General features: G+C 63.9%; 57 protein-coding genes (1 of these 57 running past the window's edge). 19 read left to right on the top strand and 38 right to left on the bottom strand.

Going from position 1 to position 55,927, the window contains the following annotated elements; all coding sequences use genetic code 11:
* Window positions 1-47 precede the first annotated feature (47 nt).
* From PSET11_RS09305 to PSET11_RS09295, 3 genes are read left to right on the top strand one after another with little or no spacing between them, the layout of a single operon-like run.
* Window positions 48-1,331 (top strand): magnesium transporter MgtE N-terminal domain-containing protein, encoded by a 1,284-nt coding sequence (locus tag PSET11_RS09305; RefSeq protein ID WP_124091823.1) that lies wholly within the window; start codon window positions 48-50, stop codon window positions 1,329-1,331.
* On the top strand, window positions 1,315-2,019 hold the full coding sequence (locus tag PSET11_RS09300; protein ID WP_124091822.1) for a DUF1003 domain-containing protein: 705 nt from the start codon (window positions 1,315-1,317) through the stop codon (window positions 2,017-2,019). Before PSET11_RS09305 ends, PSET11_RS09300 begins: the two co-directional genes overlap by 17 nt.
* Window positions 2,020-2,022: 3 nt before the next feature.
* On the top strand, window positions 2,023-3,168 hold the full coding sequence (locus PSET11_RS09295; protein WP_124091821.1) for an Mrp/NBP35 family ATP-binding protein: 1,146 nt from the start codon (window positions 2,023-2,025) through the stop codon (window positions 3,166-3,168).
* Between the two features lie 59 nt (window positions 3,169-3,227).
* On the opposite strand, the gene PSET11_RS09290 is transcribed toward PSET11_RS09295, so the two are convergent.
* The 3 genes from PSET11_RS09290 to sigE form a co-directional block, all read right to left on the bottom strand.
* Window positions 3,228-3,623, bottom strand: coding sequence for a twin-arginine translocase TatA/TatE family subunit (locus tag PSET11_RS09290; RefSeq protein WP_124091820.1), 396 nt, complete (start codon window positions 3,621-3,623; stop codon window positions 3,228-3,230).
* Between the two features lie 68 nt (window positions 3,624-3,691).
* Window positions 3,692-4,573 (bottom strand): anti-sigma factor, encoded by an 882-nt coding sequence (locus PSET11_RS09285; protein ID WP_124091819.1) that lies wholly within the window; start codon window positions 4,571-4,573, stop codon window positions 3,692-3,694.
* 7 nt (window positions 4,574-4,580) lie between these two features.
* Entirely contained in the window at window positions 4,581-5,195 is a 615-nt protein-coding gene (gene sigE, locus PSET11_RS09280) for an RNA polymerase sigma factor SigE (protein WP_124091818.1), read from the bottom strand.
* A 230-nt stretch (window positions 5,196-5,425) separates the two neighbouring features.
* Between sigE and PSET11_RS09275 the strand changes: the two genes are divergently transcribed.
* Window positions 5,426-6,058, top strand: a complete 633-nt coding sequence (locus tag PSET11_RS09275; RefSeq protein WP_124091817.1) for an O-methyltransferase — start codon at window positions 5,426-5,428, stop codon at window positions 6,056-6,058.
* A 49-nt stretch (window positions 6,059-6,107) separates the two neighbouring features.
* On the opposite strand, the gene PSET11_RS09270 is transcribed toward PSET11_RS09275, so the two are convergent.
* The 4 genes from PSET11_RS09270 to PSET11_RS09255 all read right to left on the bottom strand — a co-directional run bounded on the left by PSET11_RS09270 (window position 6,108) and on the right by PSET11_RS09255 (window position 8,977).
* Window positions 6,108-6,275, bottom strand: coding sequence for a DUF3117 domain-containing protein (locus PSET11_RS09270; protein WP_124091816.1), 168 nt, complete (start codon window positions 6,273-6,275; stop codon window positions 6,108-6,110).
* Window positions 6,276-6,506: 231 nt separating this feature from the next.
* The gene (locus tag PSET11_RS09265; RefSeq protein WP_124091815.1) at window positions 6,507-7,766 is read right to left on the bottom strand and encodes a hypothetical protein; all 1,260 of its coding nucleotides are present in this window, start codon (window positions 7,764-7,766) and stop codon (window positions 6,507-6,509) included.
* Entirely contained in the window at window positions 7,763-8,164 is a 402-nt protein-coding gene (locus PSET11_RS09260) for a DivIVA domain-containing protein (protein ID WP_124091814.1), read from the bottom strand. The genes PSET11_RS09265 and PSET11_RS09260 overlap by 4 nt, the downstream gene beginning before the upstream one ends.
* Before the next feature lie 30 nt (window positions 8,165-8,194).
* Window positions 8,195-8,977: an LOG family protein gene (locus tag PSET11_RS09255; RefSeq protein ID WP_124091813.1), complete on the bottom strand. Its 783-nt coding sequence runs from the start codon at window positions 8,975-8,977 to the stop codon at window positions 8,195-8,197.
* 103 nt (window positions 8,978-9,080) lie between these two features.
* Here PSET11_RS09255 and PSET11_RS09250 point away from each other — a divergent pair, with 103 nt between their 5' ends.
* The 4 genes from PSET11_RS09250 (at window position 9,081) to PSET11_RS09235 (ending at window position 12,362) form a co-directional block, all read left to right on the top strand.
* On the top strand, window positions 9,081-9,836 hold the full coding sequence (locus PSET11_RS09250; RefSeq protein ID WP_124091812.1) for an amino acid ABC transporter ATP-binding protein: 756 nt from the start codon (window positions 9,081-9,083) through the stop codon (window positions 9,834-9,836).
* Between the two features lie 63 nt (window positions 9,837-9,899).
* The gene (locus PSET11_RS09245) at window positions 9,900-10,787 is read left to right on the top strand and encodes a glutamate ABC transporter substrate-binding protein (RefSeq protein WP_124091811.1); all 888 of its coding nucleotides are present in this window, start codon (window positions 9,900-9,902) and stop codon (window positions 10,785-10,787) included.
* 88 nt (window positions 10,788-10,875) lie between these two features.
* Window positions 10,876-11,526 (top strand): amino acid ABC transporter permease, encoded by a 651-nt coding sequence (locus tag PSET11_RS09240; RefSeq protein WP_124091810.1) that lies wholly within the window; start codon window positions 10,876-10,878, stop codon window positions 11,524-11,526.
* Window positions 11,523-12,362 (top strand): amino acid ABC transporter permease, encoded by an 840-nt coding sequence (locus PSET11_RS09235; protein WP_124091809.1) that lies wholly within the window; start codon window positions 11,523-11,525, stop codon window positions 12,360-12,362. The genes PSET11_RS09240 and PSET11_RS09235 overlap by 4 nt, the downstream gene beginning before the upstream one ends.
* Window positions 12,363-12,472: 110 nt before the next feature.
* On the opposite strand, the gene PSET11_RS09230 is transcribed toward PSET11_RS09235, so the two are convergent.
* The 3 genes from PSET11_RS09230 to dapE form a co-directional block, all read right to left on the bottom strand.
* On the bottom strand, window positions 12,473-13,516 hold the full coding sequence (locus tag PSET11_RS09230) for an L-idonate 5-dehydrogenase (RefSeq protein ID WP_124091808.1): 1,044 nt from the start codon (window positions 13,514-13,516) through the stop codon (window positions 12,473-12,475).
* Window positions 13,517-13,555: 39 nt separating this feature from the next.
* Entirely contained in the window at window positions 13,556-14,833 is a 1,278-nt protein-coding gene (locus tag PSET11_RS09225) for an Nramp family divalent metal transporter (RefSeq protein ID WP_124091807.1), read from the bottom strand.
* A gap of 316 nt (window positions 14,834-15,149) precedes the next feature.
* The gene (dapE, locus tag PSET11_RS09220) at window positions 15,150-16,268 is read right to left on the bottom strand and encodes a succinyl-diaminopimelate desuccinylase (protein ID WP_124091806.1); all 1,119 of its coding nucleotides are present in this window, start codon (window positions 16,266-16,268) and stop codon (window positions 15,150-15,152) included.
* 50 nt (window positions 16,269-16,318) lie between these two features.
* Between dapE and dapD the strand changes: the two genes are divergently transcribed.
* Both dapD and PSET11_RS09210 read left to right on the top strand, forming a co-directional pair.
* Window positions 16,319-17,332 carry a 2,3,4,5-tetrahydropyridine-2,6-dicarboxylate N-succinyltransferase gene (dapD, locus tag PSET11_RS09215; protein WP_124091805.1) on the top strand — a complete coding sequence of 338 codons (1,014 nt, stop codon included), beginning with the start codon at window positions 16,319-16,321 and terminating at the stop codon, window positions 17,330-17,332.
* 7 nt (window positions 17,333-17,339) lie between these two features.
* Complete coding sequence (locus PSET11_RS09210; RefSeq protein ID WP_124091804.1) at window positions 17,340-18,191, top strand: transglycosylase SLT domain-containing protein; 852 nt, start codon at window positions 17,340-17,342, stop codon at window positions 18,189-18,191.
* A 6-nt stretch (window positions 18,192-18,197) separates the two neighbouring features.
* On the opposite strand, the gene PSET11_RS09205 is transcribed toward PSET11_RS09210, so the two are convergent.
* A complete protein-coding gene (locus tag PSET11_RS09205) occupies window positions 18,198-18,809 on the bottom strand; it encodes a hypothetical protein (RefSeq protein WP_124091803.1) in 612 nt (203 codons plus the stop codon).
* A 100-nt stretch (window positions 18,810-18,909) separates the two neighbouring features.
* The gene (locus tag PSET11_RS09200; RefSeq protein ID WP_124091802.1) at window positions 18,910-19,512 is read right to left on the bottom strand and encodes a TetR/AcrR family transcriptional regulator; all 603 of its coding nucleotides are present in this window, start codon (window positions 19,510-19,512) and stop codon (window positions 18,910-18,912) included.
* A 107-nt stretch (window positions 19,513-19,619) separates the two neighbouring features.
* Between PSET11_RS09200 and galE the strand changes: the two genes are divergently transcribed.
* Entirely contained in the window at window positions 19,620-20,633 is a 1,014-nt protein-coding gene (gene galE / locus PSET11_RS09195; RefSeq protein ID WP_124091801.1) for a UDP-glucose 4-epimerase GalE, read from the top strand.
* Between the two features lie 92 nt (window positions 20,634-20,725).
* On the opposite strand, the gene PSET11_RS09190 is transcribed toward galE, so the two are convergent.
* The 3 genes from PSET11_RS09190 to fdxA form a co-directional block, all read right to left on the bottom strand.
* Window positions 20,726-22,009, bottom strand: coding sequence for a citrate synthase (locus tag PSET11_RS09190; RefSeq protein WP_124091800.1), 1,284 nt, complete (start codon window positions 22,007-22,009; stop codon window positions 20,726-20,728).
* A 243-nt stretch (window positions 22,010-22,252) separates the two neighbouring features.
* Window positions 22,253-23,401 carry a succinyldiaminopimelate transaminase gene (dapC, locus tag PSET11_RS09185; RefSeq protein WP_124091799.1) on the bottom strand — a complete coding sequence of 383 codons (1,149 nt, stop codon included), beginning with the start codon at window positions 23,399-23,401 and terminating at the stop codon, window positions 22,253-22,255.
* A gap of 9 nt (window positions 23,402-23,410) precedes the next feature.
* Window positions 23,411-23,737, bottom strand: coding sequence for a ferredoxin (gene fdxA / locus PSET11_RS09180; RefSeq protein ID WP_124091798.1), 327 nt, complete (start codon window positions 23,735-23,737; stop codon window positions 23,411-23,413).
* A gap of 150 nt (window positions 23,738-23,887) precedes the next feature.
* On the opposite strand from fdxA, the gene PSET11_RS09175 reads away from it, so the two are divergent.
* Window positions 23,888-24,127 carry a putative acetyltransferase gene (locus PSET11_RS09175; RefSeq protein WP_124091797.1) on the top strand — a complete coding sequence of 80 codons (240 nt, stop codon included), beginning with the start codon at window positions 23,888-23,890 and terminating at the stop codon, window positions 24,125-24,127.
* A 120-nt stretch (window positions 24,128-24,247) separates the two neighbouring features.
* Here the strand turns inward: PSET11_RS09175 and PSET11_RS09170 are convergent, their stop codons facing one another.
* Together PSET11_RS09170 and typA are read right to left on the bottom strand one after the other, a co-directional pair.
* The gene (locus PSET11_RS09170; protein WP_124091796.1) at window positions 24,248-25,069 is read right to left on the bottom strand and encodes a type IV toxin-antitoxin system AbiEi family antitoxin domain-containing protein; all 822 of its coding nucleotides are present in this window, start codon (window positions 25,067-25,069) and stop codon (window positions 24,248-24,250) included.
* Between the two features lie 201 nt (window positions 25,070-25,270).
* Window positions 25,271-27,199: a translational GTPase TypA gene (gene typA, locus PSET11_RS09165; protein ID WP_124091795.1), complete on the bottom strand. Its 1,929-nt coding sequence runs from the start codon at window positions 27,197-27,199 to the stop codon at window positions 25,271-25,273.
* A gap of 282 nt (window positions 27,200-27,481) precedes the next feature.
* Between typA and PSET11_RS09160 the strand changes: the two genes are divergently transcribed.
* On the top strand, window positions 27,482-28,381 hold the full coding sequence (locus tag PSET11_RS09160; protein ID WP_124091794.1) for an SGNH/GDSL hydrolase family protein: 900 nt from the start codon (window positions 27,482-27,484) through the stop codon (window positions 28,379-28,381).
* A 105-nt stretch (window positions 28,382-28,486) separates the two neighbouring features.
* Here the strand turns inward: PSET11_RS09160 and PSET11_RS09155 are convergent, their stop codons facing one another.
* The 6 genes from PSET11_RS09155 to PSET11_RS09130 all read right to left on the bottom strand — a co-directional run bounded on the left by PSET11_RS09155 (window position 28,487) and on the right by PSET11_RS09130 (window position 37,573).
* Window positions 28,487-30,190, bottom strand: a complete 1,704-nt coding sequence (locus tag PSET11_RS09155) for a dipeptide ABC transporter ATP-binding protein (RefSeq protein ID WP_124091793.1) — start codon at window positions 30,188-30,190, stop codon at window positions 28,487-28,489.
* Window positions 30,191-30,201: 11 nt separating this feature from the next.
* Window positions 30,202-31,149 carry an ABC transporter permease gene (locus PSET11_RS09150; RefSeq protein WP_124091792.1) on the bottom strand — a complete coding sequence of 316 codons (948 nt, stop codon included), beginning with the start codon at window positions 31,147-31,149 and terminating at the stop codon, window positions 30,202-30,204.
* Window positions 31,139-32,068 (bottom strand): ABC transporter permease, encoded by a 930-nt coding sequence (locus PSET11_RS09145; RefSeq protein WP_124091791.1) that lies wholly within the window; start codon window positions 32,066-32,068, stop codon window positions 31,139-31,141. The genes PSET11_RS09150 and PSET11_RS09145 overlap by 11 nt, the downstream gene beginning before the upstream one ends.
* Window positions 32,069-32,192: 124 nt before the next feature.
* Window positions 32,193-33,878: a peptide ABC transporter substrate-binding protein gene (locus PSET11_RS09140; protein ID WP_124091790.1), complete on the bottom strand. Its 1,686-nt coding sequence runs from the start codon at window positions 33,876-33,878 to the stop codon at window positions 32,193-32,195.
* Between the two features lie 312 nt (window positions 33,879-34,190).
* Window positions 34,191-35,948, bottom strand: coding sequence for an ABC transporter family substrate-binding protein (locus PSET11_RS09135; protein ID WP_124091789.1), 1,758 nt, complete (start codon window positions 35,946-35,948; stop codon window positions 34,191-34,193).
* A complete protein-coding gene (locus tag PSET11_RS09130; RefSeq protein ID WP_124091788.1) occupies window positions 35,930-37,573 on the bottom strand; it encodes a cryptochrome/photolyase family protein in 1,644 nt (547 codons plus the stop codon). Before PSET11_RS09130 ends, PSET11_RS09135 begins: the two co-directional genes overlap by 19 nt.
* Window positions 37,574-37,681: 108 nt before the next feature.
* Here PSET11_RS09130 and PSET11_RS09125 point away from each other — a divergent pair, with 108 nt between their 5' ends.
* Entirely contained in the window at window positions 37,682-38,725 is a 1,044-nt protein-coding gene (locus PSET11_RS09125) for an LLM class flavin-dependent oxidoreductase (protein ID WP_124091787.1), read from the top strand.
* Here PSET11_RS09125 and PSET11_RS16890 read toward each other — a convergent pair.
* A complete protein-coding gene (locus tag PSET11_RS16890) occupies window positions 38,722-39,255 on the bottom strand; it encodes a GNAT family N-acetyltransferase (protein ID WP_238989092.1) in 534 nt (177 codons plus the stop codon). The genes PSET11_RS09125 and PSET11_RS16890 overlap by 4 nt on opposite strands.
* Window positions 39,256-39,324: 69 nt before the next feature.
* Window positions 39,325-40,485: a condensation domain-containing protein gene (locus tag PSET11_RS09120; protein WP_238989091.1), complete on the bottom strand. Its 1,161-nt coding sequence runs from the start codon at window positions 40,483-40,485 to the stop codon at window positions 39,325-39,327.
* A gap of 70 nt (window positions 40,486-40,555) precedes the next feature.
* Between PSET11_RS09120 and PSET11_RS09115 the strand changes: the two genes are divergently transcribed.
* The gene (locus PSET11_RS09115) at window positions 40,556-41,335 is read left to right on the top strand and encodes an alpha/beta fold hydrolase (protein WP_124091786.1); all 780 of its coding nucleotides are present in this window, start codon (window positions 40,556-40,558) and stop codon (window positions 41,333-41,335) included.
* Window positions 41,336-41,338: 3 nt separating this feature from the next.
* Here the strand turns inward: PSET11_RS09115 and PSET11_RS09110 are convergent, their stop codons facing one another.
* Entirely contained in the window at window positions 41,339-41,998 is a 660-nt protein-coding gene (locus tag PSET11_RS09110; RefSeq protein ID WP_124091785.1) for an SDR family NAD(P)-dependent oxidoreductase, read from the bottom strand.
* 113 nt (window positions 41,999-42,111) lie between these two features.
* Between PSET11_RS09110 and PSET11_RS09105 the strand changes: the two genes are divergently transcribed.
* Window positions 42,112-42,405: a DUF4287 domain-containing protein gene (locus PSET11_RS09105; RefSeq protein ID WP_124091784.1), complete on the top strand. Its 294-nt coding sequence runs from the start codon at window positions 42,112-42,114 to the stop codon at window positions 42,403-42,405.
* A gap of 20 nt (window positions 42,406-42,425) precedes the next feature.
* Here the strand turns inward: PSET11_RS09105 and PSET11_RS09100 are convergent, their stop codons facing one another.
* The 4 genes from PSET11_RS09100 to ychF all read right to left on the bottom strand — a co-directional run bounded on the left by PSET11_RS09100 (window position 42,426) and on the right by ychF (window position 45,191).
* Window positions 42,426-42,995 (bottom strand): ATPase, encoded by a 570-nt coding sequence (locus PSET11_RS09100; RefSeq protein ID WP_124091783.1) that lies wholly within the window; start codon window positions 42,993-42,995, stop codon window positions 42,426-42,428.
* Window positions 42,995-43,354 (bottom strand): TA system antitoxin ParD family protein, encoded by a 360-nt coding sequence (locus tag PSET11_RS09095; protein ID WP_124091782.1) that lies wholly within the window; start codon window positions 43,352-43,354, stop codon window positions 42,995-42,997. Before PSET11_RS09095 ends, PSET11_RS09100 begins: the two co-directional genes overlap by 1 nt.
* 80 nt (window positions 43,355-43,434) lie before the next feature.
* Window positions 43,435-43,959: a DUF1877 family protein gene (locus PSET11_RS09090; RefSeq protein ID WP_124091781.1), complete on the bottom strand. Its 525-nt coding sequence runs from the start codon at window positions 43,957-43,959 to the stop codon at window positions 43,435-43,437.
* Window positions 43,960-44,105: 146 nt separating this feature from the next.
* Window positions 44,106-45,191: a redox-regulated ATPase YchF gene (gene ychF, locus PSET11_RS09085; protein ID WP_124091780.1), complete on the bottom strand. Its 1,086-nt coding sequence runs from the start codon at window positions 45,189-45,191 to the stop codon at window positions 44,106-44,108.
* 54 nt (window positions 45,192-45,245) lie between these two features.
* Between ychF and PSET11_RS09080 the strand changes: the two genes are divergently transcribed.
* Window positions 45,246-46,475 carry a DNA recombination protein RmuC gene (locus PSET11_RS09080; protein ID WP_124091779.1) on the top strand — a complete coding sequence of 410 codons (1,230 nt, stop codon included), beginning with the start codon at window positions 45,246-45,248 and terminating at the stop codon, window positions 46,473-46,475.
* A 60-nt stretch (window positions 46,476-46,535) separates the two neighbouring features.
* Here the strand turns inward: PSET11_RS09080 and PSET11_RS09075 are convergent, their stop codons facing one another.
* Window positions 46,536-47,615 (bottom strand): 4-hydroxy-3-methylbut-2-enyl diphosphate reductase, encoded by a 1,080-nt coding sequence (locus PSET11_RS09075; protein ID WP_124091778.1) that lies wholly within the window; start codon window positions 47,613-47,615, stop codon window positions 46,536-46,538.
* 9 nt (window positions 47,616-47,624) lie between these two features.
* On the bottom strand, window positions 47,625-48,464 hold the full coding sequence (locus tag PSET11_RS09070; protein WP_124091777.1) for a hypothetical protein: 840 nt from the start codon (window positions 48,462-48,464) through the stop codon (window positions 47,625-47,627).
* A gap of 175 nt (window positions 48,465-48,639) precedes the next feature.
* Here PSET11_RS09070 and xseA point away from each other — a divergent pair, with 175 nt between their 5' ends.
* Window positions 48,640-50,016, top strand: a complete 1,377-nt coding sequence (gene xseA, locus PSET11_RS09065) for an exodeoxyribonuclease VII large subunit (protein ID WP_124091776.1) — start codon at window positions 48,640-48,642, stop codon at window positions 50,014-50,016.
* On the top strand, window positions 50,009-50,239 hold the full coding sequence (locus tag PSET11_RS09060; RefSeq protein ID WP_124091775.1) for an exodeoxyribonuclease VII small subunit: 231 nt from the start codon (window positions 50,009-50,011) through the stop codon (window positions 50,237-50,239). The genes xseA and PSET11_RS09060 overlap by 8 nt, the downstream gene beginning before the upstream one ends.
* On the opposite strand, the gene PSET11_RS09055 is transcribed toward PSET11_RS09060, so the two are convergent.
* The 6 genes from PSET11_RS09055 to PSET11_RS09030 all read right to left on the bottom strand — a co-directional run.
* Window positions 50,236-51,090, bottom strand: a complete 855-nt coding sequence (locus PSET11_RS09055) for a polyphosphate kinase 2 family protein (protein WP_124091774.1) — start codon at window positions 51,088-51,090, stop codon at window positions 50,236-50,238. The two genes, PSET11_RS09060 and PSET11_RS09055, sit on opposite strands and share 4 nt — an antisense overlap.
* A 53-nt stretch (window positions 51,091-51,143) precedes the next feature.
* Window positions 51,144-52,364 carry a pyridoxal phosphate-dependent aminotransferase gene (locus PSET11_RS09050; protein WP_124091773.1) on the bottom strand — a complete coding sequence of 407 codons (1,221 nt, stop codon included), beginning with the start codon at window positions 52,362-52,364 and terminating at the stop codon, window positions 51,144-51,146.
* 204 nt (window positions 52,365-52,568) lie between these two features.
* The gene (locus PSET11_RS09045) at window positions 52,569-53,522 is read right to left on the bottom strand and encodes an ABC transporter substrate-binding protein (protein WP_124091772.1); all 954 of its coding nucleotides are present in this window, start codon (window positions 53,520-53,522) and stop codon (window positions 52,569-52,571) included.
* Window positions 53,519-54,265 (bottom strand): ABC transporter permease, encoded by a 747-nt coding sequence (locus tag PSET11_RS09040; protein ID WP_124091771.1) that lies wholly within the window; start codon window positions 54,263-54,265, stop codon window positions 53,519-53,521. Before PSET11_RS09040 ends, PSET11_RS09045 begins: the two co-directional genes overlap by 4 nt.
* Window positions 54,262-54,969, bottom strand: a complete 708-nt coding sequence (locus PSET11_RS09035) for an ABC transporter permease (protein WP_124091770.1) — start codon at window positions 54,967-54,969, stop codon at window positions 54,262-54,264. Before PSET11_RS09035 ends, PSET11_RS09040 begins: the two co-directional genes overlap by 4 nt.
* Window positions 54,969-55,927, bottom strand: partial view of an ABC transporter ATP-binding protein gene (locus tag PSET11_RS09030; protein ID WP_124091769.1) — the 3' portion only. It continues 142 nt past the right edge of the window; the window shows 959 of its 1,101 coding nt (coding positions 143-1,101); the start codon falls outside the window, past its right edge — the gene reads right to left on this strand; it ends in the stop codon at window positions 54,969-54,971. Before PSET11_RS09030 ends, PSET11_RS09035 begins: the two co-directional genes overlap by 1 nt.

The following is a 55,927-nucleotide window of genomic DNA, read 5'->3' as shown; positions in this document are numbered from 1 at the left end:
TGCCTGTAAATTCAGCTAAAAGAGAGCAGACTCGGTAGCCTGTACGGGTGAGTACAACAACTACCCGCGTCTTCGTCGCGCGCCTGCTGGGACTGGACGTCTTTGACCCGCTGGGCGACCGGCTGGGCCGATTACGTGACGTTGTGGTGCTTGCCCGCGGCTCTGGCGGGGCTCCGCACGTCGTAGGTATCGTGGTGGAAGTTCCTGGCAAGAAGCGCGTGTTCGTGCCCATGACTCGAATCACCTCGATCGACCAGACCCAGGTAATCTGCACGGGATTGGTAAACCTGCGCCGCTTCGAGCAGCGCGGCGCCGAGACACTGGTCGCCGCCGAAATGTTTGATCGCCGCGTCACCCTGCAAGACGGCAGCGGCGACGCCACCATCGAAGACATCGCCATGGACCAATACCGCTCCCGCGACTGGTTCGTGAGCAAACTCTTCGTCCGCCGCGGCCACTCGCTATCGCCGTTGAGCCGGCTACGCCGCAATGAAACCTTGATCATCGACTGGGCAGACGCCCTGCAGGGTGCCCGTACTGAGCCACAGGCTGCCACCCAGTTCGTTGCCAACCATGAGGATCTCAAACCGGCTGACTTCGCAGAAGCCCTGCAGGAAATGAGCGACAAGCGACGCTTTGAAGTAGCCAGTGAATTGCAGGACGAACGCCTCGCTGACGTCCTGCAGGAACTGCCGGAAGATGACCAAGTCGAGATCCTCTCCGCCCTGGACGTGCAACGGGCCGCGGACGTGCTTGAGGAAATGGACCCGGACGACGCCGCGGACCTCCTCGGCGAACTGCCCTCGGCACAAGCCGAACAGCTCCTGCAACTGATGGAGCCAGAGGGCGCCGAGGACGTCCGTCGCTTGCTTGAATACGACGAGGACACTGCGGGCGGCTTGATGACGCCGGTCCCCGTGATCCTGCCGCCGGAGGCCACGGTTGCCGAAGCCCTGGCCCACGTCCGACGCGAGGAGCTCTCCCCTGCCCTGGCGTCGTCCATCTTCATTGCCCGTCCTCCGCTGGAGACTCCTACCGGCCGGTTCCTCGGCGTGGTCCACATCCAGCAGCTTCTCCGCTTCCCGCCCTATGAGCCGCTGGGCAACCTGGTGGACAAGAATCTCGAACCCCTCTCAGACCAAGCGCACATCAGCGAAGTGGCCCGCACCCTGGCCACCTATAACCTCAACTCCCTCCCTGTGGTCAACGACGCTGGCCGGCTTGTGGGGGCGGTGACTGTTGATGACGTCCTGGATCACATGTTGCCTGACGATTGGCGTGCCAATGATGGCGATGCCCCAATAAGGAAGCTCGGTGGCCGGGTTGGCTGACAACAGTGCTCCCAAGAACGTAAACCAGCGAAACACCGGCAAGGGCTCGGGCAAAAACGGTGGCAAAGGCAGCCTGGATACACCGTTGAGTGGCAGGCAGCGGATTCTGCCCAAGTTCTCCCCAAACCCTGACGCGTTCGGTCACGCCACCGAAGGTTTTGCCCGGTTCATGGGAACACCCACGTTCCTGGTCTACATGACCATCTTCTGCATCTTCTGGCTGGCCTGGAACACCTGGGCACCCGTTGACTGGCAGTTCGATTCACGCGAACTGGGCTTCACCCTGCTGACCCTGATGCTGTCCTTGCAAGCCTCCTATGCGGCGCCGCTGCTGCTGCTCGCCCAAAACCGACAGGACGACCGGGACCGTGTCAGCCTGCAGCAGGACCGCCAGCGCGCCGAGCGGAATCTCTCCGAGACCGAGTACCTGACCCGGGAACTTGCCTCCCTGCGCATTGCGCTCCGTGAGGTGGCCACCCGCGACTACGTCCGGGCAGAGCTCCGGACACTGCTCGAGGACATGTTGGAGGCCCAGGAAGAACTGCGCCACCACAATTCAACAGACCCTGACAGCACCGAGAGTCCCCGTGAAAAAGTCAAGGAGAAGCTGAAGGAGAAGCGGCAACGGAATCCGCGGACCCAGCAGATCCCCAAGGTTAAACCCAGCCAACCAGGGCAGGAACGCTAGCCCATGGACGTTGACCTTCCCAGCGATGCCCCGCTGGTCACCGCAGTCCAGCGCGCCCTGGCCACAGTGATTGATCCGGAATTACGCCGCCCCATTACCGAGCTCGGCATGGTGGACTCGGTCCGCGTGTCAGGTTCGGGTCAGGTGGATCTGACGGTGCTGCTGACCATTGCCGGCTGCCCACTGCGGGACACCATCACCGCTGACTCGCGAACCGCGCTGCTGGCAGTCCCTGGCGTGACCGCCGTCGACGTTTCCCTGCACGTCATGAACCAGGACCAGCGCGATGCGCTGAAGGAGAAGCTCCGGGGTTCTGGCCCGCAGCGCGTCATCCCCTTCAACCAGCCCGATTCCCTCACCAAGGTCTTCGCAGTGGCCAGCGGCAAGGGCGGGGTGGGCAAGTCATCGGTCACCGTCAACCTGGCCGCCACGCTGGCCGCTCAGGGGCTGCGGGTTGGGATCGTAGACGCGGACGTCTACGGCTTCTCCGTGCCGGGCCTGATGGGGATCACGCAGACCCCCACACGCGTGGACGACATGATCCTGCCGCCGGTTGCCTATGGCGTGAAGGTCATCTCCATCGGCATGTTCGTCAGCGGCAACCAGCCGGTGGCCTGGCGCGGGCCCATGTTGCACCGCGCGCTGGAACAATTCCTCACCGATGTGTACTTCGGCGACCTCGATGCGCTTTTCCTCGATCTCCCGCCTGGCACCGGTGACATCGCCATCTCGGTGGCCCAGTTGCTGCCTTCGGCCGAAATTCTGGTGGTCACCACCCCGCAGGCGGCGGCGGCGGACGTCGCAGAGCGGGCCGGTGCCATTGCCACGCAGACGGGGCAGAAGGTGGCCGGGGTCATCGAAAACATGTCCTACCTGGAGATGCCCGACGGCGGCCGGATGGAATTGTTCGGCCGCGGCGGTGGCGAGGTCCTGGCGCAGCGCCTGAGCAGCACTGTGGGGTCAGCGGTGCCCTTGCTGGGCCAGATCCCCCTCGACATTGGACTCCGCGAGGGAGGCGATGCCGGGGTGCCGATCGTCATTGGTCAGCCGGAAACACCTGCCGCGAAGTCGTTGGCTGGCATTGCAAGCGCATTGGCAGCCAAACCCCGTGGGCTGGCCGGCCTGAACCTGGGCCTACAGCCGCGCTAGCTGAACTCCGCTGACGGCAGCCCTGACTGGACCAGCTGACAGGACCCTGATCAGTGTCGCTATGTGGCCTCGGAGTCGAACGGCGCCAGCTCACCCTCGGCCAGCGACTCAATGATGCGTTGGGGCGCCGGAGAGGCAACAGCGGCAGCACCAGCTACGGCAGCTACAGCGGCGGGGGCGCCAGCGCTCATGGGCTTGGTGTCGTCATCCAGAAGGGCTTCTTTGATGATGCGGCGGGGATCGTACTGGCGCGGATCGTACTTCTTCCAGTCAACCTCGTCGATGTCGATGCCGACTTCGTCCTTGATCTGCTCGCGGGCACCGGAGGCCATCCGCCGGACTTCCTTCACGAGGTTCGCCAGCTTCTGGGTGTATTCCGGCAGGCGCTTGGGACCAATCACCAAGATGCCGATGATCAGCAGAAGAAAAAACTCCGGGCCGTTGATTCCAAACACGTTAGGAAGATTACCCTCTCCGGGCTACCAGCGGCGACTCCCACGCGTCCTGGTGGGAACTGCCCGCATTACTGGGTCAAAAGGGTGACAATCCTGCTCAGTCCCCGATGCAGCCTGTTGGCCAAGGACTCTTCCGCCACAGTACCCGACGCTGGCGCTGCCGCGGACACGCCAACTACTGGCCCGTCGTCCATGGTGGACAGGATGGGTCCGGCGTCGTCAGCCTGGTCAGCGGGGAGGTTGGATTCGTACGTGAACGTGCGCCCCTCCGACCAGTAGGTAGCGGTCCAGGGCGAGGTGGCCTGCACCCGGCTGCCGGCACCGTCGCCTGAACCGGCACGAGCCGTGCCAAGGAGACCTGCGGGGTGTTCCTCGGTGACCAGCGCGTAATGGACGCCGTCAGTCAGTCGCAACTCCACCGCGGGCTGACCGTTGATGGTCACAGCAGTGGCAGACTCCAACTGGAATCCGAGGGATGTCAGCTCGGGGCAGGCCCACCCATCGGCCCGTAGGGCACTGAGCTGCTGGCTGGTCAGCACCTTGCCGTCGGCGGGCAGCTGGCTGGAAGCATCAGCAACATGGTTCAGCGGGGTAGCTGCTGCGGGGCCGGCAACGGCGAACGCGCTGACGGCGAGCACCCCGGCGGCCACCACCGTGCCACCCGCGGTCATGACGGCGGCGCGGGTGAAAATACCAGCCGACGATTCTTCCGGGCGGGCAGGACTCGGGGACATGCCGCTGCGGAAGTCCAGAGACGCATCCGCTGGACGCTCCGCGGAGCACGCCAACAAGCGCGACGTCAGGTCGCGGCTGGCTGGCGGAATAGACGCATCACGGAGCCGCTCAAGGTACTGGCGTTCCCGGCGCAGATCTGCAGCACAGTCACTGCAGTCGGCGAGGTGGGCTGCTGTCCGCTGGTGTCGGGTGCCAAAAAGGTTACGGTGCCTCATCTGCCGATCAGTGGATGCCGGCGATGCGCGGCAGGGATAGCTTCCGGCGGGCCTGTTGCGGCCGCGGATCCCGGTGGGCCAGCTTCTCTCGGAGCATGGTGCGGCCCCGATGGATGCGGGAGCGCACAGTGCCGAGCTTGACGTTCAACGCCGCTGCCACCTCGTCGTAGGACAGACCCTCCAGGTCGCAAAGGACGACGGCGGCACGGAAGTCCGGCGGCAACTCTTCCAGGGCAGCCTGAACGTCCAGGTCGAGGTTGTTGAATTCGAAGCTCTGCTCCGGGCCGGGCTCCCGGCCGGGCAGCCGGGACTCGGCGTCGTCCGCCAACGCGTCGAACCGGATACGGGTTTTACGCCGGGCCTGGTCCAGGAACAGGTTGGTGGTGATGCGGTGCAACCAGCCATCCAAGGTTCCGGGCTTGAAGTTTTCCAGCGACCGGAAGACGCGGACAAAGACCTCTTGGGTGAGGTCCTCGGCGTCGAACTTGTTGCCGGTGAGCCGGTAGGCAAGGCGGTAGACCTTGGCAGAGTGGTTGGTCACCACTTCTTCCCAAGTGGGACGAACCCATTCGGTGTCAGGCTGGATCATTGCAGGGACAGGTGTCACAACTGGTGATGACATCGTCCACTCCCCTCGTGGAATTGCTAACGCCCGGATACTGTTGACATCTCTGATTCGGCGCCGGACACGTATTGGATGACCGGATATTTATTGTTTCAAACTTGGCTGGGAATTTGCTGGTGGCAAAGCCACTTCAGCCGTGGGCACAATGGCCACGAATCGGCGCTGGACAGGGTGAACACAGTAGGCTGTAGAGGATATTTCTCCCGCCCGCGCAGAAAGCGAAGTCCATGAGCGCCGACAAGTCCACCAGCTGGTCCTACGCAGAAGATCTGCCCGCTGAGGATGAGGTCATGTTGCGCGCCAGGGAGCGCTCGTTCGAACTGGGCGTCACCCCCATTGGGCCCGGCGTCGGCGCTGTGCTCACCGTCCTGGCTGCGGCTTCCAAGGCCCAGACCGCCGTCGAAATCGGCACTGGCGCTGGCGTCTCCGGCGTTTGCCTACTCCGCGGCCTCGGCCCACAGGCCGTGCTGACCACCATCGACGTCGACGTGGAGCACCTGCGCGCTGCCCGGGAAGCCTTCGCTGAGGCAGGCAGCCCGGCCAACCGCACCCGCACCATCTCCGGCCGGGCTGGCGACGTTTTGCCCCGACTCAACGATGGCGCCTACGACCTGGTCTTCATCGATGCCGACAAGGCCGGCACTCCCCGCTACGTGGAGCAGGGCATCCGTTTGCTCAAGCGCGCCGGCATCCTGATTATCAACGACGCCCTAGACAAGGACAAGGTGGCCAATCCTGCTGGCCGCGAGCCTAACACCGTCGCAATGCGCCAGATCGGCAAGGCAATCCGCGACGACGAGCGGCTCGCCTCCGCCATGCTCCCCACCGGCGATGGCCTGCTGGTAGCCGTCAAGAAATAGAAAAGGTCCGCAGCCGTGGTGGCTGCGGACCTTTTCCTGGAACTGCTTCCTAGCCGGTAACGCCGGCCAAGCATTCCTTCAGGTTGGCTGCTTCGGCAGCGTTCAATTCAACTACCAGGCGCCCGCCGCCTTCGAGCGGGACGCGCATGATCAAGCTTCTACCCTCTTTGGTGACTTCCATCGGGCCGTCGCCGGTACGTGGTTTCATAGCCGCCATGTGGAATTTCCCCTTTATTCTGTCCCAGGACTGAACAGCCCGGACGGGCTGTGTCCGCATGTGAATCCTGTCGCGCTGCCAAGGCGTCTCAACCCGGGCAACTCCGTGCGTCTTCTGAATGCGTTGTCCTTCTTACCTACTATTATCCCGAAACTACCCGACTGTAGCTAATCGATGGACATTTGCTTCCCGCGCGGAAAGCCCTCTCCGCCAGCGGCGATGACGTTCTGGCTAGGGCGGGTAATCGCCGCCGCCGGGCAGCTGGGCCCAGGCCCACAGCCAGACAATCCAGACAATCTGCAGTAACAGGAACATGAAAACCACCGTGCCCCGAAACGCCCGCGACTTCGAGCCCAGCGCCGCGCCCAAGGCCAACGGAAACAAGGGCAGCAACATCCGGAACGTGCTGGTTTGCGGGTGCAGGAACATGACCAGGTAGCCGAGGTAGCACGCGCACCACAGCCGAAGTTCGACGCCGAGGCGCACCACCGGGGGCAGGTACAGCACTGCGGCAAAGACCGCAACGAAAACGAACGGCGCTACAACTCCCAGCACCGGCCCGAACAGGCTGATCCCCGTGTCGAACCACGGCTTGAAGACCACCAGATCGTGGCCCCGCCACACGGTTTCGGTGCGGGTGTACGCCTGGATGTCGCCAGTGGCCGCCCACGCGGCAGCAGGCCAGGCCAGCGCTGACAGGCCGGCGACGGCGGTCAGGCCGGTCAGCCTGGTGAGCTGACCCCGGGTGTGGAGTTCCGGCGTCGTGCGTTCGGCAGGAGGACGGCGAAGGTAGGCGACCAGTCGGTAGAGCCAGAGCAGACCCAGCATGGCAGCAAACGGGACCCCCACCGGCCGGGAAAGGCACATCAGCACCACCACGGGCATGGCCCACAGATACTGCCGACGCACCACCAGGAGCAGCGCGGCAGCCAGCAGCAGCAAGTTCAAGGGCTCGGCGTAAGGGACCTGCAGGATGGCCGAGATGGGGAAGGTGGCCACGAACGCCACACCCCAGAGAGACCCTGCGGGGCCGGCTTTCAGCCGGAACAGCTGATAGATCAACAGCGCCGCGCCCCAACCGGACGCCATAGCAATGATGGTCAGCGCAGCGGCCGGGGCCATCCCCGTCAGCGTGCTGAGCCCACCGGCCAAGGCGGGAAAGAGCGGATAGAACGCCCAAGCGTTCTCCTGCACGTTGCCCGCCGCATCCGTGGGCAGCACGCTGGGGTAGCCGTTGGACACCACTTCGCCGTACCAGCGCGCGTCCCAGATGCTGATGAAGTTCCAGTAGTCAGGGCTCGCCGGGAACCACGGATTAACACCTTGGTGCAGCGCGGCGGCCATAAAAATGCAGGCGCTCACCAGCCGGGCGGCGAGGTAAATCGCGGAAACCTGCGCCCACCAGGGCCATCGCTGCGCTGCGCCGCCGGCCCGGGCTGCGAGCGACTGGGCAGCTGTCAGGAACCCTTGGGAGCGAATGGTGGTACTCACGTGGCCTTCTGGGGTGGCGCGTCCGTGGCCTGGGTTCCGGCCGGGGTGCCTACTGTCTGGGTGACGCTCGCTGCCTGGCTCCCAGCCAACTCAGCGCGCAGCGACGCCAGCTCAAGGTCTCGGGTGGCCAGCTGATCGCGAAGGTCGTCGAGGACCTGGTCCACCTGGTCCATCCGGTACCCGCGCAGGCCCAGGCCGAAGCGGATCCGGTCCACATCCGCCGGGACCGCAGCCTCGGGCAACAGGACCGGCGGCAAGTTGGCGACGGGTTGTCCAAACCCCTCCTCCAACCGGCCGAGAGCCGAGCCCGGCGCAGCACTTCGACCTCGCTGGCCCAGGGTCGCCCAGAGGACGGCACCCACCAGCACGATGGCAAGGAAAACCAGAAGAAAGCTCACCCGTCCATGGTGCCAGATCCGGGCCGTCCACTACTCCGGGCGCTGTTCGCCGTTCCCGCTGGGAGTTACGGCCCGGTGCAGGACCCTGTCCACCGCTTCAGCAGGGTCGTCAACAACCTGAATCAAGTCCAGGTCCTTTTCAGAGACCATGCCCTCCGCCACCAGGGTGCCCCGGATCCAGTCGACCATGGGCGTCCAGAAATCGACGCCGAGCAGCACGATCGGGAACATGGTCACCTTGCGCGTCTGGACCAGGACCATTGCCTCGAAAAGTTCATCGAGGGTGCCCAGACCACCGGGCAGCACAATGAAACCCTGTGCGTACTTGACGAACATGGTCTTCCGGGCAAAGAAATAGCGGAAGTTGATGCCCAGGTCCACCCACTGGTTTAAGCCCTGTTCGAACGGCAACTCAATACCGAGGCCCACTGAGACGCCGTTACCTTCAACCGCGCCACGGTTTGCCGCTTCCATGGAGCCGGGTCCCCCACCGGTGATGACGGCCACGCCCGCTTCAGCGAGTTTGCGGCCCACTTCGACGCTCATCTCGTAGTAGGGCGTGCCGGGCTTAGTCCTGGCCGAACCGAAAACGCTGACCGCTTGGCCGATGTCGGCGAGCGCGCCGAAGCCCTCCACGAACTCACTTTGGATCCTGAGCACCCGCCACGGGTCGGAGTGCACAAACTGCCCTGCGCCGGTGGTATCCAGCAGATGCTGGTCCGACATGTCGACGGACGCCTGGTTGCGTCGAAGCTCGAGGGGGCCCTTGCGGCGGGGCTGAGAATTCCTGGTGGGATCTGCGTTGATGCTCATTGACCAAGGCTAACGTCACCCGGGAGGTATCTCTTGAATCACGATCCGCGCCAAGTTGGCGTGATTCGCGTCATAACCGCCGGTTGTTCGCTAGATTCCTACTATGACTACTCAAGTGCCCGGCGATTCCCTCGTCTCCCTGACGGCCGTCAACAAGCATTACGGCCAACTGCACGTACTCAAGGACATCAACCTGCACGTCCGCAAGGGCGAGGTGGTGGTGGTCATCGGACCCTCCGGTTCCGGTAAGTCCACGCTCTGCCGTGCGATCAACCGTCTGGAGACCATTGAGGCAGGCTCCATCACGATTGATGGCAAAGTGCTCCCCGCAGAAGGCAAGGATCTTGCCCAGCTGCGGGCCGACGTCGGAATGGTGTTCCAGTCCTTCAACCTGTTCGCCCACAAGACCATCCTGGAAAACGTCACCCTGGGACCCATCAAGGTCAAGGGCGTGGCCAAGGCCACGGCCGACAAGGATGCCATGGCACTGCTGGAACGGGTTGGCGTGGGGCATCAGGCGCCCAAGCTGCCCGCCCAGCTTTCCGGTGGGCAGCAGCAGCGTGTTGCGATTGCGCGTGCGCTGGCCATGAAGCCAAAGGTGATGCTCTTCGATGAGCCCACCTCGGCCCTTGACCCGGAAATGATCAACGAGGTCCTCGATGTCATGGTCCAACTGGCCAAGGAGGGCATGACCATGATCGTGGTAACCCACGAGATGGGCTTCGCCCGGAAGGCCGCCGACCGTGTGGTCTTCATGGCGGATGGCCAGATCGTTGAGGACGCTACGCCGGAGGAGTTCTTCACCAACCCCAAGAGCGACCGCGCCAAGGACTTCCTGTCCAAGCTGCTCACCCACTGATTCAGCACACACCTCCAACTCGCATCCAGGCCGTAACCCACGGCCATCAATGAAAGGAATGTCATGACGACATTTTTGACCCGGCGGAAGTCATTCTTTGTGGCAGCTACCGCTGCCCTGGCCCTCTCGCTCTCTGCCTGTGGCGGCAGCGGAACCGGCACCACCAGCGATCCCACCGTGGCTGACAAGCCCTCGTTTGCCGCTGGCACCACCATGGAGAAGTTGTCCTCGGCCGGCACCATCAAAATTGGTACCAAGTTCGACCAGCCGCTGTTTGGCCAGGTGGGCCTTGACGGCAAGCCGATCGGTTTCGACGTGGAAATGGGTAAGCTGATTGCCGCCAAGCTGGGTATCGCCGCGGACAAGATCGAGTGGAAAGAGACTGTTTCCGCCAACCGCGAAGGCTTCATCGAACAGGGCGAGGTTGACCTGGTCATCGCCACCTACACCATCAATGACAAGCGCAAAGACCGCGTCAGCTTCGCCGGCCCATACTACGAAGCCGGCCAAGCGCTGATGATCAACAAGGACGACGACTCCATCAAGACCCCTGAGGACGTCAAGGGCAAGAAGGTCTGCTCCGTCACCGGCTCCACCCCGGCCGCCACCATTGTGGACAAGTACGGCGCTGAACTTGTCCCCGCTGCCACCTACTCCGCCTGCCTGGAGCCGCTGCGCAACAAGCAGGTTGTCGCCATCACCACCGACAACGTGATCCTTGCCGGCTTGGTGGACAAGGAGCCGGACGCCTTCAAGCTGGCCTCGGACGAAACCTTCACCAAGGAGCCCTACGGCATCGGCCTGAAGAAGGACGACACCGCCTTCCGCGGCTGGATCAACGATCAGCTGGAGGAGTTCAGCAAGGACGGGTCCTACAAGAAGGCCTGGGAAGCAACAGCAGGCTCGGTCATCAAGACCGCTCCTGAGCTGCCAACCCTGAACCGCTACTAAATAGACGACGTCGGTGGCAGGGGTGCGCTGATGCGCACCCCTGTTACCGTGCCTCCCTTTCCGCCTACGCCCAGAGCCGAAGGATCCTATGGACGTCATCATCGAAAACCTCCCCCTGTACTGGGAAGGATTCCTGCGCACACTGTTTCTCTCTGTCGTTTCAGGTGTCTTCGCCCTAGTACTCGGCACCCTCCTCGCGGCCGCCAGGGTTTCCCCCGTCGCAGCACTTCGCGGCTTCAGTACCGTCTACGTTGAGGTGCTCCGCAACACCCCACTGACTATTGCCTTCTTCTTCGCCGCGATCGTCCTGCCCCGACTGGGCGTACGATTCGAACAGTTCGAAGTTGCGGCCATCATCGCCCTCAGCGCCTACACCGCAGCGTTCATCGCCGAAGCTGTCCGCTCCGGTGTCAACAGCGTTCCCGTGGGCCAGGCCGAGGCTGCCCGCAGCATCGGCATGAACTTCGGCCAGGTCCTGAGCCTGATCGTGCTCCCCCAGGCACTCAGGACGGTGATCCCGCCGTTGATCAACATCCTGATTGCCTTGGTGAAGAACTCGTCCGTTGCCGGCGCGTTCTTTGTCCTCGAACTGTTTGGCTACGGCCGCCAGTTGGCCAACGCCAACGGTGACCAGGTAACCACTGTCCTGCTCGGAGTCGCCTTCTTCTACCTGCTCATTACCATTCCGCTGGGCGTCGTGGCCAGCACCGTTGAACGAAAGGTGGCGATCGCCCGATGAGTTCAGTCCTTTATGACGTTCCTGGCCCCAAGGCCCGGCGCATCTCACTGATCGCCTCTATTGCCGGTGCGGTGCTCATTCTGGGCCTGCTGGCCTGGGTGGTCATGACCCTTGCCAGCCAAGGTATTTTCGAAGCGCGGCGCTGGGCCATCTTCGGCCGCGCAGACGTCTGGACCTTGCTGGCCAATGGTCTCGGCGCCACCCTGTCAGCCGCAGCACTTGCGGCAGTCATCGCCTTCCCGCTGGGCCTCATCCTATGCTTGCTCCGCATCTCGTTGGTGCCGTGGATCAGGATCCCCACCCGGGTTGTCCTCGAGTTCCTTCGGGGTATGCCGGTGGTACTGATGATGCTGTTCGTTCTTTTGGTTTTCGCCACGGGGTCATTCCTGGCCGTGGTGGCGGCGCTGGTGCTCTACAACGCAGCAATTTTCGCGGAGATCATCCGCGCCGGTATCCAGTCCCTCCCCAAGGGGCAACGCGAAGCGGGCCTTGCTATCGGCCTGACCAGCTTCAAATCGCGGATGCTGATCGAACTTCCGCAGGCCGTCCGGCGCATGATGCCTTCCCTGGTGGCCCAGCTGGTGGTCCTCCTCAAGGACACCTCCCTGGGGTACATCGTGGCGTACGGCGAGTTGCTTCGAGCCGTTCAGGTGATGGCGGACTTCCTGGGTCCCGCTTACCTGTTCCCCATCTTCTTCGTGGCTGCAGCCATCTACATCGCCATCAACATCGCGGTGTCGCGGCTTGCCGTGTGGATTGAACGGCGCGGATCCAAGAAAGCCGCTGGCGGTATGGCCAAGGCAAACATTGCCACGGCTGTCCCCACTGCGAAATAGCTCTACCGTTTTCTGACCAACCAAAAGGCCATGATCGGCTGCTGTACTGCAGCCGCCGATCATGGCCTTTTGTGTGCGTGGCGTTTCTCCCGCCCAGCTCGCTCCGCACTTCAGCCGAGTCGGATCATGACCTTTGACGATCCCGACGCCCGGTCGGCGGCGAGCTCAAAGCCATGGACAGCATCAGCAAGGGACACCTCGTGGGTCATCAGCGGGGAAACGTCCACACCCGCGGCCATCAGCTCCAGGGCCGTGGAGATCTCGTCAACGAAGCGGTAGGAGCCCCGGTAGTCGATTTCGCGCGTCACGATGTTCCCCAAAGCTGCCGAGACTTCGCCGACCGGTAGGTTCCCCACCTGGACCAGCACGCCTCCGCGGCGGACAGCCGCGATCACGCCGCCCAGCGCGCGCGGCGCACCGGAGGCCTCGATGGCCACATCCACGTCGGTCGGCAGGACTCCGCCGTCGGCCGGGTTCACTGTCTGGTCGGCTCCCATTCGGCGGGCGATGTCCAACGCCGCAACTGACAGGTCCGCCGCCACCACGTGGGCGGCTCCGGCCGCCTTGGCCGCTGCCACGGCGAGGGCACCGATGGGCCCGCAGCCGTTGACCAGGACGGTGCGCCCGGCAACGTCGCCGGCACGGTTGAGTGCATGCAACGCGACGCCGAACGGCTCAGCCAAAGCTGCGGCTTTCAGGTCCACGCCAGCCGGCACCACCCTAAGCTGGTCGGGACGGACAGTGCGGAAGCGGCTGAATCCGCCCTGCTCGTGCGGCGCAAACGCTGCAGAACCGAAGTACCTGACCTCTGGCCAGAGGTTGGTCCGGCTGGCTGTTTCCGCGGGCATCCGGTGCTCACCCACCAACGTTGCCGGGTGAATGGTGACCGGGGTCCCCAGCGAGATGCCCTGGGCGGCGAGCGCCGCCGTCGTGCCTTCGCCGATGCCTGCTACCCGGCCAGAGACCTCATGACCGAGCACCAGCGGATCCCGCAGGACAGCGGTTCCCGAGGCCCCGTGCTTCCAGTAGGAGATGTCCGAGCCGCAGATGCCGCCCCACTCCATGGCGACCAATACCTCGGTGGGGCCACAGGTGGGTTCTGCGATGTCGTCGACCCTGAGATCGCCCTTGCCGTACACCACGACAGCTTTCATGTGTTGCTCCGCTCCACGCCTTGCGGCGATTAGTGCCGACTAGAAGAGGTTGATCAAACCCATGCCGCCCACGAAGAAGACCGCGGCGGCGCTGAGAATCAGCATCACCGTGAAGGCTTTTCCGTCCTTGACGCGGGGATCCGTCTGCACCCGGGAGAGGTAGATCGTGGCGGCGGCAACACCCATCAGGAAGATGGCGTTGAGGATGCCTGCCAGGACCACCAGCGCAAGGGGCGAGGAAACGACAGTGCCGAAGAGTCCCCAGACGATGGGCAGGACGATCATGATGACCCGCATCCACCGGTCGCGCTGCTTTTGGTTGCTCCAGTCGAACGCACCGAAGACGGCCAGTGTGTTCCCCACCTGGCGACCCAAGCTCGGCACGTTGGCGATGATGGTCTTGAAGAGCGCCACGCCGGCACCAATGAGGAACGCCGCAGCACCCCACTGTCCCCAGGTGCTGGAGAAGATGCTGGCGATGGTGGACATGACCTCATCACCCTTGGGAACCAGGCCCTGCGGGTGCAGGACGGCAGCGCCGAGCATGTAGAAAGCAGCGGTGGACACGGTGTAGACAACCCACGAAACCCAGGCGTCAAGTTTCATGACGGCGATCCAGCCGCGGGCACGGTTGGTCCACTCCTGCGAACCGTCGTTCTTACCGGTCCAGGCCGCGTAGCCCTTCTCGACGCACCAGTACGTGTAGGCGGTGATCTCGCCGGCGCCCACACCGGTCAGGCCGAACATGGACAACGCGATACCCATGGAGCCAAGCGCAATCTGGAAACGCATGCCCTCACCCAGGTCCGCCAGGTTCCAGCTGAACTCGGTGCCTTGCAGGGAAAAGAGCATGATCACGGCGAAAGCGGTCACCAAGAAGACCAGCAGCGTTGAGATGCCCTCTACCACGGTGTAGCGGTTGGTCAGGTGGATCGCGATGGCGATGACCACCAGGATGGCCACCCAGCAGCCGATGGACAGCACGGAGTACGGCTCACCGCCAAACGGCAGCAGCGAGGAGAACGCAAACGCGGCTGCACTGACCACGCCGGCCTGGCTGGTCAGGAACTGGACGAACATCAGCAGGACCAGCCACGCCATCCAGCCGCGCTTGGCGATCTTTGGCGGGACTTCGTTGTAGCCGGTGACGGCCACCTTGCCGGTGGAGATGGCCCAGCGGCCCAGTTCGATCTGTACCCAGACCTTGATGAAGGTGGATACCAGGACCAACCACAGGAGCATGAATCCGGCCTGGGCGCCCAGGGTGGTGGCGGTCAGGAGCTCACCCGAGCCCACCACCGCCGCGGACGTGATCATCCCAGGACCAAGGAACTTGAAGCGACCTCGCCACGTTGTGGGCGGTTCTTGAATGTCTTTCGGATCTAGCGCGTAAGGATCTGCGATGTCGCTCGTGGCGTGCACCGGTCATGGAATGGTTGATGACATGGGAGTCCTAGGAAACAAGCTGGCTGCACCAGCCGAAAGTGAAGGCTCACGCGGCACACGCACCGGGTTCGGGCACCTCCTCAGCGAGACACCCTTGAAGCCTTCGTCATTCTAGTCGATTTTGGCAACTTTTGACAACCGATTGCCAAAGCGTGCGCCATGTCGCCACTCCTGGAGGCCTGATGCTCTAGTTCAGCCAGGTCCGCAGGGCACGGAGGCACTCGCGGATCGCCTCGGCGTCCACGTGCTCGTCGTCCTTGTGCGCCAACAGCGGGTCCCCGGGGCCAAAATTCACCGCGGGAATGCCTAGTTCGCTGAAACGGGCGACGTCGGTCCAGCCGTATTTCGGCTTGGGTTCGGCTCCTACGGCGGCCACGAAGGAGGCGGCAGCTGGGTGATGCAGTCCCGGCCGTGCGCCCGCGGCAGCATCGGTGCGCACCACCTCGAAGCCAGCCAGTAGCTCGCGGACCACAGCCTCGGCCTGGTCAGGGGTCTTGTCCGGAGCGAATCGATAGTTGATCTCCACCACGCAGAGGTCCGGGATCACATTTCCGGCAGTTCCGCCCTTAATCTTCACAGCGTTGAGGCTTTCCCGGTAATCCAGGCCGTCCACGGTGACCGTCTCCGGTTCGTAGCTGGCCAGCCGCGCCAGAATCGGTGCGGCCGCGTGAATGGCATTGCTGCCCATCCAGGCCCGGGCGGAATGGGCTGCCTCTCCTACTGTGGTGGCTTCGAAGCGGCTGGTGCCGTTGCAGCCGCCTTCTACCGTTCCATGGGTGGGTTCGAGCAGGATGGCGAAATCACCGTCAAGGAGATCCCCGTGGTTTCGCACCAGGCGACCCAACCCGCTTTTCACTGCTTCGACTTCCTCATGGTCGTAGAAAACGAACGTGACGTCCTTACTGGGCTCGGCGCCGTCGTCGAACATGGTGGCAGCCAGCGCCAGCTGGACAGCAACGCCGCCCTTCATATCGGTGGCGCCGCGACCGTACAGCAGCCCCTCCCCCGGAACGCCGGAGACCCAGGTGGAGGGCACGGTGCCCCGCGCACCCTCAGTGGTGGGCAGCGGGACCGTATCCAGGTGGCCCGCCAGGATGACGCGCTCGGAGCGGCCCAGGCTGGTCCGGGCAATGAGGGAATCGCCGTCCCGCACCAGCTCCAGTTGCGGAATCGCGCGCAACGCGACTTCAACGGCATCGGCGAGTTCGGCCTCATTGGCGGAGACGCTGTTGATGTCCATGATGGCCGCCGTCAGCAAGGCAACATCTTGGCGGAGGTCAAGGGGGGCAGTGTTCTGGGCAGTCACGTTGCCAGTCTAGTTCGAGTCCTGTGCACGCCTCTCGATAGACTGAAGGCATGACTGAGACTGCCGCATCCCCTGCCGTGCCCGCCAACGATCGCTCCGCCTACGGATACGGCGTGGCCACCATCGCCACCGGAAACGGCGAGGCAACCGTCCTGGACGTCTGGTTCCCGGCGCCGGCCTTGGGTGTGGCAGCGGACCGCCTCCGCGAGGTGGAAAACGCCGATCCCGTCCTCGCGGAGATCGCTGACGGTGGAGCCGACGCCGATCGCGGCACCGAGCAGCAGGTGGTCTTCGTCCAGATCAACCTCGACGAAGCCCCGGCCGACACCGCCGACGCCTACCTCCGCCTGCACCTCCTTTCACACCGCCTGGTCCAGCCCAACACCATCAACCTCGACGGGATCTTCGGCAAGCTCCCCAACGTGGTGTGGACCAACTTTGGCCCAGCCGCCGTCGAAGGCTTCGAACTCACCCGCGCTCGCCTGCGCCGCCGCGGCGCCGTGACCGTGTACGGCGTGGACAAGTTCCCGCGCATGGTGGATTACGTCGTGCCCGCAGGCGTCCGGATCGCCGACGCCGACAGGGTCCGGCTGGGAGCGCACCTGGCCGAGGGCACCACAGTGATGCATGAAGGCTTCGTCAACTTTAACGCCGGCACGCTGGGCACCTCCATGGTGGAAGGGCGCATCTCCGCAGGAGTCGTGACCGGCAACGGCAGTGACGTGGGCGGCGGCGCCTCCATCATGGGAACGCTTTCGGGCGGCGGCAAGGAAAAAATCACCATCGGCGAGCGGGTACTCCTCGGCGCCAACTCCGGCGTAGGCATCAGCATCGGCGACGACTCGGTGGTTGAAGCAGGCCTGTACGTCACTGCCGGCACCCGTGTCCGGGTCCTCGGACCCCAGGACGCCGACGGCGAAGACACCACCAAGGTGGTCAAAGCTGCGGAACTTTCCGGCGTCCCTAACTTGTTGTTCCGCCGCAACTCCACCAGCGGCGCCGTGGAAGTCCTCGCCCGCAAGGGCCAGACGGTAGAGCTGAACACCGCGCTGCACGCCAACTGATCTGCCCGTGGCCCGAAGACGCGGCCTGCGCCGCCTGATAGTCGCCCTGCTGACCCTCGCATTGGTGGCCGGTGGAATCTACGCCGCAGTGTTCTTCCTGCAGCGTTCCGAAACCCTCGTTTCGGAACGCTGCACGGCCACAGCCGGCGGCCGGACTGCCGAGTTGGCTACCGACCAGTCGTTCCACGCCGCCCTGATCTCCGCCGCCGCGGTCCAACGCGGATTACCGCCGCGGGCTGCCAGCATTGCCCTCGCCACCGCGATGCAGGAATCAAAGCTGCGGAACATTGGCCACGGCGACCAGGCTGGGCCGGATTCCCGGGGGCTCTTCCAGCAACGGCCTTCACAGGGCTGGGGCACTGAAGCCCAAGTGATGGATCCATACTACGCCACCAACGCGTTCTACGACGCCCTGGTGAAGCTTCCCGGCTACGAGACCATGGCCATCACGGACGCCGCCCAGGCAGTGCAGCGCTCGGCGTTCCCGCTGGCGTATGCCCAGCACGAGGACATGGCCCGCGCTTTCGCTTCCGCGTTGACCGGCCAGACGCCCGGAGCGCTCCAGTGCACCCTGCGCTCCGCAGATGCTGCCGGGGACCCCGCTGAGCTGACCGTCGAACTGGAGCGGGACTACGGCTCGCTCGGAGCCTCAACTGAGGGCCAGGCAGTGGTGGTCCCGGTCAGCGACGAACTCGCCTGGTCCGTGGCCCAGTGGGCTGTGGCCAGCGCCAACGATCTTGGCGTGGTGCGCGTAGACGTGGCGGGCCGCAGCTGGATCCGCGGCGATCAGGCCGGTTGGCAGGATGCGGCAGCGCCAAGCCCGGACGTCCGCATCACGTTGGCCAGCGCGCGAAGCTAAGCCACTTCAGACGAGGATCTCCACCACCGGCTGCACGTAGCTGCGGAACAATTCCGGTTGGCTCATCAACCCATGGCTCATGAGGATTTTGTCCGGCTCCAGGTACCAGGCCCGGTGCTCGTGCAGTGGCAGCTCAATGATGGTGAGGTTGAAGTCCCGAGCATCCCTGCCCACTTCCATCAGCCGGTCATCGACCAGGTCCGCCAGGAGCTGGTCAGTACCGGATGCGGACCGCTCCGCTTCCAGGGTGGCGTACTCGCTGCGTCGCTCCCGGGCCCACGTAAGGGCTGTCCCGAAATGGGCCTGCAAGACCCGCTGGAGTGCTGGTGAGTTGCCAAAGGCGGCAAAGTCTGGCGGCGTAAGTTCCGGCGCGGTCTGCGGATGGGCTTTGAGCAGCTGCTCCCACCAGGCTTCCCATTCCGTCTTCAACGCCGCGCGGCCGCCCACCTCTGCGGTGAGGTGGGTGTGGTCAGAGGGGCGGATCTTCGGTGCGGCGTGGGATAGCGCCGGGGAACCAGCACCGTCCAACCCTGCCATGTCCCTGACGTACAACGCGATGATCATTGGCCCCGACGTGTCAGTGCTGATCTGCCATCCCGAACCGCTTGCCTGGTGCATCCGACGTCCTTCCTGACACATTTGCCGGGCGTGGTGATCAGGTCCGGCACTCCCCCACCTATCAGTCTATTCCCGTAGGGATTCCGCGGTAGTGCTGGCGTCAGCCAAGTCCCGCCAGGTGCCGTTCCAAGATGTCGGTGCACATGGCCGCGGTCAGCCATTCCGGTTGCAGCAACGCATGCAGGCACAGTCCATCAAGGGTTGCCAAGAGCCGTTCGGCCTCCAGCACCAGCACATCGTCAGTTTGGTCTGCGGGGACCAGGCCGGCGATGACCTGTCCCACCACCACGGCAACCTCGCGATGACTCCGCACCGCAGTGGCTGCTAGGAACGGCTTGATCCGCGCGGCGTTCCGGAATGCAATCCAGGCGCACAGGTCCACCGCCCGCTCTTCGTCCAGGGGCAGCAACCGCCCCAACAGCGAAATGCTGGCGGCGCGTTGTTCCCGGCTGCTGGCTGCCGCCTGGACTACCGGCAGGGCCTCAGCCAACCTGGCCACTACGCGGTCAACAACGGCACCAAACGTGTAGTCGAGGAGCTCCTCGCTGCTGGCGAAGTAATGCCGCACCGACCCCACCGCAAGCCCCGCCTCGTCTGCTACTTCCCGCAGGGACGCCCGCTCCAGCCCATCAACGGCAATAATCCGCAGGACTGCTTCCACAACGTCGAGGCGGCGGGCATCTGCATCTACGAATTTTGGCACCCCTCTTATTTAGCACACATGTGCTCCCATTGATTCCAGCCCCGCCGAGGTGCCCGGCATCCGGAAGCCTGCGGCCGGTGCGGGCGCTGGTGGGATAGCGTTATCGCATGAAGATTCTGGTCACCGGAGGCACCGGTTACATTGGCTCGCACACAGTCCTTTCGCTCCAGGAAGCCGGGCATGACGTGGTGGTCATCGACAACCTGGTGAACTCAAGCGAGGAATCCCTCCGACGGGTCGCCGAACTCAGCGGCAAGACAACTGAGTTCCACCATGTCGATCTGGTGGACGAAGCCGCCGTCGAACGCGTCTTCGCCGGCAGCAGCATCGACGCCGTCATCCACTTTGCCGGGCTCAAGGCCGTAGGCGAGTCCGTCCGTGAACCGTTGCAGTACTACTACAACAACCTGGTGGGCACCCTGAACCTGCTGCGGGTGATGGACCGGCATGATGTGCGGTCCATCGTGTTCAGCTCCTCCGCGACTGTGTACGGCGAGCATAATCCCACGCCCTACATCGAGAAGATGGAGATTGGCGCCAACAACCCCTACGGCCGGACCAAAGAGCAAATCGAGGACATCCTCTCCGACCTGGGCGCTGCGGACTCGCGCTGGCACATAGCCCTGCTGCGCTACTTCAACCCGGTGGGCGCCCACCCTTCAGGGCGCATCGGCGAGGACCCGCAAGGCATCCCCAACAACTTGGTCCCCTTCATTGCGCAGGTGGCAGTGGGGCGGCGCGAGAAGCTGATGGTGTTTGGCGGCGACTACGACACCCCGGACGGAACCTGCCAGCGCGACTACATCCACGTGGTGGACCTGGCCGACGGCCACGTTGCTGCCCTCAATTATGTTGCGGACAAAGCCGGCGTGTTCCGCTGGAACCTAGGCTCCGGGAAAGGCTCATCGGTCCTCGAGGTGCTCAGGTCCTTTGAAAAGGCCGTCGGCGCACCCATCCCCTACGAGGTCACCGGCCGCCGGGCTGGCGACCTGCCCGCCTTCTGGGCCGACGCCTCCTCGGCCCTGGCCGACCTGAGCTGGGCCACCACCAAGACCGTGGACCAGATGTGCGAGGACCACTGGCGTTGGCAGAAGAACAACCCTCAGGGCTACGCCTCCTGAGCAGCCCAACTCCGGCAGACGACGACGGCACCGCACCTTTTTCGAAAAGGTGCGGTGCCGTCGTCGTACGTCAGCATAAGAGCCGGTGGGGGCTACTGGGCCGGGTAGTCCCGGGCAGGTTCTCCGGTGTAGAGCTGGCGCGGGCGGCCGATCTTGGTCATCGGGTCCTGCGTCATTTCGCGCCACTGGGCGATCCAGCCCGGCAGGCGACCGATGGCGAAGAGCACGGTGAACATCTTCTCGGGGAAGCCCATGGCCTTGTAGATCAGGCCCGTGTAGAAGTCCACGTTCGGGTAGAGCTTGCGCTCGATGAAGTAATCATCGTTGAGCGCCTTCTCTTCGAGCCGGAGGGCGATGTCCAACATTTCGTCGTTACCGCCGAGCTTGGAGAGGATCTCATGCGCCGTGTTTTTGACGATCTTGGCACGGGGGTCGTAGTTCTTGTAGACGCGGTGCCCAAAGCCCATGAGCCGGACGCCGTCTTCCTTGTTCTTGACCTTCTCCATGTAGTCCTCGGGCTTGGTGCCGTCGGCCTGGATCTGGCGGAGCATCTTCAGGACAGCCTCGTTGGCGCCGCCGTGTGCGGGGCCGGAGAGAGCGTGGATACCGGCGGAAACGGAGGCGAACAGGTTTGCGTCTGAGGAACCCACCAGGCGGACCGTGGAGGTGGAGCAGTTCTGCTCGTGGTCAGCGTGCAGGATCAGCAGCAGGTCAAGGGCCTTGACCACTACAGGGTCCATCTCGTACTGCTCGGCGGGCAGGCCGAAGCTCAGGCGGAGGAAGTTTTCCACCAGGTTGTGGGAGTTGTCCGGGTACAGCATGGGCTGGCCGATGGACTTCTTGTGCGCGTACGCGGCGATGACCGGCAGCTTGGCCATCAGGCGGATGGTGGACAGTTCCACCTGCTCCGCGTTCTTGGGGTCCAGGGAGTCCTGGTAGAACGTGGACAGTGCCGAAACGGCGGAGGACAGGACGGGCATGGGGTGCGCGTCGCGCGGGAAGCCGCTGAAGAAGCCCTTGAGCTCTTCGTGCAGCAGCGTGTGGTGGCGGATCTTCTGGTCGAACTCTTCGAGCTCGGTAGCCGTGGGAACGTTCCCGTAGATCAGCAGGTAGGACACCTCGAGGAAGCTGGAGTGTTGCGCCAACTGCTCGATGGGGTACCCGCGGTAGCGCAGGATGCCGGCATCGCCGTCGATGTAGGTGATGGCAGACTTTGTTGCTGCGGTGTTCATGAAGCCCGGGTCAAAGGTGACTGCGCCGGTCTGCTTCAGCAGCTTCGACACGTCGTAGCCTTCGTTTCCTTCAACAACCTGGATGCGGGGGAGCTTGAGCTCTCCGCCTGCGTGGTGCAGGGTGGCGCTGTTGGTCTCAGTCATGGAGTCCCCTTCATGAGGCTTCTGGGCCTCTGTCGAAAGCTGGATCCAACGTCAGGTGGGCCGCGTACCGGAACTGTAGAGACAGTTTCCAACACCCGGGCTGCCTTCTTGTAGAAAGCCACCATTGCCGGTCACTAAAGAAAATACCGCGCCAGAGCAGGCAGCCACTAATCCAAGTACCTGGGAGGGGCCCAAATTCGGCCCCAAAGTGGCGTCCCTCACGTTATTGTTACACGGCGTTGACTAACCTCGGTTGGTGAGCCGGGCTACGGCGGCGTCGATCCGTTCGTCAGTACCAGTCAGTGCCACCCGGACAAATCCGTTGCCTGCGTCGCCGTAGAAGACGCCAGGACCCACCACGATGCCCAGCTCGGTCAACCGGGCCACAGTAGCCCAGGTGTCCTCGCCGGCTGTCGACCAAAGGTACAGGCCGGCGTCGGAATCCCTGATCTCCAGGCCGAACCCGCGCAGGGCTGGCAAGAGCCGCTCACGACGCCCCCGGAAGAGGTCCTTCTGGGCCTCCACGTGCGCGTCATCGCCAAGTGCCACGCGCATGGCCTCCTGGACCGGGTACGGGACGATCATGCCAGCGTGCTTTCGGCTATTGACCAGGTTGGCCATGACGGCCGAATCGCCAGCAACAAAGGCTGCCCGGTAGCCGGCCACGTTGGACTGCTTGCTCAGCGAGTAGACCGCCAGCAGGCCATCGTTGGAGCCGCCATTGACCTGCGGATCGAGGACGCTAGGGACGCGCTTACCCCCTCGCTGGACATCCCATTCGCCCCAGCCCAGCTCTGCGTAGCACTCATCCGACGCCACCACGGCGCCCAGTTCGCGGGCCTGGGCCACCAGCGCACGCAACGAGTCCGCATCGCGGACGCTGCCCGTGGGGTTGCCGGGCGAATTCACCCAGATCAGGCGCACGCGGGCTCGGGTATCGGCGTCGAGCTCGTCAAGGTTGTCCGTGGCAACGGAGGTGGCGCCGGTGAGGGTGGCGCCGATGTCATAGGTGGGGTACGCCACCTTGGGGCGGACGACGACGTCTCCCGCACCTAGGCCCAGCAGGAGCGGCAGCCAGGCCACCAGTTCCTTCGACCCCACCGTGGGCATGACGTCCTGCGGGTCGAGCCCAGACACACCGCGACGGCGGGCAAACCAGGCCACAATGGCTTCCCGGAGGGCCAGCGTACCGTGCACCGTGGGGTAGCCGGGTGCGTCAGCCGCAGCGGTCAGGGCCTCCTGGACCACGGCCGGAGTGGGATCCACGGGCGTGCCGATCGACAGGTTGACGACGCCATCAGGGTGCTCGGCTGCCTTCGCGAGGTACGGTGCCAGCGCTTCCCACGGGTAGTCGGGAAGTGCCAGGCCGAAGGACTTGGTGTTCGCGGTCATACCCCGGCCCTAGTGGTCTTGGTTCTGCGGCGGCAGGGCCATGATGAAGGGGTGATCCTTGCCCGTGTTGCCAACCTTTGCGGCACCACCCGGGGAGCCAAGATCGTCAAAGAACTCGACGTTGGCCTTGTAATAGTCAGCCCACTCTTCGGGGGTGTCGTCCTCGTAGTAGATGGCCTCGACGGGGCAGACCGGCTCGCACGCACCGCAATCCACGCACTCATCAGGGTGGATGTACAGCGACCGCTCGCCCTCATAGATGCAGTCGACGGGGCATTCCTCAATGCACGCCTTGTCTTTGACATCTACACACGGCTGCGCGATTACGTACGTCACGTCCCTGGCCTCTCCACGTTGGTTCCGGCGAACCGCCGGGTAATGACGTCCGGCGGCTCTGGCCGAACGTTGATATCTGAGCCTATTATCTCCCGCCCCGATACAGCGAACCCAGCATGGCGCCCTGTGACGAACACCTAAACTGGTCAGGTGACTTTTCCCGACGCCAGCCCTGCCGGTTTCCTTGCCACCGTAGCCCCTGGAACCCGGGTTGTGGCCCGCTACCGGATAGTGGGTGGGCTCACGGACGCGCTGGGGGACGTGGTGAGGCACGACGCCGGTTCCGTCACCATCCGCACGCGGCAGGCCGACGTCGTCATTTCCTTGCATGACGTGGTGGCGGCCAAGACCGTGCCACCGGCGCCACTCCCCCGCCGCCCGCGCAGCTAGGCCCGGTCGCTTCTGCGCCGCCCGCGCTACCCCTCCGCACGCACGTCCCCCAAGCCCGCACCCTGTGCCGCCCTGCACATCCAGGCCCGCCCTCAGTGTGCACGGACTGCCCGTGCACACTCAGCTGGCACTTCGTTGTGCAGAGCGGCACACGGCGAGGGCCCGATGCACCATCCGGACGAACTCCGCAGGCTCTCCCAGCAACATTTCAAAGGTCACTCGAAGCGTGGGCACTCCCTTGACCACCGTGAGATTCCACCGCCGGCGATCTTCGCGGTACGCGGCCCTGCTGCTGTGAAAGGCGTAGCCGTCCGCTTCGACCCCCACGATGCCGTCGACAAGGAGGTCCACGTGACCCATGCCCCGGATGTTGACCTGCAGTTCCACCGTCAGGCCAGCTTCTTCCAGCAGATACCGTGCCATGGTCTCGATGATGGACTCGGATTGCGGCCGAATACGACCTACCAAAGCAAGAAGGGAGCGTTCGCGCGAAGCCGGGAAACTGTCACGCAGGTCTGAAAGCTGGACAAGCCCGCGCTTAACAGCTGACTCCGCAATGGTCAGGGCTTCCAGCGCGGGGAGGCAACGGAGCACCTGGCACACCATGTCCAGGTCCGTCAATGGCCCCGTGATCCGGTGGACCACGCAACCCGGGATGGAGCGGCCGTGATTGGCTGCCAGATGGGGCTTCTCAGCACCCCGCACCACCCAGAGCTCAGCAGCCTGGGCCGTCGTGACGCAGCCGGGAACCGCGTGATGGCGAGCTGCCTGGCGAAGGAGCGGATCGGCGTCGGGCAGTGCGTAGATGCCGCGCGCCAACCGGACAACAGAGCCGTCCAGCACCCCCGTTTCAATGCTGCGCCGGGCGATGCCGGCCTTCCGGAGAGTGGCGGTGGTGCCGACGCCGCCAGTGCTGGCCAAAAGTGCAGTGAGTGAGCGCATTTCTGCAGCATGCCGGGGATGAGCTGGCGTGGGCAGCCGCGCCGCTAGCTATGTGGACAACCCGCCGTGCGACCCGAAGGCCGGGCTCACTGTGCACGGACTGCCCCTGCACAGTGAACCCAAGGCTGGATGTGCAGATGGGTACAAAGAATGCCACCGGTAACAGGTACCGGTGGCATTCTTAGGGACTACAGCGGGCTGTTAGGCCTTGGCGCGTGCCCGGGTGGACTTGGCGCGTTCGTTGGCGTCCAGGATGAGCTTCCGGATACGGATGGACTCCGGGGTCACCTCAACGCACTCGTCTTCGCGAGCGAATTCCAAGGATTCTTCCAGAGTCAGGTTGCGCGGCGGCGTCATGTTCTCGAAGGTGTCCGAGGACGCTGCACGCATGTTGGTGAGCTGCTTTTCCCTGGTGATGTTCACGTCCATGTCGTCGGCGCGTGAGTTCTCGCCAACGATCATGCCTTCGTAGACCTCGGAGGTGGGCTGCACGAAGAATGACATGCGCTCCTGGAGCTTGATCATCGCGAACGGGGTGACCACGCCAGTGCGGTCGGCCACAATCGAGCCGTTGGTGCGGTACTCGATGGGGCCGGCCCACGGCTCGTAGCCCTCGGAGATGGAGGTGGCGATACCGGCGCCTCGGGTGTCCGTGAGGAACTTGGTGCGGAAACCGATCAGACCACGGGCCGGAACGATGAACTCCATGCGGCACCAGCCGGTGCCGTGGTTGGCCATGTTGGTCATGCGGCCCTTGCGGGCAGCCATCAGCTGGGTGACGGCACCGAGGTATTCTTCCGGCACGTCGATGGTCATGTGCTCCATCGGCTCGTGGATCTTGCCGTCAACGGTCTTGGTAACAACCTGCGGCTTGCCCACGGTCAGCTCGAAGCCTTCGCGGCGCATCTGCTCCACCAGGATGGCCAGCGCCAGCTCGCCACGGCCCTGGACTTCCCAAGCGTCGGGACGCTCGGTGGGGAGAACCTTGATGGAGACGTTACCGATCAGTTCCTTGTCCAGGCGATCCTTCACCTGGCGGGCCGTGACCTTGGCGCCCTTGACCCGGCCGGCAAGCGGCGAGGTGTTGATACCGATCGTCATGGAGATGGCGGGATCGTCAACGGTGATCAGCGGCAGCGGCTGCGGGTTCTCGGCGTCGGTCAGGGTCTCACCGATGGTGATTTCCTCGATACCGGCGACGGCGACAATCTCGCCGGGGCCGGCGGACTCGGCCGGGACGCGGTCCAAGGCTTTGGTGGCCAGCAGTTCGGTGATCTTGACGTTTTTGAGCTCACCGTTGGCGCGGGCCCACGCTACGGTCTGGCCCTTGCGCAGGGTGCCGTTGTAGATGCGCAGCAGTGCCAGGCGGCCCAGGAACGGGGAGGCGTCCAAGTTGGTGACGTGGGCCTGGAGGACGCCGTTCGGGTTGTACGTCGGGGCCGGAATGTGCTCGATGATGGTCTTGAACAGCGGCTCAAGGTCTTCGTTGTCCGGAGCGGAGCCGTCGGCGGGCTGGTCCAGTGAGGCGCGGCCCACCCTCGCTGCTGCGTAGACAACCGGAACTTCGAGGATCTTGTCCAGGTCAAGGTCAGGAACTTCGTCGGCGAGGTCAGAAGCCAGGCCCAGCAGGAGGTCCATGGACTCGTGCACGACTTCCTCGATGCGGGCATCGGGACGGTCGGTCTTGTTGACCAGCAGGATCACCGGCAGGTGCGCGGCGAGGGCCTTGCGGAGGACGAAGCGGGTCTGCGGCAGCGGACCTTCGGAAGCGTCAACAAGGAGGACGACGCCGTCGACCATGGACAGGCCGCGCTCAACCTCGCCACCGAAGTCGGCGTGGCCGGGGGTGTCAATGACGTTGATGGTGATGGTCTCGCCGTTGGAGGACGGACCGTTGTAGGCCACCGTGGTGTTCTTGGCCAGGATGGTGATGCCCTTTTCGCGTTCCAGGTCACCGGAGTCCATCACGCGGTCTTCGAGGTGGTTGTGCTCGGCAAAAGAGTTGGTCTGCTTGAGCATGGCGTCGACCAGAGTGGTCTTGCCGTGGTCAACGTGGGCCACGATCGCGACGTTGCGCAGGTCACTGCGTGATGCAGTGTTCAGCGCGGTGTTGGTGGTGGTTTCAGACATGCGTAATGACTCGATTCAGTGGGTCCGCTGTTTTATCGCGACATTTCCATCTGGAACGCACGAACGATTAGGCCCTTAGCACAGGGCGCCTACCACAAGTCTACCTGCAACAACATTTATTGGCCTAAATACGCCCCCGTCCAGCACCCGCCCGGCCCTTCCAGGACGCCATGCACGGGCACGCGGGACATCTGCCCATAAGCGATGGTGACCCTGACTGGCAAATCGGGCGTTCATGACTCATGATTGCTCTGACGACGAAAAACCCAGCCGGAGAACCTGATGCGTGAAGCTCTACCTCGGAACCGTTACGGCGCATCCGGAATCGCAGCCGTTGCGCTGTCGGCCCTGGTCCTGGTGGCTGGCTGCGGAGTCCCATCAGCAGTACCCGACACTCTGACCTCGGCGGTGCCTGTGGCTGCCACGGCTGCTCCCTCCGCGGCTGCACCTGCAGGTGCGCAGCAGGCCTCAGCAGCCAAGCCACAAGCAGCCGGCACCAAGGTGGTGAACCCCAACAACGGACGCACGGAAGAGGTGGTGCCTGACATCGCTAAGACGGTGCTTTTGATTGGCGACTCCCAGTCAGCACCCCAGGACGGCTGGCCGCGGCTTGGTCTGACCGCTGCGGGCTACCAGGTCTATTTCTGTGGCAAGGGCGGCACGGGTTACGCCTCGGCCAACGGCTCCACGGGGAACTACCTGGACGCATTGCGCCGTGGCGATTGGCTTCTTCCCGCCGGCACGCCAGCCATGATTGTCATCCAGGGCGGCGGCAATGACGCCGGCACCGGCGCCACCAACACTCAGATCACAACAAACGCCGATCGGCTGATCGCAGAACTGTCGGGCCGCTACCCCGGCACCAAGATCGCCATTATTGGAACTTTGGCCAAGGGCGCAGGCAACGGCGGTGGCCGGCGCACCGAAGTGGATACCCTGATGGGGACAGTGGCAGCTGCGCACAAGCTGACCTTTATCTCCACCGGCGACTGGCTGACCCGTTATGGGCTGACCAAGGACCTGGCCGACACCGTGCATATGAACGCTGCCGGAAAGCAAGCCTTGGGCACCATCCTGGAGCGCAAACTGCGCGAGTTGAAGCTCGAACGGCAGATTCCCTCCGACTCATCCAAGCTCCTGGCCCAGGGCGGCAGCCTCAAGGTCAGTCTGCCGCAGGAATAGTCACAGCTCATCACACGCACAAAGCGAAGAGCCGGAGTCCAGGTGGACTCCGGCTCTTCTCATTCGGTGCTTCAGTTGTCAGCGCTGCTTACTGAACGTCAGCGGCTACGCCACCTCGGGCGGAAGCATCAGCTTGGCACCCGGGATGGCGTTGAGCAACGCTCGGGTGTACTCCTGCTGCGGCGCCTCGAAGACACTGTCCGTGGAACCCGTCTCGACGAGGCGGCCCTTCTCCATGACGCAAACATGATCGGCGATCTGCCGGACCACTGCGAGGTCGTGGGTGATGAAGAGGTAGGTCAGGCCGAGGTTGGACTGCAGGTCCGCAAGCAGGTTAAGCACCTGCGCCTGGACCAGGACGTCCAGTGCGGAAACGGCCTCATCACAGATGATGACCTCAGGATCCAAGGCCAACGCACGGGCGATGGCCACACGCTGGCGCTGACCACCGGAAAGCTCATTCGGATACCGCTGCATGGCGGACTGCGGCAATGCCACCTGGTCCAGCAGTTCGCGTACCTTCTTCTCCCGGCTGGCGGAATCGCCGATCTTGTGCACCCGCAACGGCTCTTCAATGGTGCGGAAGATGTTGTACATAGGGTCCAAGGAGCCGTACGGGTCCTGGAAGATCGGCTGCACCCGACGACGGAACTTGAACAGCTCGCGGCCCTTCAGGCCATTGGTGTCCACCCCGTCGAACAAGATCTGACCATCCGTGGGCTTTTCAAGCTGGAGCACCATCTTGGCCACGGTGGACTTGCCGGAACCCGACTCCCCCACAATCGCCGTGGTGGTTCCCCGCTTGACGTCGAAGCTGACGCCATCCACTGCAGCGAAGTCGGTAGAGCCGAAGCCCTGGCGCAGCTTATAGACCTTGCGCAGGTCCTTGATTTGCAGGAAGGTGTCCCCAGCAGCCTTTTCCGCTGCAGGAACCAACAGTTCGTTGGATTCGACACCCTGTTCCTTGGCCACCTGGATGCGACGGCTCGCCAATGACGGCGCAGACTCCACCAGCCGCTTGGTGTACGGGTGCTGCGGGTTACGGAGGAGCTCCAGTGACGGACCTGCCTCCACCACCTGGCCCTGATACATCACTACCACCTTGTCCGCACGTTCAGCTGCCAAGCCCAGGTCGTGGGTGATCAGCAGCACGGAGGTGCCCAACTCGGTGGTCATGGTGTCCAGGTGATCGAGGATCTGCCGTTGGACCGTGACGTCCAGGGCGGACGTGGGCTCATCGGCAATCAGCAGCCGCGGCTGGCAGGAAAGGCCGATCGCGATCAACGCTCGCTGGCGCATGCCTCCGGAGAACTCGTGCGGGTACTGGTTGGCACGCCGCTTGGCGTCCGGCAAGCCTGCCTGCTGGAGCACCTTGGCGATATCGTCCGGCCCGCTGGGCTGGCCGTTGGCGCGCAGGGTCTCGCGAACCTGGTAGCCGATCTTCCACACCGGGTTCAGGTTGGACATGGGGTCCTGCGGAACCATGCCGATCGTGTTGCCGCGAAGCTCGATCATCCGCTTTTCGCTGGCCTGGGCAATATCTTCGCCGTCCAGCAGGATCTGTCCGCCGGAGACCTTGCCATTGCTGGGAAGCAGCCCGATCGCGGCCAGCGCCGTGGTGGATTTACCGGAACCGGACTCCCCCACAATGGCGACCGTCTCACCGGGCATGATGGTCAGGTGCGCATTGCGCACCGCTTTGACTTCGCCCCCACTGGTCTTGAACGTGATGGCAAGATCACGGATCTCGAGGATAGGGGTGGCACCGGTGGAGCTTGCCTCTCCGATATGGACGTCTGAAGTAGTCATCTCTTTATCTCTCATCGCTGACGGCTCTTCGGGTCAAGGGCATCGCGGACGGCATCGCCGAGCATAATGAAGCTCAGCACAGTGATCGATAGCGCAGCAGCTGGGTAGAGCAGGATTTCCGGGTTGGTCCGGAGAGAGGCCTTGGCCCCTGCCGAGATGTCGGCACCCCAGGACATGACGCCCTCAGGCAGTCCGATACCCAGGAACGACAGGGTGGCCTCAGCCACAATGAAGACGCCCAGCTCAAGCGTTGCCAGCACGATGATGGGTGCCAGCGCGTTCGGCAGAACGTGCCGGAGGAGAGCCTTGAACTTGGATACACCCAGGGCTTGAGCGGCCGTAACGAAGTCAGCGTTGCGGACCTCAATGACTGCACCGCGGGTAATCCGGGCCATTTGCGGCCATGCAAGCAGCGAAATAACCAGGACCACGGTCCAGACGCCGCGGTTTTCCCTGAAGAACGGCAGCTGGGTGATAACAAGGGCGCCAAGGATAAGCGGCAGCGCGAAGAAGATATCGCCGAGTCGGGCAAGGACTGAGTCCAGCCAGCCGCCATAATATCCCGCCAGCGCACCCAGGGTCACACCGATGATCAGCACACACACGACAGACAACAGCCCAACGGACAGCGACGCCGAAGTGCCGTGAATAACGCGGGAGTAGATGTCGCAGCCCTGGAAAGTGAACCCAAACGGGTGCTCCGCTGAGGGTGCGCCCTGCGAGTTTGCCAACTGGCAGTTGTCGTTGGGCGGAACGGACGTAAACAGCCCCGGAAACAAAGCGACAACGACCAGAGCAAGGATCATGATGGCGGAGATGATGAACAACGGTTGACGACGCAGCTTGCGCCAGGCGTCAGCCCAGAGGCTCAACGGAGCCTGATCCGTCTTGACCGCGTCCGTGGCCAACAGGGGTGTTTCGTCAAGGGGAGCCACAAAGTGGCTGTTATTACTGGTCATAGCGGATCCTCGGGTCAAGCCAGGCGTACAGAAGGTCAACGAGAAGGTTGGCTACCACAAAGACCAACACCAGCACGCTGACGATGGAGACGATAGTTGGACCTTCGCTACGCTGCACGGCCTGGAAGAGCTTGTTGCCCACGCCGGGAACATTGAAGATACCTTCCGTGACAATGGCCCCACCCATCAGTCCACCCAGGTTGGCACCCAGGTAGGTGACAACGGGAATCAGGGAGTTACGCAGGATGTGCGCAATGACCACGCGGGGACGGGACAGGCCTTTGGCAGTAGCGGTGCGGACATAGTCTGCATTCATGTTTTCACTGACTGAAGCACGGGTGAGGCGAAGCACGTACGCGAAGGAGACCAAACCGAGTACCACCGCGGGGAGCAGCAGACTGCCCCAATCCGCGTTGGCTCCAACGGTGGGTTTCACCCAGCCGAGTTGCACACCGAACACCAGCTGGAAAACGAAGCCGAGCACGAAGGTGGGAACGGCGATCACAACAAGCGAAACCACCAGGACGGTGGAGTCGAACCAGCCACCGCGGCGCAGGCCGGCGAAGACGCCAAAAGCCACACCGAAGATAGCCTGGATGGCCAATGCCTCAACCGCGAGCATCGCCGTCACGGGGAAGACCCGGGCGAGCCCTGCCGCAATGGGCTGGCCGGTGAAATCAACGCCAAGGTTGAAGGTAAAGAGGTTCTTCAGGAAGAGACCGTACTGGACCCAGAAGGGCTGGTCGAGGTTGTACTGTGCGCGCAGGGTGTCGATAACAGACTGCGGCGGCTGGCGCTCCCCGAAGAGAGCAGCGATGGGATCGCCGGGAAGGGCGAACACCATGTAATAGACCAAAAGGGTGGTGCCGATAAAGACAGGGATCACCTGAAGGAGTCGGCGCAGGATAAAACGGACCACAGGTTCACCAGCCTTCCGGGTGGGAAGCGAACAGGTTCATGCGTGCCTTCCTGCCGTACAGGCCAAAGGGGGCCCGGCGTTGACCGGACCCCCATTGTGCCAGCGGCAAGTTTAGTTCTGGTGACTACTTAGCCGTGATGTTGTAGTACAGGATGCTGCCATTCCAGCCGGTTTCGGCGGAGATGACGTTGTTGCTCCACACGATCGGACGAGCCTGATCCCAGAGCGGCAGGCCGGGGAGGTCTTCGAAGAGGACTTCCTGTGCCTGGTTGAACTTGTCGTTCGCTTCTTCGGTGGTCTTGGCGGCAAGGCCTTCCTTGAGGAGCTTGTCGAACTCGGGGTTCGAGTACTTCTCGTAGTTGGACGATGCACCAGTGGCCCAGACGGGTCCGAGGAAGTTGTAGAGGGACGGGTAGTCACCCTGCCAGCCGGCGCGGCTCAGGCCCGGGAGGGACTGGGACTTGCGGAGGTTCAGAACTTCAGCGAACTTCGCGAACGGCTGGATTTCGGCCTGGATGCCCAGGTTGTTCTTGAAACCGTTGGCTACGGCGTCAATCCATTCCTTGTTTCCACCATCGGTGTTCGAGGCGATCTGGAGGGGCTTGGAGCCGTCGTAGGGCTGGATCTTCTCAGCGTCGGCCCAGAGTTGCTTAGCCTTGTCAGCGTCGAACTTCAGGACTTCGCTGCCCTTGAGGTCACCCTTGAATCCGTCGATCACCGGCGGGGCGAAAGCCTTGGCCGGGGTGCGGGTGTTGTTGAAGACAACCTTGGCGATTTCCTCGCGGTTGATGGCGTAGGAAAGTGCCTGGCGACGGAGCTTTCCGGCTTCACCCTGGAAGTTCGGGTTGTAGCCCGGGATGTTCAGGGTTGAGTCGGTGGCGACCGGCTTGGTGGAGTTACGGTCCGGGAAATCGGTGACGTAGGTTGCCAAGGCGTTGGACGGCAGGACGTCAGTGATGTCCAGGTTGTCGCCCTGCAGGTCGGTGTATGCGGGGCCCGGATCGGTGTAGAACTTGAAGCTCACGCCGCCGTTCTTGGACTCGCGAGGACCGCTGTAGTCAGCGTTCTTGACCAAGGAGATGGACTGGTCGTGAACCCACGCGCCTTCCTTCTCCATCTTGTACGGACCGTTGCCAACCGGGTTTTCGCCGTAGGCCTTCGGGTCAGTCAAGGCGGCCGAGGGAAGCGGGAAGAACGCCGAGTAACCAAGGCGCAACGACCAGTCGGCCTCTGGCTGGGCGAGTTTCACCGTGATGGTGGAGTCATCCGTGGCGACCAGGCCGGACATGGTCTCTGCCTTCGGTGCCGGGGTGGACGTCTTCTTGCCGTCAGCGCCGGTCTGCGTGTCAACGGCCGAAACATCCTCGTAGCCCGCGATGGACTCGAAGAAGAAGCCGTTGTTCTGCAGGTTCTTGGAGTTGGCTGCGAAGTTCCAGGAATCAACGAACGTCTTGGCCGTGATCTCTTCACCGTTGGTGAACTTCTGGCCGGACTTGACCTTGATGGTCCAGTTCTGGGCATCGCTGGATTCGATGGAATCCGCGAGGGCGTTGACGGGTTTGCCGTCTGCGTCGTAGGTCCGAAGGCCTTCGAAGAGCAGTTCGACGACGCGCCCGCCGTACACCTCGTTGGTGTTGGCCGGGAGCAACGGGTTTTGTGGTTCGTTGCTGTACGCCGTGATGACCTTGTTGGGATCTCCGGTTGCGTCCCCGCCACCGTCATTGCTGCCGCCTCCGGTGCCGCAACTGGTCAGGGCAAGCGCGGCGATTGCCACGATGCCCAGTGCTTTGGAAGTGCGCGCAAAACGCATTCCGCCTCCTATGAGTTGTTGGAGATATCTAGGGGAAATTCCATGGTTCCCCGCAGGCTGGACACAGCTATCCGCTGTGATCTGGCCTACATATGTAAGTAGCCTAACCGCACGAAGTCCAAATACTGGTACTCCGTTGCTAAACCGTGACCGGAGTGTTTTAGCTCACTACCCGGCCACCTGAAGTTGTGCAAGTCACATGCTACTCGGCGGTAGGCGGCTGGGTAAAATCGGCACTGTAAGCGCTTGCCGTAAATGCTGCGAGCAAGCTCCCAGGTGGCGCCCAGCAGAGCCACAACGGGGCGGGCTACGCTATGCCAGCCGCCACTGCGCCACGTTCCACCAGATGCCCAGCGGACCAGCGCTGGAGGTCACGCCAGCAACCCGGGCAGACACGGCTGTGGTCCCCACGGTCTGATAGAGCGGCAGCCCATAGGCGTTTTCCCACAGCCGCTTATCGACGGCGGCCAGCAGCTCATCCTGTTTGCCCAGGTCGGAGGTCCGGACCAGCTCGCCCATGGCGGCGTCTGCGTCCCGGTCGGAGAAGCCGTTGAAGTTGCTTCCGGCTCCGGTGCGGTAGATCTGCGGGACGCGGCTGACCCCGGCTCCGGTGCCAATCCAGCCCAGCAAGGCAGCATCGTGCCCGTCAGCGCGCAATGCCTTGGCCCACTCGGTGCTGGACTGTCCAGCGTCCACCACCGCGAAGCCAGCCTTGGCCGCGGAGGTCTGGATCAGGGCGAACGCCTTGGCCCGGTTGGGGTTGTCCCGGTTGTAGAGAATCCGGACAGTGGGTGTTGCGCCCTTGAGTAGGCTCCTGGCGCCGTCAAGATCCACGTCGGTATAGGCCTCAGACCCGTTGGCCTTGATGGCGTCCTTGTACTTCGGCTGGTCGGGGAGAAACACCTGGGAATCCAATGGCGCCGAGTCAGGGATGAAGTCTCCCACGACAGCGTCCACAATGGCCTGGCGAGGAACAGTCTTGAGGAAAGCCTCGCGCACGTCTTTGCTGGCGAACGGGCCGGTGAAGTTCAAGTCCAAGTGATCAAAACCCGCTTGGTTATACCTCTCCACGCTGGCCCCCTGTGCACTGAGGCTGGAGAACAGGGCTTCCGTACCGGCAGTGGGCTGGGGCGAGATGATGTTCACCTGGCCGTTCCGCAACGCCTGGACGGCCGCCGTCAGATCGGTGCTGAACCGCACGTTGATCTCATCCAGGGCCGGCGTTTCGCCCCAGTCGTAGTCCCGGTTTCGCACCAGCCGCAGTGACGCTCCCGGGACTATATCGCGCACAATGTATGGCCCGTTGGAGAGATACAGTGCGGGGTCGTCGGGGATGCTGGTGGTATCGAATCCGGTGTTCCAGAAATCGGCCACCCGCTTCAACGCGGCGTTCACCGAGGGTTTGTCAGCGTCACCTCGAGGCGAGTCGCGGATGAGCTTGATCAGGGCCGCCTCGTCGCTCAGCCCAGACTTTGCGGCCACTACATGGGCTGGCATGCCGACGTCGAACGCCACCTCCCAGTCAGCGTACGGCTGAGCGTACTCCAGGGTGATCGACCGACCATCGCTGCCCAGCTCCGGCAAGGCAGTTCCATTGAGCCCACTGGTATCCGCAGCGGCGAAGTACTTGGTGCCGGTGGCAGCGGCGGGATCGGCGTCGTCGAAATACCCGGAACCGGACGCCCACGCGAGGAGGAGGTCCCCGGCGTCGACAGCATCGCCGTCGGACCATTTCACGCCGTCGTTGACCGTGTACCGGACCTTCAACGGATCGTCGGAAATCTTCTCGTAGCGGCCGAATTTTTCGTTGCGCACCAGCAATGCCGACTTATCCAGCGAAAAGAACCCAGAGTGGGTGGCGGCGGCGATCTTGGAGTTGATGTCCGTGTTGCCATTGGTTCCATAGGGATTGAACGAGGTAAAGGCGTTGACCTCCGCCACCGTGACACTGCCACCGCGGGGCGATTCACCCACCACCACCGGTGCGCTTCCGCCGCCTTGGCACCCCGAGAGAACGATCGCCATGGCTGCCGCCGCGGTCAGGGCCCGCATCAATCGCCCGGTGGGCATGGCGCCTCCTTGTGTTGTCCTACCCCAGGGGGCTCCGGGGCGCGCACGATCGGGCCCGCCAAAGTCAGGATACGGTGTGCGCGGCGTTGGTGCTCTTCCCTGGTAACCGCGTCCATCTTGTCTAACAGCCGCACGGTCATCTGCGTGCGCGGGTTGGCGGCCAAGACCGTGCGATGGTCCGCGACGAACGTCCAATACAGCGCATCCCAGTCCCGCATCCACTCCCCCGGCGGCAGGTCAGACATCTTCTTGAGATAGTTGCTGCCTGAGACGTACGGCTTGGTGGTGATCTGCTCGCCGGCCGCAAACTGGCTCATGGCGTAGACGTTGGGGACCATCACCCAGTCATAGGCGTCGATGAAGAGCTCCATGAACCACCGGTAGACGGCATCGGGATGGATCCGCAGCAAGGACATCGCGTTGCCCAGCACCATGAGGCGTTCAATGTGGTGGGCGTAGCCGGTGGCCAGCACCCGGGAGACCACCAGGTCAACCGGCGCCAGCCCGGTCTTCGCATCCCACCACCCGGCGCCGAGTTCGTTGTGGTGGTCCAGCCTGTTGGCTGTCCGCATCCGCCGTCCCTGTGTCTGGTACGTGGCGCGCATGTATTCCCGCCAGCCGATGAGCTGCCGGACGAATCCCTCGAGGGACGCGAGTGGCGTGTCGGCGCCTGCGCCGTCGAGGACCGCAGCGAGGATCTCGTGGGGACTTAACAGTCCAATATTCAGGCTGGCGGTCAACATGCTGTGCGCGATAAACGGGTGCGTGGCCGAGATCGCGTCCTCGTAGGGGCCAAAATCGTGCAGCCGCTCGCTGACGAATTCGTGCAAATGCGCGCGGGCCTCATCCGTGGTTGTTGGCCAGCTGAACTGGCTGGGGTCCCCCGGCGCAGCCGGGAATTCCCGTCGGACCCAGGCGATGGCGTGCTCGACGTCGGCACCCGGCTGGGTGCCGCCGTCGGGCGCTGCCTGGGGTGCGTCAGCCAGCAGGGCTTCGAGATCGAAGGTCCCCTGTGCCTGCAGTACTGGATGCTCCGCGAACTGCCGCACTGCTGGTGGAACATAGCCGCGCGGCAGTTTCTTTCGGTTGTCGGCGTCAAAGGACCACTTGCCGCCCACCGGGTTGCCGCCGTCGAGCAGGACATCGAGGCGACGCCGCTGCCAGATGTAGAAGTCATGCATGCGCGGCTTCTTCCGCGCGAACCAGTCCTCAATCTGGCCCCGATCGGTGAGGAAGTTTGGCGTCTCCAGCACATCGTCGGGGCGCATCCGGTAGCCGCCGGCAAGGAGGGCGGCGTGCAGGTCTTGCTCAAGCCAGTCGTCCACCACGTCGAACCACGTCACCTGGGCTGGGCGCTGCGCCTTGACCAGCTCTACGAGCTGATCGTGCGAGCTTCTGGTGGCGTTACTGCCAAGGACCTCCACCTCGTGACCCAGCCCGCGGAGGCGTCGCGCGAACCCGGCCATTGACGCCTTGTGCAGGACCAGTTTGTGCGAGTGGAAAGCGTACTGGCGGAACAGCAGGTCATGCTCCACCAGGACGAACACCGTGCCTGGCCCGGCATCGAGGTGGTCCTCGAAAAGCTGGTGCGGCATCACCAGGCGGAGGTGCGGTCCGTTCGTCATGCCCCAACGATAGTGACGCAGACGGTAACTTGGCTCCTTGCGCGGCAAGGCCCTCACGCCAAACACATAGTCTGGGAGCACATTGCCGCCGATTTTCGAAGGATGCCCATGCCCGATTCATCCCGTCCGCTGCGCAAACTTGGTTTCCTGACCATTGGCCTGTTCGATCCGGCCAACCCCGCCGCCGGGCACGAGTCGACGCTCCAGGTCATTGAACTCGGCGAGCGCCTGGGTTTTGACAGCGCCTGGCTACGGCACCGCCACCTGCAGTTCGGCATTTCCTCCCCGATTGCGGTGATGGCAGCCGCCAGCCAGCGGACGTCCCGGATTGAGCTCGGCACTGCGGTGACGCCGGTGGGCTGGGAAAACCCCCTGCGCCTGGCCGAGGACCTCGCCACTGTTGACCTGCTGGCCGGTGGGCGCATCAATCCGGGGTTGAGCGTTGGCGAGCCAATGCATTATGGCACGGTCAAGGCCGAGCTCTATCCGGATTCTGCTGATGTAGAGGACTTCAGCTACGCCCGAGTGGAGCGCCTAGCCCGGCTGATTGCCGGCGAACCCGTCCGTGAGTTCGCCGGGAAAGAGGGTGTGGTGGAGGAGTTCTCCAACCGGGTGGAGCCGCATTCGGCCGGTCTGCGGGACCGCCTCTGGTACGGCGCGGCGAGCCATAAGTCCGCCGTCTGGGCCGGGACGAACGGCTTCAATCTGCTGTCCAGCAGCGTGATTTTCCCGGCCGACGCCGACCAGGATCCCGACTTCGCCCTGGTCCAGCAGGCACAAATCCGGGCGTACCGGGAGGCTGCCGCGGCATCGCATCCAAACAGTCCAGCACGCGTGTCGCAGGGCCTGGTGGTCATCCCCACGGATTCAGCGTCGGCGCAGCAGCGGGCGAAATACCAGCACTATGTTGCCGAGCGGACGCCCCGCACGCGGACGCCGCAGGGGCCCAAGCGGATCATGTTTGCCCCGGACCTGATTGGTTCCAGTGCCGAGATCGCCGAGCAACTGTATGCGCACGCTGGCTTCCGGGAGGTGGACGAGGTGGCGTTCGCGTTGCCGTTCAGTTTCGACCACGAAGACTACGTGCAGATCCTCACGGACATCGCCACCCATCTGGGTCCTGCGTTGGGATGGACCCCCGCCACGACCTAGAGGTGCCGTTTGAGCCCCACGTGGGCGCTCCGGTAGCCGAGCCGCGCGTAGAAGGCCCGGGCACGCTCGCGTGCTTCGTCGGTGGTGACCTGCGACAGGTGCGCCCCGCGGGCGCGGCCAAAGGCGTGCGCCCATTCCACCATGGCCGTGCCTAGGCCCTGGGAACGCGAGGCGTCGGCCACGCGGAGCCCCTCGATCTGCAACCGGGACGAACCTCCCCTGGAAAGGCCCGGAATGACAGTGAGTTGCATGGTGGCCACAATGCAATCTTCCTCATTACGGACCACTCCCAGATAATTGGATCGGTCCCGCACCACCAAGGCGTACGCCGCCTCGTACGGGGCAAGCTCCGGGGACTCCCGGTCGGGCCCAAAGTCGTCGTCTGACAGGAGTGCGGCAATGGCGGGCACGTCGTCCCGCGTGGCATGTTCCAGCCTGAAAGTCCCCCCTGCCAGTCGTAAGATGCCACGCACGGACGTCCGCGCGGCAGCCTGCAGGCGGGCCACCAACAGGTCAAGCCAGCCGCCCACGTTGGCCCGGGCCTCGTCCGTGTCGGGGTACCGGCAACGCAGGTGCAGCCCAGAGTCGTCAAGGATGAACTAGAGCATGACGCCGTCCGTGTCGATCGCCGCACTCACATATTGGGCGTCGAGCCCCACGGAGTCGATGCGGACCGGCAGTTTGCGGAGGTCCAGCCAGGAGATGGCAAACATGCCTGGCGCGATGGGCATGCCGTCCCAGGGGCCCAACACGTCCGCGAGTGGCCACGAGCCAAGTTGCACGGCTTCCCGGACCGCGGCGGCTGCCGCCGTCGGCTCAGCCACCGCAGATTCCAGCACAGAATTGGTGATGAACCAGCCCACCGAATCGTGCCAGGTGCCATCGAAACGGCTGTGCACGGGGAAGACGGCACGCAGCGGCGTTCCGGCCAGCTCCTGGGTGACGGCCGTCAAGGCCACCACGGCGAGGGTGAGGGTGGAAACCCCGTCGTTCCGGGCCTGCGCCGCAAAGGCTGCACCGTCGTCGAGATCAAAAACGTCCCGCACCTCCACGCGTTCGGGCTGCGGATCCGACGCACCCAGGGGCAGCGGGAACAGCGGCATGACACCGCCGCTGTCCTCGATGATGCTTGCCCAGCGATGCCGGACCTCCGCTGGCGCTACGGGCCGATCGAGGAGCGCCTGGGTGTGGTCGACGAACGCGGGCGCCGGATGGGGCCACGGACCGCCTTCCGTTGGACCGGCGTCGAGCGCTGCCAACAGGTCACGAGCGATCACCAGCATCGACCACATATCCACGTGCGCGTGGTCGGCGGCAATGACCACGGTGGTGCTGGCGGCCGTCTCAAGCACGCACAGCCGGTGCGATGGCTGCTGGTGCGGCGAACAGGCTGCATCGAGGACCCCGCGGAGTGCATCGTTGACAGCCTGACCAGCTGCGACCTGGTGTTCTGTCCAGGCGCCGGCGCCAATCTCGATCTGGTGCAGCTCCGGCCCGGCCAGCCCCGCCGTGAAGGCTGTCCGCAAGGTGCCGTGACGGCCGACGACGGCGAGCCAGGCCTCAGCGATGGCCTCCCGATGCGTGGGGGCAGGCAGCCGGAAGGAGAGGGCCATCCACGAGCCGGGGCGATCCCCTGCGCCCACGTGGAGCCGTTGGTCGAAGGACACCGGAAGCCTCCGCCCGAGCCCGGAAACACTGACGTCGTAACCCCAGAGTCGTCCGAAAGGCAGGCGTAGGTGGGTGACGTTGGTCAGCCGCATGGCAGCATCCTAGCGGCTCCAGATAGCCTGAATGTTTCATGCGACGTTTCGTCACGAGCTGAGGAGTCAGATGCCCACTTTCGAGGTTTCAGGAGCCGTGCTCAATGTTTCTTTCAGCGACGAACACGGCCATCCGGTGGTGCAGTTGCACGGCCTGACGTCGAGCCGCGCCCACGATCGGCTGCTCAACCTCGACCTGGGCCGGGGCCTGAGCGGGACGCGGTTGCTGCGGTATGACGCCCGCAGCCACGGCCTGAGCACCGGGCGCACGCATCCTGCGGACTATCGCTGGCAGAGCCTGGCGGACGACCTACTGAAGCTGCTCGATCAGTGGTTTCCCGGCGAGCGGGTCCACGGCGTGGGCCCTTCCATGGGGACGGGGACGCTCCTGCATGCCGCAGCCCGTGAGCCTGATCGCTTCACCGGCCTCACGCTGATGGTGCCGCCCACTGCCTGGGAAACCCGGCCCGCGCAGGCTGCCAACTATTTGGCTGCGGCCGAGCTCATCGAGGCAGTGGGGGTTGAGGCGTTCATCGCCACCAACAGTGGAACGGCTCCACCGCCGGCCACCATGGGCGTCCCCAAGACAGTGCCCGACGTTGCCGATGCACTCCTGCCGTCAGTGCTGCGGGGCGCGGCACTCAGCGATTTGCCACCCCGCGAGGCCATGGCGCGGATCCAGGTTCCGACGTCGATCCTGGCCTGGGTGGACGATCCCGGCCATCCGCTCTCGACGGCGGAGTCCTTGGCCGCGTTGTTGCCGAACGCAACTTTGAGCGTGGCCCGCACCCCCGCGGACGTGGCCACCTGGCCCGGCGTCCTCAGCCGGGACGTGGCCCGCTCGGGATAGTCGCTACTGCCCGAATGCGGTGCTGGGCAGGTCTTTTTCGCCGTCGACGATGCCTGTGACGATCCGCGCTGCCACGCCGTCTGGATCCAGTGCCGCCCCAAATTTCGGTGCAGTGCCCGCAATGGGATGCTCGGACAGCGCGGTGCCGGTGTGGCCGGGCCGGGCGTCCAGGACCCGGATGCCGACGCGGCGATATTCACGCCCGGCAGCGGTGACGAAGGCGGCCAGCGCCGCTTTCGACGCCGAGTACGCTGCCACGCCGGCGACCGGTGACTCCGCCACCACTCCGCTGAGGGTGACGATGAACGGGTCCCTTCCAGCTTTGGCCGAGTCAGCCAGGTGCGGCTGGCTTTGGCTGATGAGCTGGATGACGCTGGTGGTGTTGACGGCGAAGAGTTCGTCCACCGTCTTCGCTTCAAGCTCGGCCGCGGCCCCAAAGGCGACCACTCCTGACGCGACCACCACGCCGTCGAGCTGTCCGTACTGCTCTACCGTGTTGCTCAGGACCTCCTGGACCGCGGCGGGATCGCGGAGATCGTGCCCGGCGGACTTTGATGACCGGACAACGGTGGCGCCCTTACCCTCCAATTGAACAGCGATCCGCGAGCCGAGCCCGCCTGTTGCGCCGACAACCAGAACCACTGCACCCTGAAGATTCGTCATGGCTTGATCGTAGTTGCTCATCGTGATCTGGAGCCCTGTTCTGCGGCGGATCGACAGGGTACAGTTCACGCCGACGATTCATCAGGCTCAGCCCCCGGCGCAAAGGAGTACCCGTGTCATTTCAGGCCTACTTGGACACCATCGAAAAGAAGACCGGCTTGACGCCGCGGCAGTTGGTGGAGCTGGCCCAAGAGAAGGGCCTGGATCAGCCCGGGGTAAAAGCCGGCGAGATTCTGGCCTGGTTGAAGGACGATTACGAGCTCGGACGGGGCCACGGGATGGCACTGGTCCATGTCATCCAGAAGGGACCGACGATCAGCACCAAGCACGTCGGAACCGACGGGGTCCACCGCGACGAGTCGGAGACCCTGTGGCTTGACGGCGCCGCGACCAAGCCGGTGGCGTAGGCGCCCGACCTACCGGAACCCTATGATTGCCGCAGTAAGTCCGGCGTCCACCTCGGCCAGTCTGGGGACCCGACAATCGCGCCGTGGCCAAACAACGCGCACTGGCGAAATGGTGTGCGTGCGCTGCTGTTATCGAGCACCTCAGCCGTATCGGCGATTTGGATCGCCCCGCGAACGTGTAACCATAAACGCTCGTAGCGTTCTCGAATCTTTTGCTCAGGCACCTCGTGTCCGCCGCGCCGCACGCGCTCAATGACGCGCTGAACGGTGAGTTCCACCGGGACAATGACCACGTGAAGGTAGACGAGGTATCCGGCGGCTACGGCATCGGCGACGAGTTGAACTTTGCTTGGGTGAGAAAAAACCGTCTCCGACATAAAGGAATCTCCGTGGGCGATTCGCTCTCGTCGCCGTGCTTCGGCAATCTGCGCTGCCTCGTAAGCATGGTCGGCTTGCGCTTCAGGCCACAAAGAAGCGGCGATCTCAGCGGCATTGATGAACGGCAAGCCGGTTGCTGGCTTCAGAACATCACGAACGTAGGTGGACTTCCCAGCGCCGTTGGGTCCAGCTAGCAGATGAAGCAGTGGCATCAGGCCCGGGCAGGGTGAATAAGGAGGTTCCCGTCCTCGTCGAGCTCTGAGTATGACTCCCCGACGGCGGCAAACTGTGCTGCGTAGTCAAGCTCATCACGCCGCACGGTCATACGACTGACCCATTCTTCGCGGACAATTGCCTGTTCCTGCTCATCGAGCGAGTCGTATGAACCCGTACCAGCCAGGACCTGGGTGACGGCACGGTGGTTCATCCCCGGTGACATTTCCAACTCACGCCCGATGCGGGCCCAGTGCGCAATCTGTTGCGGCACGGTCCGTGACGTGACGAGCGTGGCCGCGAGAGCGGATTCGTACACGTCGGCGGGAAGGCGGGTCGGCTGACTGCTCCTAGTCATGTACTAATCGTAGCACCGTACTACACGGCCAGTTTTGAGGCGTCATCGCCGGGATTAGCGACGACTCAGCTGAATCGCCGTCACCCGATCATGTAGGCGAACCCCCGCCCATCTGAGGCCACTGCCCGGACAAAGTCCCTGGCACGCTCGAGGTAGGCGCTAGCGTAAACCACCTCGGATTCCAGTTCATGTCCAGACGGGTAGATTCCGATCAGGCCAGCGTTTATGTCTCCGTCGCTGACTGTCTCCAGATCGCGGGCAATGAGTGCCACCTCGTGAGGGGGGAGAGCGCGCACCCACGGCCGCCACGCATAGCCATGGTCGGTGTAGGAAACCTGCCCTTCGAACATCCAATAGGCCGCCCTGGCCTCATCATCTGAAGAGCGCGGAGCGGTGATCCGCTGCAGTAGCGACCACGCCTTGTCGAGGTACAGAAGGTCCCGCTCTGGCAGGCTTTGCCGGAAGTCCGTAACTCCCAGGGTGAGGCCTGGTTCGAGCCCGCAGGCGTCCGCGAAGAGGTCTGAACCGATCACCGCGCGTGGATCGGCGAGTGCTCCCCTGGTCTGGTCGCTATCAAATGCATATGCGTAGTATCTGATTCCCATACAACGATTCTGAGCCGGCCATCTCGTTGCCAGACCAAAAATCTGCCGTGTGTGGATAACTTGGGCTCACAGGTCGCGTCGGCCGGTTGACCCCATGTGGCTGCCGGCCCTCAAAAGGACCGGGCAGCATCACGTCAGCAGCAGCCCTACACGTTAAACCGGAACTCCACCACGTCGCCGTCGACCATCACGTACTCTTTGCCTTCGATCCGGACCTTGCCGCGGGACTTGGCTTCGGCCATGGACCCGGCATCCACTAGGTCGTTGAAGGACACTACCTCGGCCTTGATGAAGCCGCGCTGGAAGTCGGAGTGGATGACGCCGGCGGCCTGCGGGGCGGTGTCGCCCTGGCGGATGGTCCAGGCGCGGGATTCCTTGGGACCTGCCGTGAGGTAGGTCTGCAGGCCCAGGGTGTGGAAGCCTACGCGGGCAAGCTGATCCAGGCCGGACTCGTCCTGCCCGTTCATTTCCAGCATTTCCCGAGCCTCCTCCTCGTCCAGCTCAACAAGGTCGGATTCGAGCTTCGCGTCCAGGAAGATCGCGTCGGCGGGAGCCACCATGGCGCGCAGTTCGGCCTGCTTCTCCGGACTGCCGAGGATGCCCTCATCGGAGTTGAACACGTAGATGAACGGCTTGGCGGTCAGCAGGCCGAGTTCCTTGAGGTGCTCCATCTCCAGCTTGTCACTATTGATGGAAGAGAAAACGGTGTCGCCGCGTTCCAAGACAGCTTGTGCCGCCTTGATCGCAGCCAGTTCGGCGGCGTCCCGCTTCTTGATCTTGACTTCTTTTTCGATCCGCGGGATCGCGTTTTCGATAGTCTGCAGATCGGCGAGGATCAATTCAGTGTTAATGGTCTCCATATCGGAGCGCGGGTCCACCTTGCCATCAACGTGGATCACATCGGGATCGTCAAACACGCGCACCACCTGGGCAATCGCCTCAGCTTCGCGGATGTTGGCAAGGAACTTGTTGCCCAGGCCTTCGCCCTCGGACGCACCCTTCACAATGCCGGCAATGTCCACAAAGGACACCGGAGCGGGCAGCAAACGCTGGGACCCGAAGATCTCCGCAAGCTTCTGCAGCCGCGGGTCAGGCAGGTTGACCACGCCGACGTTCGGCTCGATGGTGGCGAACGGATAGTTCGCCGCCAGGACCTGATTCCGGGTCAATGCGTTGAAGAGAGTTGATTTGCCGACGTTGGGCAGTCCGACGATGCCAATAGTTAGAGCCACGAGCATAGATTCTACCTGCCGCAAATTGTCAGAGCCCCATGCAACAGTAAGGACATGGATCCATTTGCCCTGATTTTGGCCCTCTTCATGCTGTTGCTAGGCGCTCTTGTCGGCGCCGCAGCCACCTTTTTCGCCTTCCGGAGGAAGTCCATCGGGCTGGAGGAAGACTTCGACGCCGTCTCCTCCCGACTCTCGGACGTTTCGGCAAAGTTCGCAGCGGCCGACGCCGAACGTCGCCTTCTCGCGGCCCAGAACCGTGAGCTCGGCGAGGCCAGGAACCAGGACGGTGGGGTGCTCCGCGCCCTCGCACCGGTGGCCGAAAAACTCACCGCCGTGCAGCAACAGGTTGCCCTCCTAGAACGTGACCGGGTGGAGCAGTACGGTCAACTGGCCCAGCAACTGCAGGAGGCACGCCTCTCCGACGAACAGCTAATCCGGTCCACGCATGCCTTGGAGTCTGCACTCCGGTCCAACAGCGCCCGCGGCCAATGGGGTGAAGTGCAGTTGCGCCGGGTGGTGGAAGCCGCCGGAATGCTGCGGCACGTGGACTTCATTGAACAGGTCCACAGCACAGGGACGGACTCCGCTCTCCGCCCAGACCTGGTGGTCCAACTTCCTGGCCAGAAACAGTTGGTGGTAGACGCCAAAGTACCGCTGTCCTCCTATCTCCAGGCCCAGGAACTCGGCAGCGCCGGATCGCAGCAGCCCGGCACGCCCGGCATCCCCGCTGCCCTGGCACAACGGAACCAGCAGGCCCTCTTGGCCGCCCACGCGAAAGCCCTACGCGCACACGTGGACGCCTTGGGCACCAAAAAGTACTGGGACATCCCCGGAAACTCACCGGAACTGGTGGTGTGCTTCCTGCCTGCCGAATCCATCCTGGCCGCAGCCCTCACCACCGATCCGGAACTCCTGGACCACGCCCTCACCAGAAACGTAGTCCTGGCTTCGCCCAGCACCCTGCTGGCCGTGCTCAAGTCCGTCGCCTTCACCTGGCGCCAGGACGTGCTGACGGACAGTGCCAGGGAACTCTTCGAACTGGCCCGCCAGCTCTATGACCGGATGGGCACCCTGGGCGAGAACGTCACCCGCCTGGGTTCGTCACTGAAAACGTCCGTGGACCGCTACAACTCGATGGTGGGAACCCTGGAAGCCCGCGTCCTGCCCACGGCGCGGAAACTCAACGCCATGGACGAAGCCGGCCTGGTGGCGCCGCCCGCCGTGGAAGTCACGCCACGGGCTGTCGCAGCTCCGGAACTGCAACGCGACGATGAGGCAGCCTGACCGGGGCCCCGCAGCGGTCGTCATGAACGAACGTCCCGGCAGGGAACCAGCTGGGTGCAGCTAGCTGCGGGACTTGCGGCCACCGAGGGCACGGCTGACGTCGCCAGCCTGCTTGAGGGTGGCCCGCAGTTCCTTCGGCAGCGAGAAGAGTAGGTCTTCCTCGGCGGTGACGACTTCTTCCACACTGCCGTAGCCGTAATCGGCCAGCAGCCGGAGGACGTCTTGGACCAGTACCTCAGGCACAGAGGCGCCGGAGGTGACACCTACCGTAGCTACGCCCTCGAACCAGGTTTCGTCCACCTCGTTGGCGAAGTCCACTCGGTAGGAAGCTTTGGCCCCGTACTCCAGTGCCACTTCAACCAGCCGGACAGAGTTGGACGAGTTGGCAGAGCCAACCACGATGACCAGCTCGGCCTGCGGTGAAATCTTCTTGATGGCCACCTGGCGGTTGGTGGTGGCGTAGCAGATGTCGTCGCTGGGCGGATCCTGCAGGGTGGGGAAACGCTGCTTCAGGAGCCGGACAGTTTCCATGGTCTCGTCGACGCTCAGCGTGGTCTGCGAGAGCCAAATGACCTTCTCGGGATCCCGAACGGTCACCTGGTCAACTTCGTGCGGGCCGTTAATGATCTGGATGTGGTCCGGTGCTTCACCGGCGGTCCCTTCGACTTCCTCGTGGCCGTCGTGGCCGATCAGCAGGATATCGAAGTCGTCCTTGGCAAAACGGACCGCTTCCTTGTGCACCTTGGTGACCAGGGGGCAGGTGGCATCGATGGTGCGCAGGCCCCGCTCCTCCGCGGACTCCACCACGGCAGGCGAGACACCGTGGGCCGAGAAAATGACCAGCGAGCCCTCAGGTACCTCGTCGGTTTCCTCCACGAAGATGGCGCCTTTAGCCTCCAGCGAGCTGACAACATGCACGTTGTGCACGATCTGCTTGCGGACATACACGGGGCTGCCGTAATGCTCCAGCGCCTTCTCCACGGCAATGACTGCCCGGTCAACGCCCGCGCAGTATCCGCGGGGCGCAGCCAGCAGGACCCGCTTGGTGCCGTTGACGGGGGCCGCGGCCGCGACTTCCTCGGGTGAGCGGCGCCTACGCGGAATGGTTGGCATCGACAAGGAAACAGCTGTGGAAGTCATGAGTCCATGCTACCGGTTGGGTCGCGCCCGCAGCCGGGACGAGACGCCCGCCACAATGGCGCCCACCAACAGCACGCCGCCTACCACGGCAGTGATGCCGGCCCAGCCCTGGAAGCTTGTGGCCGCGGCAGGAACGAACTCATCCCGGAACAGGTTGCCCAGCTCATTGCCGGTCTCGGTGTTCAGCACCATGGCGGACCCCATCCCTACGGCCAGCGCCCACAGCGCGGCAATAATCAGTGCGCCAATGCCAGCAGCAGCCAGCACCGTCCTGCGGCGGCGCGCCGCCACCAGTGCCAGCAGCAACGCAATCCCTGCGCCGATCGCCAGCAGGTAGCCTGCCGGTGCGTAGGTGGTCAGTTGCTCAGTCCATTCCTTCTGCTGCGGCTTGCCCACGGTGATCAACGTCTCGCTCGGAGCATCAAGGGACAAACCAACAGCGCGCGACACCTCCTCGGTCGCCAACCCCACCAGCGGCGCCACGTCGAGTGTCAATGCGGTGCCTCCGGCAGCATCGGTGCTGGGGGCGAAGCTCAGCCGGTGGCTGCGCTGCAGCGTTTCCTGCCACGCGGCCGGGAAGCCGGGCAGGCTGGTCAACGACGTTGCAGCGGCCTCAAGGACAGGTTCGACGACGCCGGCTACTATTCCGGGCACGCCGCTGGTATCGATGGTGCCCACCGCCGCCGTCGCAAGTCGTTGCTGGAACTCGGCGTCCTTGCCCAGGGGTGCGGCAAGCTGCACGAACCCGTCCTCCTGGACGATGGTCCGGTCAAGCCAGATGGCCGGGACTGCCACGGCAGCCAGGAGGACCGCCAGAACGGTGGCAACAGCGGAGACAAGGGTGCGCACGGCAGTATCCTTCGGTTTGGTGGCGGTACCACCATCCTAGGCAAGGATCCTGACCATCCACTGTCAGTCCCTGGTGATAGAGCTTATGGATAAGGTTGGTTGACCGCCGCACACCAGACGCCAGAACAAGTTAAGGACGCCATGAAACGAGTTCCAGTCACCGGCTGGTGGGCGCATGGCTGAACAGCCAGCCGAAACCGAGGCCAGCCTCAGCACGCTGCCGGCAACTGCGGCTCAAACCAGCCCCGACAATCCGTGGCCACTGCAATTGCTGTCGCAGAAGCTAAAGCAGCACATTGACCGGACGCCGTCGGCCTGGGTTGAAGGCCAGGTGATTGAGCTCAACCGTCGCGGTACCAACGCCTACCTGACCCTCAGGGACGTGGATGCTGAAGTGTCTTTGCCGGCGTCGGTGTGGACCAAGGTCCTGGAACGCCAGGATGTCCCGCTGGAAAAGGGTTCGAGAGTAGTGGCCCTGCTCAAACCGGAGTTCTGGATCAAGACCGGGCGGCTCAACATGCTGGTCCGGGACATCAGGCCTGTAGGCCTAGGCGACCTGCTGGCACGGATCGAGCGGCTGCGGCAGGCCCTCGGCGCCGAGGGCCTATTCGCCGAGTCACGAAAGAAACCACTCCCCCTCCTCCCCCACCGGATTGGCCTCATCACCGGCCGCGACTCGGACGCCAAAAAGGACATCCTGCGCAACGCGGCTCTCCGCTGGCCCGCCGTCGAGTTCGAAATCCGCGAAGTGGCAGTCCAAGGCAACACAGCAGTCAGCCAAGTGGTCCGGGCCCTCCGCGAACTCGACGAACGCCCAGAAGTGGACGTGATTGTGATTGCCCGCGGCGGTGGTGCTTTGGAGGACTTGCTCCCCTTCAACAGTGAAGAGTTGGTGCGGGCAGTCGCGGCAGCCACCACGCCGGTGGTCAGCGCCATTGGCCACGAGGCTGACCGGCCGCTCCTCGATGACGTTGCAGACCTGCGCGCCTCAACTCCCACCGACGCAGCAAAACGGATCGTGCCGGACGTCGCCGAGGAATTGGCGGGTGTCCGTCAGGCCCGCGCCACTTTGCGCCGGAGCATGGACCGCTTGGTGGACCGTGAGGCCGACAGGTTGGCCACGCTCCGTTCCCGCCCGGTCCTTGCCGCACCTGAGGGCCTGGTGACCGTCCGCGCCGAGGAACTGGGCCGGCTCTGCCGCCGCTCCTCAACAGCGGTGAACACCGCCGTGGTGCGAGCAGGCGACCAACTCCAGCACCTCCGGGCGCAGGTGCGCGCCCTGTCGCCGCAGAAGACACTCGATCGGGGCTACGCCGTAGTCGAACTGGCGTTGGTTGGTCCTGCGGCGGCGCTGGCACCGTCCGGGCACGCGGTGATCCGGCACCCTGATGAAGCGCCGGACGGTGCACGCCTGTCCATCCGGGTGGCGGAAGGCCATTTTGCCGCCACCTCCAACGGCACCCACAGCGACACCGAACGTAGCGAAGCACCGGCCGCCAAAGGCAGCCCCACACGCGCAGACAACGAAGGAACGGAATCCACCCATGAGTGAACACCCTGTGGCAGCTGCTGAGCTGGCTCAACTCAGCTACGAGGACGCCAGGGAGCAGCTGATCGCCGTGGTCGCCCGGCTCGAAGCCGGCGGTGCCAGCCTCGAGGAATCACTGGCCCTCTGGGAACGCGGCGAGGCCCTGGCCACCCGGTGCGAGGAATGGCTGGAGGGTGCCCGGAAGCGGTTGGCCGCAGCCCGCGACCAACCACTCGAGCAAGGCTAGGAGCGCGCCACCAGGTCCCGCTCCTCGGCGACGTCGAACGCAGCCTTGGGCCAGTCGAGGGACAGTCCACCCAGGGCGCCAAGGAGGAGCTGCTGCACGGCGATCCGGGCGTACCATTTACGGTTGGCCGGCACCACATGCCACGGCGCAACGTCGGTGCTGGTCGCTTCCAACGCGGCCTGGTAGGCGGCCATATAGTCCGGCCAGAAGGCTCGCTCCGTGAGGTCGCCGCGGCTGTATTTCCAGTGTTTCGAGGGATCATCCAGGCGGGCCAACAGCCGTTCCTTCTGCTCGTCGGCACTGATGTGCAGCATGACCTTGACCACCGTGGTCCCCGCAGCAGCGAGCTCTGCTTCGAAAGCGTTGATGGCTTCGTAACGCCGCTCGATCTCCGCTGCATCGGCCCAGCCGTGCACCCTGTGAATCAGGACATCCTCATAGTGCGACCGATCGAAGACGCCCACCATCCCGGCGGCAGGGACTTCCTTTTCAATCCGCCAAAGGAAGTCATGGGACTTTTCCTCGTCGGTGGGAGCCTTGAACGCCTTGAAGGAGACGCCCTGTGGGTTCATGGCCGCCATGACGTGGCCAACAATGCCGCCCTTACCAGCGGTATCCATGGCTTGGAGAACCAAGAGCGCCCGCTTGGTGCCGCCGAAGCGGGACTCGGCGAACAGTTTCTCCTGCAAATCGGCAAGATCGTCATCCTGGCTCGCCAAGAGCACCTGGCCGTCCCGCTTGGCGCCAGGGTAGCCGGGGGTGGAATCCGGGTCCACCCCCGCCAGCGAAAATCCTTGCCCTACCCGAAGCGTTTCAGACGGCAACTGCTTGAAGCCAACAACACTGGCCATGGGGAGATTCCTCTCGCATTTGGTACCGGACCCGGACAGCCCGTCAGCTCAGGCTAATTGCCCTTGTACCTGCTGAGGAAGTCCCCCATCCGGCCAATGGCTTCTTCGATGTCCTTGACGTTGGGCAGGGTCACCATCCGGAAGTGGTCCGGTCGGACCCAGTTGAAGGCCCTGCCGTGCGAGACCAGGATCTTTTCCTCGCGCAAAAGGTCCAGGACGAACCGTTCATCGTCGCGGATGTGGAAAACTTCGGGATCCAGCTTGGGGAACAGGTACAGCGCGCCGCGGGCCTGTTGTGTGCTCACGCCGGGGATGGCGTTCAGCATGTCGTATGCCTTGTTGCGCTGTTCCAGCAGCCGCCCACCGGGCAGGATGAAGTCGTTAATGCTCTGGTAGCCGCCCAACGCTGTCTGGATGGCATGCTGCGCAGGCACATTCGCGCACAGGCGCATGTTGGCCAGCAGGCTGATGCCCTCCAGGTAGTCCGCGGCGTCGTGCTTGGGCCCCGAGATGGCCATCCAGCCGGCCCGGTACCCGCACACCCGGTATGCCTTGGACAGGCCGCTGAACGTCAGGCACAACACGTCGTCGCCGGTCAGCTTGGCCATGTTCACGTGGACGGCGTCCTCGTACAGGATCTTCTCGTAGATCTCATCGGCAAACAGCACCAAGCCATGCTTTTCAGCCAGCGCCACGATTTTCCGCAGCGTCTCTTCGGGGTAGACAGCACCCGTGGGGTTGTTGGGGTTGATCACCACGATGCCCTTGGTCTGGGGGGTGATCTTGGCTTCCATGTCCTCAAGGTCAGGCTGCCAGCCGGATTCCTCGTCGCAGAGGTAATGCACCGGCTTACCACCGGCCAACGCCACCGACGCCGTCCACAGCGGATAGTCAGGAGTAGGGATCAGCACCTCGTCGCCGCCGTTGAGCAGCGCCATCAAGGACATGGTGATGAGTTCGCTGACGCCGTTACCCAGGTAGATGTCGTCTACGTGGATGTTCTGGATGCCGCGGGTCTGGTAGTACTGCGACACGGCCGTCCGGGCGGAAAAGATACCGCGGGAGTCGCTGTAGCCCTGGGCGTGAGGCAGGTGCCGGATCATGTCCACCAAAATGGCGTCCGGCGCTTCGAAACCGAAGGGGGCGGGGTTGCCAATGTTCAGTTTCAGGATTCGGTGCCCCTCCGCTTCCATCTGCTGGGCGGCCTGAAGGATGGGCCCACGGATGTCGTAGAGGACGTTATGAAGCTTGGTGGACTGCCTGAATTCTGCCATTGTCCAAATATGCCACAGGCGGGATGTTTTACCGCTGAGACCTCGCCCACATGCCGGACTCCCCAGGGAGCTCCGCGGAAAGCGCCGCCGGGGACGTCCCGAAGCAGGAATGACGACGGCGGCTTCCGGACCAAGTCCGGCAGCCGCCGTCGTCATTGCACTGCTTTACCACCCGAAAACGGGAGGTTCAAGAAGGCGTGGCGCCTACTTGACGATGCCCTTTTCCTTGAGCCAGCTGGCGGCAGCATCCTTCGCTGCCTGCTTCTGGCTACCGCTGACTGCGCGGTTGAGGTTGATGAGGTCCTCGGTGGTCAGCGTGCTGGACACCGAGTTCAGTGCCGACTTGGCGGCATCTGTCATCTTGGACTTGTTGAACAGCGGGATGACCTGCTGGGCGATGAAGTTGTTCTTCGGATCTTCGAGGACCACCAGGTCGTTGTCGGCGATCGACGGGGTGGTGGTGTAGATGTCTGCCACCTGGACCTGGTCATCGAGGAGGGCCTTGAGCGTCAACGGTCCGCCGCCATCGCTGAATGGTTCAAGCTTTTTGGGCTCGCAGTTGTAGTTCTTCTTCAGGCCCGGCAGGCCGTAGGCACGCTCGGAGAACGTTGCCGGGGCACCAATGACAATGTCACTGCACACCTTGGCGAGGTCCTCAATGGACTTGAGCTGGTACTTCTCGGCCGTGGCCTTGGTGACCACCATGGCGTCCTTGTCCTCCGCCTTGGAGGCATCCGCGATGGCCAGGCCATCAGGCAGCTTGCCCGGCAGCGCGGACAGGATGTCGGCTGCTGAAACCTCGGTGGCATCTTTGTTTACATAGAGGAGCAGGTTGCCGGTGTAGTCCGGAACCACGTCCACGGAACCATCCTGGACAGCCTTGAAGTACACCTCGCGGGAACCAATGTTCGGTTTGGTGGTGGCAGTGATGCCGGCTGCATTGAGTGCGCCGGCGTACAGCTCGGCAATGATCTGGCTCTCCGGGAAGTCAGCGGAGCCCACCACCAACGAGGTGGAGCCACCGGAGGCGTTCGGTGCCGGCGTGTTGCTCAGGGGGTCCGAGGAACCTCCGCAGGCAGACAGTGCCAAGGTCACGCCGAGGCCGGCGGCAAGCGACCCAAAGGCCCGCCTGCCTAGGGTTGAACGGCTTACTTTCATGATTTTCCTCCTGGTATCACAGGGTCCGCGGCTACGGAATCCGTGAGGTCGCCCGCAGCCTGCTGGCTGCGGAGGTTCTGGTTTGCGGCGCCCGGGTTCAGGAACAGCCGCTGGATCAGGGACAGGACAAGGTCGACGGCGATCGCCAGGACGGCGATCAACAGGGAACCGCCCAGCATCTGCGGGAAGTCGCTGAGGACCAGTCCATCGAACACGTACCGGCCCAGGCCGCCGAGGTTGATATACGCCACCACAGACACGGTGGCAATCACCTGGAGCACGCCGGTCCGGAATCCGCCGAACATGACGGTGAGCGCGTTGGGCAGCTCGGCCCGGAAAAGCACCTGCAGCTCGGTCATGCCCATGGCACGGGCCGCATCCACCACGTTCCGGTCCACGCTGGAGATCCCTGCGTAGGTTCCGGCCAGCAGCGGCGGCACGGTCAGGATGACCAGCGCCCAGACCGGCGGCATCAGGCCGATGCCCGCAAGCAACACGAAAAGGGTCAACAGGCCCAGGGTCGGCAGGGCGCGCAGGGCGCCGGCAATGGACACCACGGCCACCCGCCCCCGCCCCGTGTGGCCCACGTACAGCCCAATCGGGACGGCAATCACGACGGCGATCAGCATCACCAGCCCTGTGTACTGCAGGTGTTCCACCATCCGGGTGGGGATTCCTGTTGAACCGGTCCAGTGTGTTGGATCCGCCAGCCAGTCGTAGGTGTCCACAAAGACGTTGCTCACAAGGCACCCGCCTGTACCGGCGTCGTGGCCATGGAATCCGCCGTCGTGCCGTTGCGGGAATCCTTGGGGCTACCCGCCCGGACCCACGGGGTCAGGATTCGTTCCACCAGCACCAGGACGGCGTCCATCAATAACGCCAGGACCAGGATGGCAATGATGCCCACCATGATCTCGGTGACAAAGTCGCGTTGCAGGCCAGAGGTGAAGAGCTGGCCCAAATTACCGATGCCCAGCAAGGCCGCCACGCTGACCAGCGAAATGTTGCTGACCGAGACCACCCTCAGCCCGGCAAACATCACGGGTAGGGACAGGGGCAGATCCACCTGCAGAAACCGGGCCAGCGGCTTGTAGCCCATGGCTACGGCGGCCTGGCTCACGCCCTGGTCCACCGAATCGAAGGCATCCAACGCCGACCGCACCAGCAGCGCCACCGCGTACAAGGTCAAAGCGACAATCACGTTCAGCGGGTCCAGGATCCGGGTGCCCAGGATGGTGGGCAGGAGGATGAACAAGGCCAGCGAGGGGATGGTGTAGAGCAGCGAGGAGGCGGTGACAATCACGGACCGGAGCGCCTTGTGCTGGCGTGCCAGCTGGGCAAGCGGGATGGCGATGACCAGCCCAAGCACCATGGGAATCACGGCCAGGACCAGGTGCTGGCCGGCAAGCCCCAGCACCATGCCGCTGTTGGCCAGGAACCACTCCATCAGAGTGCCGCCTGCCGGACCTGCCGGGCCGCTTCAATAAGTGCCAGGACCTCGCCGCCGCGGACCACGCCAATGACTTTTCCGTCGTGATCTACGGCGACGCCCAGGCCGGACGGTGACGACAGGGCGGCGTCCAGCGCACGGCGGAGGCTATCCCCCGGCCGGAACAGCGAACCGCCCGGAATCAAGTCGGTATCGGTTCCTGGCTTGGCCCACCCCAGGGGGCGGATCTCGGCGTCCACCACCAACTGCCAATCGGAGGCCGCGGCCGGGTCGGCCACCAGCGAGTCGCCGTCGCGGATCACGGTAGGTACCCGGTGCAGGGTGACGCCGTCGGACGGGCTGAAGCCCAGGTGCCGGAAGCCCCTGTCGCGGCCAACGAAGGAGGCCACGAAATCGTTGGCCGGCGCGCGCAGGATTTCCTCCGGCGTGGCGTACTGCGCCAACTTCCCGCCGACGGCGAAGACCGCTACCTGGTCGCCCAGGGTGGTGGCCTCGTCGATGTCGTGGGTGACGAAAACGATCGTCTTTTCCAGGTCTTTGTGCAGCCGGAGGAGTTCTTGCTGCAACTCGTCGCGGACCACCGGGTCCACGGCGCTGAACGGCTCGTCCATGAGTAGAACGGGTGGGTCGGCGGCGAGCGCTCGGGCCACGCCAACGCGCTGCTGCTGCCCACCGGACAGTTGTGAGGGGTACCGCTTGCCCAATGGGCTTGCCAGTCCCACAAGATCCAGTAGCTCAATGGCGCGCTTTCTGGCTACGGCTTTGGACACGCCGTTCAGACGCGGCACGGTGGCAATGTTGTCCAGGACCGAGCGGTGCGGCAGGAGGCCTGCGGACTGCATGACGTAGCCCATGGACCGCCGGAGTTCGGCTGCTGGCACGGAGGTGACGTCGCGGCCGTCGACGGTGATGGTGCCAGCCGTTGGTTCAACCATCCGGTTGATCATCCGCAGCG

The organism is Arthrobacter ulcerisalmonis (assembly GCF_900609065.1).
Lineage (GTDB): Bacteria > Actinomycetota > Actinomycetes > Actinomycetales > Micrococcaceae > Arthrobacter > Arthrobacter ulcerisalmonis.
The sequence above is the reverse complement of the archived record's forward strand: the minus strand, read 5'-3'. Positions and strand labels throughout refer to the sequence as shown.

Coding starts and splice junctions, on each gene's coding strand:
- PSET11_RS09295 (WP_124091821.1), top strand. CDS start 2,023: ATGGACGTTGACCTTCCCAGCGATGCCCCGCTGGTCACCGCAGTCCAG.
- PSET11_RS09285 (WP_124091819.1), bottom strand. CDS start 4,573: ATGAGGCACCGTAACCTTTTTGGCACCCGACACCAGCGGACAGCAGCC.
- sigE (WP_124091818.1), bottom strand. CDS start 5,195: ATGTCATCACCAGTTGTGACACCTGTCCCTGCAATGATCCAGCCTGAC.
- PSET11_RS09275 (WP_124091817.1), top strand. CDS start 5,426: ATGAGCGCCGACAAGTCCACCAGCTGGTCCTACGCAGAAGATCTGCCC.
- PSET11_RS09270 (WP_124091816.1), bottom strand. CDS start 6,275: ATGGCGGCTATGAAACCACGTACCGGCGACGGCCCGATGGAAGTCACC.
- PSET11_RS09255 (WP_124091813.1), bottom strand. CDS start 8,977: ATGAGCATCAACGCAGATCCCACCAGGAATTCTCAGCCCCGCCGCAAG.
- PSET11_RS09250 (WP_124091812.1), top strand. CDS start 9,081: ATGACTACTCAAGTGCCCGGCGATTCCCTCGTCTCCCTGACGGCCGTC.
- PSET11_RS09245 (WP_124091811.1), top strand. CDS start 9,900: ATGACGACATTTTTGACCCGGCGGAAGTCATTCTTTGTGGCAGCTACC.
- PSET11_RS09240 (WP_124091810.1), top strand. CDS start 10,876: ATGGACGTCATCATCGAAAACCTCCCCCTGTACTGGGAAGGATTCCTG.
- PSET11_RS09235 (WP_124091809.1), top strand. CDS start 11,523: ATGAGTTCAGTCCTTTATGACGTTCCTGGCCCCAAGGCCCGGCGCATC.
- PSET11_RS09230 (WP_124091808.1), bottom strand. CDS start 13,516: ATGAAAGCTGTCGTGGTGTACGGCAAGGGCGATCTCAGGGTCGACGAC.
- PSET11_RS09225 (WP_124091807.1), bottom strand. CDS start 14,833: ATGATCACGTCCGCGGCGGTGGTGGGCTCGGGTGAGCTCCTGACCGCC.
- dapD (WP_124091805.1), top strand. CDS start 16,319: ATGACTGAGACTGCCGCATCCCCTGCCGTGCCCGCCAACGATCGCTCC.
- PSET11_RS09205 (WP_124091803.1), bottom strand. CDS start 18,809: ATGCACCAGGCAAGCGGTTCGGGATGGCAGATCAGCACTGACACGTCG.
- galE (WP_124091801.1), top strand. CDS start 19,620: ATGAAGATTCTGGTCACCGGAGGCACCGGTTACATTGGCTCGCACACA.
- PSET11_RS09190 (WP_124091800.1), bottom strand. CDS start 22,009: ATGACTGAGACCAACAGCGCCACCCTGCACCACGCAGGCGGAGAGCTC.
- dapC (WP_124091799.1), bottom strand. CDS start 23,401: ATGACCGCGAACACCAAGTCCTTCGGCCTGGCACTTCCCGACTACCCG.
- PSET11_RS09170 (WP_124091796.1), bottom strand. CDS start 25,069: ATGCGCTCACTCACTGCACTTTTGGCCAGCACTGGCGGCGTCGGCACC.
- typA (WP_124091795.1), bottom strand. CDS start 27,199: ATGTCTGAAACCACCACCAACACCGCGCTGAACACTGCATCACGCAGT.
- PSET11_RS09160 (WP_124091794.1), top strand. CDS start 27,482: ATGCGTGAAGCTCTACCTCGGAACCGTTACGGCGCATCCGGAATCGCA.
- PSET11_RS09155 (WP_124091793.1), bottom strand. CDS start 30,190: ATGACTACTTCAGACGTCCATATCGGAGAGGCAAGCTCCACCGGTGCC.
- PSET11_RS09150 (WP_124091792.1), bottom strand. CDS start 31,149: ATGACCAGTAATAACAGCCACTTTGTGGCTCCCCTTGACGAAACACCC.
- PSET11_RS09140 (WP_124091790.1), bottom strand. CDS start 33,878: ATGCGTTTTGCGCGCACTTCCAAAGCACTGGGCATCGTGGCAATCGCC.
- PSET11_RS09135 (WP_124091789.1), bottom strand. CDS start 35,948: ATGCCCACCGGGCGATTGATGCGGGCCCTGACCGCGGCGGCAGCCATG.
- PSET11_RS09130 (WP_124091788.1), bottom strand. CDS start 37,573: ATGACGAACGGACCGCACCTCCGCCTGGTGATGCCGCACCAGCTTTTC.
- PSET11_RS09125 (WP_124091787.1), top strand. CDS start 37,682: ATGCCCGATTCATCCCGTCCGCTGCGCAAACTTGGTTTCCTGACCATT.
- PSET11_RS09120 (WP_238989091.1), bottom strand. CDS start 40,485: ATGCGGCTGACCAACGTCACCCACCTACGCCTGCCTTTCGGACGACTC.
- PSET11_RS09115 (WP_124091786.1), top strand. CDS start 40,556: ATGCCCACTTTCGAGGTTTCAGGAGCCGTGCTCAATGTTTCTTTCAGC.
- PSET11_RS09110 (WP_124091785.1), bottom strand. CDS start 41,998: ATGACGAATCTTCAGGGTGCAGTGGTTCTGGTTGTCGGCGCAACAGGC.
- PSET11_RS09100 (WP_124091783.1), bottom strand. CDS start 42,995: ATGCCACTGCTTCATCTGCTAGCTGGACCCAACGGCGCTGGGAAGTCC.
- PSET11_RS09095 (WP_124091782.1), bottom strand. CDS start 43,354: ATGACTAGGAGCAGTCAGCCGACCCGCCTTCCCGCCGACGTGTACGAA.
- PSET11_RS09090 (WP_124091781.1), bottom strand. CDS start 43,959: ATGGGAATCAGATACTACGCATATGCATTTGATAGCGACCAGACCAGG.
- PSET11_RS09080 (WP_124091779.1), top strand. CDS start 45,246: ATGGATCCATTTGCCCTGATTTTGGCCCTCTTCATGCTGTTGCTAGGC.
- PSET11_RS09075 (WP_124091778.1), bottom strand. CDS start 47,615: ATGACTTCCACAGCTGTTTCCTTGTCGATGCCAACCATTCCGCGTAGG.
- xseA (WP_124091776.1), top strand. CDS start 48,640: ATGGCTGAACAGCCAGCCGAAACCGAGGCCAGCCTCAGCACGCTGCCG.
- PSET11_RS09060 (WP_124091775.1), top strand. CDS start 50,009: ATGAGTGAACACCCTGTGGCAGCTGCTGAGCTGGCTCAACTCAGCTAC.
- PSET11_RS09055 (WP_124091774.1), bottom strand. CDS start 51,090: ATGGCCAGTGTTGTTGGCTTCAAGCAGTTGCCGTCTGAAACGCTTCGG.
- PSET11_RS09050 (WP_124091773.1), bottom strand. CDS start 52,364: ATGGCAGAATTCAGGCAGTCCACCAAGCTTCATAACGTCCTCTACGAC.
- PSET11_RS09045 (WP_124091772.1), bottom strand. CDS start 53,522: ATGAAAGTAAGCCGTTCAACCCTAGGCAGGCGGGCCTTTGGGTCGCTT.
- PSET11_RS09035 (WP_124091770.1), bottom strand. CDS start 54,969: ATGGAGTGGTTCCTGGCCAACAGCGGCATGGTGCTGGGGCTTGCCGGC.